This window comes from Streptomyces sp. NPDC111744, from assembly GCF_055634995.1.
Genome location: NZ_JBVKCG010000006.1, coordinates 393357 through 448855, shown reverse-complemented (window position 1 = coordinate 448855; position 55499 = coordinate 393357). Strand labels below are relative to the sequence as shown.

The 55499-nt window shown below is 71.1% G+C and carries 53 protein-coding genes, 2 pseudogenes and 1 riboswitch (2 of these 56 cut by a window edge); of the genes and pseudogenes, 12 read left to right on the top strand and 43 right to left on the bottom strand.

Annotated elements, in window-relative coordinates:
• On the top strand, nucleotides 1-331 hold the 3' portion of the coding sequence (locus tag ACZ7OO_RS17195; protein WP_010046329.1) for an RNA polymerase-binding protein RbpA. Its footprint begins 44 nt before the window's first position; the window shows 331 of its 375 coding nt (coding positions 45-375); its start codon lies off the left edge, out of view; it ends in the stop codon at nucleotides 329-331.
• 114 nt (nucleotides 332-445) lie between these two features.
• Here the strand turns inward: ACZ7OO_RS17195 and fxsA are convergent, their stop codons facing one another.
• From fxsA to ACZ7OO_RS17175, 4 genes are all read right to left on the bottom strand, one after another.
• Complete coding sequence (gene fxsA / locus ACZ7OO_RS17190; RefSeq protein ID WP_471505488.1) at nucleotides 446-1009, bottom strand: FxsA family membrane protein; 564 nt, start codon at nucleotides 1007-1009, stop codon at nucleotides 446-448.
• A 114-nt stretch (nucleotides 1010-1123) separates the two neighbouring features.
• Nucleotides 1124-1918: a polyprenol monophosphomannose synthase gene (locus ACZ7OO_RS17185; RefSeq protein ID WP_471505486.1), complete on the bottom strand. Its 795-nt coding sequence runs from the start codon at nucleotides 1916-1918 to the stop codon at nucleotides 1124-1126.
• A 589-nt stretch (nucleotides 1919-2507) separates the two neighbouring features.
• Nucleotides 2508-4115 carry an amidohydrolase gene (locus ACZ7OO_RS17180; RefSeq protein ID WP_471505485.1) on the bottom strand — a complete coding sequence of 536 codons (1608 nt, stop codon included), beginning with the start codon at nucleotides 4113-4115 and terminating at the stop codon, nucleotides 2508-2510.
• Between the two features lie 87 nt (nucleotides 4116-4202).
• On the bottom strand, nucleotides 4203-4643 hold the full coding sequence (locus ACZ7OO_RS17175; protein WP_132853528.1) for an Lrp/AsnC ligand binding domain-containing protein: 441 nt from the start codon (nucleotides 4641-4643) through the stop codon (nucleotides 4203-4205).
• A 267-nt stretch (nucleotides 4644-4910) separates the two neighbouring features.
• Between ACZ7OO_RS17175 and ACZ7OO_RS17170 the strand changes: the two genes are divergently transcribed.
• Nucleotides 4911-5369: a hypothetical protein gene (locus ACZ7OO_RS17170; RefSeq protein WP_471505483.1), complete on the top strand. Its 459-nt coding sequence runs from the start codon at nucleotides 4911-4913 to the stop codon at nucleotides 5367-5369.
• Between the two features lies 1 nt (nucleotide 5370).
• Here the strand turns inward: ACZ7OO_RS17170 and ACZ7OO_RS17165 are convergent, their stop codons facing one another.
• The 3 genes and pseudogenes from ACZ7OO_RS17165 to ACZ7OO_RS17155 form a co-directional block, all read right to left on the bottom strand.
• On the bottom strand, nucleotides 5371-6216 hold the full coding sequence (locus tag ACZ7OO_RS17165; protein WP_471505481.1) for a phosphotransferase family protein: 846 nt from the start codon (nucleotides 6214-6216) through the stop codon (nucleotides 5371-5373).
• A gap of 14 nt (nucleotides 6217-6230) precedes the next feature.
• Nucleotides 6231-7283: pseudogene (locus ACZ7OO_RS17160) on the bottom strand (Rv3169 family protein).
• 351 nt (nucleotides 7284-7634) lie between these two features.
• Nucleotides 7635-8807: an acyl-CoA dehydrogenase family protein gene (locus ACZ7OO_RS17155; protein ID WP_471505479.1), complete on the bottom strand. Its 1173-nt coding sequence runs from the start codon at nucleotides 8805-8807 to the stop codon at nucleotides 7635-7637.
• 330 nt (nucleotides 8808-9137) lie between these two features.
• Between ACZ7OO_RS17155 and ACZ7OO_RS17150 the strand changes: the two genes are divergently transcribed.
• A complete protein-coding gene (locus ACZ7OO_RS17150) occupies nucleotides 9138-10379 on the top strand; it encodes a glycoside hydrolase family 18 protein (RefSeq protein WP_471505478.1) in 1242 nt (413 codons plus the stop codon).
• Between the two features lie 58 nt (nucleotides 10380-10437).
• Here the strand turns inward: ACZ7OO_RS17150 and ACZ7OO_RS17145 are convergent, their stop codons facing one another.
• The 5 genes from ACZ7OO_RS17145 to ACZ7OO_RS17125 all read right to left on the bottom strand — a co-directional run bounded on the left by ACZ7OO_RS17145 (nucleotide 10438) and on the right by ACZ7OO_RS17125 (nucleotide 15437).
• A complete protein-coding gene (locus tag ACZ7OO_RS17145) occupies nucleotides 10438-11097 on the bottom strand; it encodes a TetR/AcrR family transcriptional regulator (RefSeq protein ID WP_471505477.1) in 660 nt (219 codons plus the stop codon).
• A gap of 65 nt (nucleotides 11098-11162) precedes the next feature.
• Nucleotides 11163-11303 carry an SCO1431 family membrane protein gene (locus ACZ7OO_RS17140; RefSeq protein WP_358924556.1) on the bottom strand — a complete coding sequence of 47 codons (141 nt, stop codon included), beginning with the start codon at nucleotides 11301-11303 and terminating at the stop codon, nucleotides 11163-11165.
• A 96-nt stretch (nucleotides 11304-11399) separates the two neighbouring features.
• Nucleotides 11400-12779, bottom strand: coding sequence for a peptidase C39 family protein (locus ACZ7OO_RS17135; RefSeq protein WP_471505475.1), 1380 nt, complete (start codon nucleotides 12777-12779; stop codon nucleotides 11400-11402).
• Between the two features lie 181 nt (nucleotides 12780-12960).
• Nucleotides 12961-14415: an amino acid permease gene (locus tag ACZ7OO_RS17130; RefSeq protein ID WP_471505567.1), complete on the bottom strand. Its 1455-nt coding sequence runs from the start codon at nucleotides 14413-14415 to the stop codon at nucleotides 12961-12963.
• A 71-nt stretch (nucleotides 14416-14486) separates the two neighbouring features.
• The gene (locus ACZ7OO_RS17125; RefSeq protein ID WP_471505474.1) at nucleotides 14487-15437 is read right to left on the bottom strand and encodes a hypothetical protein; all 951 of its coding nucleotides are present in this window, start codon (nucleotides 15435-15437) and stop codon (nucleotides 14487-14489) included.
• Nucleotides 15438-15709: 272 nt separating this feature from the next.
• On the opposite strand from ACZ7OO_RS17125, the gene ACZ7OO_RS17120 reads away from it, so the two are divergent.
• Together ACZ7OO_RS17120 and ACZ7OO_RS17115 are read left to right on the top strand one after the other, a co-directional pair.
• Nucleotides 15710-16330: a uridine kinase family protein gene (locus ACZ7OO_RS17120; protein ID WP_471505566.1), complete on the top strand. Its 621-nt coding sequence runs from the start codon at nucleotides 15710-15712 to the stop codon at nucleotides 16328-16330.
• 431 nt (nucleotides 16331-16761) lie between these two features.
• Complete coding sequence (locus ACZ7OO_RS17115) at nucleotides 16762-18621, top strand: AAA family ATPase (RefSeq protein ID WP_471505472.1); 1860 nt, start codon at nucleotides 16762-16764, stop codon at nucleotides 18619-18621.
• A gap of 79 nt (nucleotides 18622-18700) precedes the next feature.
• On the opposite strand, the gene ACZ7OO_RS17110 is transcribed toward ACZ7OO_RS17115, so the two are convergent.
• From ACZ7OO_RS17110 to ACZ7OO_RS17065, 10 genes are all read right to left on the bottom strand, one after another.
• A complete protein-coding gene (locus tag ACZ7OO_RS17110) occupies nucleotides 18701-19789 on the bottom strand; it encodes a hemolysin family protein (RefSeq protein WP_471505470.1) in 1089 nt (362 codons plus the stop codon).
• Nucleotides 19786-21114, bottom strand: a complete 1329-nt coding sequence (locus ACZ7OO_RS17105) for a hemolysin family protein (protein WP_471505468.1) — start codon at nucleotides 21112-21114, stop codon at nucleotides 19786-19788. Before ACZ7OO_RS17105 ends, ACZ7OO_RS17110 begins: the two co-directional genes overlap by 4 nt.
• Before the next feature lie 256 nt (nucleotides 21115-21370).
• Complete coding sequence (locus ACZ7OO_RS17100; protein ID WP_471505467.1) at nucleotides 21371-21826, bottom strand: PH domain-containing protein; 456 nt, start codon at nucleotides 21824-21826, stop codon at nucleotides 21371-21373.
• A gap of 15 nt (nucleotides 21827-21841) precedes the next feature.
• Nucleotides 21842-22690, bottom strand: coding sequence for an ATP phosphoribosyltransferase (hisG, locus tag ACZ7OO_RS17095; RefSeq protein WP_471505465.1), 849 nt, complete (start codon nucleotides 22688-22690; stop codon nucleotides 21842-21844).
• A gap of 48 nt (nucleotides 22691-22738) precedes the next feature.
• Nucleotides 22739-23011 (bottom strand): phosphoribosyl-ATP diphosphatase, encoded by a 273-nt coding sequence (locus tag ACZ7OO_RS17090; protein ID WP_030946750.1) that lies wholly within the window; start codon nucleotides 23009-23011, stop codon nucleotides 22739-22741.
• 34 nt (nucleotides 23012-23045) lie between these two features.
• Nucleotides 23046-23531: a 6,7-dimethyl-8-ribityllumazine synthase gene (gene ribH, locus ACZ7OO_RS17085; RefSeq protein WP_471505463.1), complete on the bottom strand. Its 486-nt coding sequence runs from the start codon at nucleotides 23529-23531 to the stop codon at nucleotides 23046-23048.
• Nucleotides 23532-23559: 28 nt separating this feature from the next.
• Entirely contained in the window at nucleotides 23560-24861 is a 1302-nt protein-coding gene (locus ACZ7OO_RS17080; RefSeq protein ID WP_471505461.1) for a bifunctional 3,4-dihydroxy-2-butanone-4-phosphate synthase/GTP cyclohydrolase II, read from the bottom strand.
• Complete coding sequence (locus ACZ7OO_RS17075; RefSeq protein ID WP_471505460.1) at nucleotides 24858-25499, bottom strand: nicotinamide mononucleotide transporter family protein; 642 nt, start codon at nucleotides 25497-25499, stop codon at nucleotides 24858-24860. The genes ACZ7OO_RS17080 and ACZ7OO_RS17075 overlap by 4 nt, the downstream gene beginning before the upstream one ends.
• Complete coding sequence (locus ACZ7OO_RS17070; protein WP_471505458.1) at nucleotides 25496-26101, bottom strand: riboflavin synthase; 606 nt, start codon at nucleotides 26099-26101, stop codon at nucleotides 25496-25498. The genes ACZ7OO_RS17075 and ACZ7OO_RS17070 overlap by 4 nt, the downstream gene beginning before the upstream one ends.
• Before the next feature lie 156 nt (nucleotides 26102-26257).
• A riboswitch (FMN riboswitch) is annotated at nucleotides 26258-26388 on the bottom strand.
• Nucleotides 26389-26634: 246 nt separating this feature from the next.
• The gene (locus ACZ7OO_RS17065) at nucleotides 26635-27927 is read right to left on the bottom strand and encodes an ROK family transcriptional regulator (RefSeq protein ID WP_471505456.1); all 1293 of its coding nucleotides are present in this window, start codon (nucleotides 27925-27927) and stop codon (nucleotides 26635-26637) included.
• Between the two features lie 123 nt (nucleotides 27928-28050).
• Here ACZ7OO_RS17065 and ACZ7OO_RS17060 point away from each other — a divergent pair, with 123 nt between their 5' ends.
• Nucleotides 28051-29265 carry an MFS transporter gene (locus tag ACZ7OO_RS17060; RefSeq protein WP_471505455.1) on the top strand — a complete coding sequence of 405 codons (1215 nt, stop codon included), beginning with the start codon at nucleotides 28051-28053 and terminating at the stop codon, nucleotides 29263-29265.
• On the opposite strand, the gene ACZ7OO_RS17055 is transcribed toward ACZ7OO_RS17060, so the two are convergent.
• Nucleotides 29225-29683, bottom strand: a complete 459-nt coding sequence (locus ACZ7OO_RS17055) for an acyl-CoA thioesterase (RefSeq protein WP_471505453.1) — start codon at nucleotides 29681-29683, stop codon at nucleotides 29225-29227. The genes ACZ7OO_RS17060 and ACZ7OO_RS17055 overlap by 41 nt on opposite strands.
• A gap of 87 nt (nucleotides 29684-29770) precedes the next feature.
• Nucleotides 29771-31039, bottom strand: a complete 1269-nt coding sequence (locus ACZ7OO_RS17050) for an alginate lyase family protein (RefSeq protein WP_471505451.1) — start codon at nucleotides 31037-31039, stop codon at nucleotides 29771-29773.
• A gap of 163 nt (nucleotides 31040-31202) precedes the next feature.
• Here ACZ7OO_RS17050 and ACZ7OO_RS17045 point away from each other — a divergent pair, with 163 nt between their 5' ends.
• From ACZ7OO_RS17045 to ACZ7OO_RS17035, 3 genes and pseudogenes are all read left to right on the top strand, one after another.
• Entirely contained in the window at nucleotides 31203-32582 is a 1380-nt protein-coding gene (locus ACZ7OO_RS17045) for a uracil-xanthine permease family protein (RefSeq protein ID WP_471505450.1), read from the top strand.
• Between the two features lie 146 nt (nucleotides 32583-32728).
• Complete coding sequence (locus ACZ7OO_RS17040; RefSeq protein WP_471505448.1) at nucleotides 32729-33415, top strand: DUF5995 family protein; 687 nt, start codon at nucleotides 32729-32731, stop codon at nucleotides 33413-33415.
• A pseudogene (locus tag ACZ7OO_RS17035) lies at nucleotides 33373-34033 on the top strand (LLM class flavin-dependent oxidoreductase); the annotation flags it as partial. The gene ACZ7OO_RS17040 and the pseudogene ACZ7OO_RS17035, both read left to right, overlap by 43 nt.
• Here the strand turns inward: ACZ7OO_RS17035 and ACZ7OO_RS17030 are convergent.
• The 10 genes from ACZ7OO_RS17030 to ACZ7OO_RS16985 all read right to left on the bottom strand — a co-directional run bounded on the left by ACZ7OO_RS17030 (nucleotide 34030) and on the right by ACZ7OO_RS16985 (nucleotide 45603).
• Complete coding sequence (locus ACZ7OO_RS17030) at nucleotides 34030-35727, bottom strand: flavin monoamine oxidase family protein (protein WP_471505447.1); 1698 nt, start codon at nucleotides 35725-35727, stop codon at nucleotides 34030-34032. The pseudogene ACZ7OO_RS17035 and the gene ACZ7OO_RS17030 sit on opposite strands and share 4 nt — an antisense overlap.
• Before the next feature lie 79 nt (nucleotides 35728-35806).
• Nucleotides 35807-36595 carry a carbon-nitrogen hydrolase family protein gene (locus ACZ7OO_RS17025; RefSeq protein WP_471505445.1) on the bottom strand — a complete coding sequence of 263 codons (789 nt, stop codon included), beginning with the start codon at nucleotides 36593-36595 and terminating at the stop codon, nucleotides 35807-35809.
• Nucleotides 36596-36746: 151 nt separating this feature from the next.
• Nucleotides 36747-37127 carry a DUF742 domain-containing protein gene (locus tag ACZ7OO_RS17020; protein WP_471505443.1) on the bottom strand — a complete coding sequence of 127 codons (381 nt, stop codon included), beginning with the start codon at nucleotides 37125-37127 and terminating at the stop codon, nucleotides 36747-36749.
• Nucleotides 37128-37134: 7 nt separating this feature from the next.
• On the bottom strand, nucleotides 37135-37590 hold the full coding sequence (locus ACZ7OO_RS17015; protein WP_471505565.1) for a roadblock/LC7 domain-containing protein: 456 nt from the start codon (nucleotides 37588-37590) through the stop codon (nucleotides 37135-37137).
• A 109-nt stretch (nucleotides 37591-37699) separates the two neighbouring features.
• On the bottom strand, nucleotides 37700-40033 hold the full coding sequence (locus tag ACZ7OO_RS17010) for a sensor histidine kinase (RefSeq protein ID WP_471505442.1): 2334 nt from the start codon (nucleotides 40031-40033) through the stop codon (nucleotides 37700-37702).
• 93 nt (nucleotides 40034-40126) lie between these two features.
• Nucleotides 40127-41578, bottom strand: a complete 1452-nt coding sequence (locus ACZ7OO_RS17005; protein ID WP_471505440.1) for an HAD-IA family hydrolase — start codon at nucleotides 41576-41578, stop codon at nucleotides 40127-40129.
• Nucleotides 41579-41663: 85 nt separating this feature from the next.
• Nucleotides 41664-42740 carry an ABC transporter ATP-binding protein gene (locus ACZ7OO_RS17000; protein ID WP_471505439.1) on the bottom strand — a complete coding sequence of 359 codons (1077 nt, stop codon included), beginning with the start codon at nucleotides 42738-42740 and terminating at the stop codon, nucleotides 41664-41666.
• Nucleotides 42741-42743: 3 nt separating this feature from the next.
• On the bottom strand, nucleotides 42744-43562 hold the full coding sequence (locus tag ACZ7OO_RS16995) for an ABC transporter permease (protein ID WP_471505437.1): 819 nt from the start codon (nucleotides 43560-43562) through the stop codon (nucleotides 42744-42746).
• Complete coding sequence (locus tag ACZ7OO_RS16990; protein WP_471505436.1) at nucleotides 43547-44446, bottom strand: ABC transporter permease; 900 nt, start codon at nucleotides 44444-44446, stop codon at nucleotides 43547-43549. The genes ACZ7OO_RS16995 and ACZ7OO_RS16990 overlap by 16 nt, the downstream gene beginning before the upstream one ends.
• Nucleotides 44443-45603, bottom strand: coding sequence for an ABC transporter substrate-binding protein (locus ACZ7OO_RS16985; protein WP_471505434.1), 1161 nt, complete (start codon nucleotides 45601-45603; stop codon nucleotides 44443-44445). The genes ACZ7OO_RS16990 and ACZ7OO_RS16985 overlap by 4 nt, the downstream gene beginning before the upstream one ends.
• A 225-nt stretch (nucleotides 45604-45828) precedes the next feature.
• Between ACZ7OO_RS16985 and ACZ7OO_RS16980 the strand changes: the two genes are divergently transcribed.
• Nucleotides 45829-46569, top strand: coding sequence for a GntR family transcriptional regulator (locus ACZ7OO_RS16980; RefSeq protein WP_471505432.1), 741 nt, complete (start codon nucleotides 45829-45831; stop codon nucleotides 46567-46569).
• Nucleotides 46570-46633: 64 nt separating this feature from the next.
• On the opposite strand, the gene ACZ7OO_RS16975 is transcribed toward ACZ7OO_RS16980, so the two are convergent.
• The 6 genes from ACZ7OO_RS16975 to ACZ7OO_RS16950 all read right to left on the bottom strand — a co-directional run bounded on the left by ACZ7OO_RS16975 (nucleotide 46634) and on the right by ACZ7OO_RS16950 (nucleotide 52305).
• On the bottom strand, nucleotides 46634-47086 hold the full coding sequence (locus tag ACZ7OO_RS16975; RefSeq protein WP_046726552.1) for an Lrp/AsnC family transcriptional regulator: 453 nt from the start codon (nucleotides 47084-47086) through the stop codon (nucleotides 46634-46636).
• A gap of 8 nt (nucleotides 47087-47094) precedes the next feature.
• A complete protein-coding gene (locus tag ACZ7OO_RS16970) occupies nucleotides 47095-48549 on the bottom strand; it encodes an amino acid permease (protein ID WP_471505430.1) in 1455 nt (484 codons plus the stop codon).
• Nucleotides 48550-48810: 261 nt separating this feature from the next.
• Entirely contained in the window at nucleotides 48811-50253 is a 1443-nt protein-coding gene (locus ACZ7OO_RS16965; RefSeq protein WP_471505428.1) for a GuaB1 family IMP dehydrogenase-related protein, read from the bottom strand.
• 171 nt (nucleotides 50254-50424) lie between these two features.
• Nucleotides 50425-50736: a barstar family protein gene (locus ACZ7OO_RS16960; protein ID WP_471505426.1), complete on the bottom strand. Its 312-nt coding sequence runs from the start codon at nucleotides 50734-50736 to the stop codon at nucleotides 50425-50427.
• Nucleotides 50737-50818: 82 nt separating this feature from the next.
• A complete protein-coding gene (locus ACZ7OO_RS16955; RefSeq protein ID WP_471505424.1) occupies nucleotides 50819-51781 on the bottom strand; it encodes a Dyp-type peroxidase in 963 nt (320 codons plus the stop codon).
• 155 nt (nucleotides 51782-51936) lie between these two features.
• Entirely contained in the window at nucleotides 51937-52305 is a 369-nt protein-coding gene (locus ACZ7OO_RS16950) for a hypothetical protein (protein ID WP_471505569.1), read from the bottom strand.
• On the opposite strand from ACZ7OO_RS16950, the gene ACZ7OO_RS16945 reads away from it, so the two are divergent.
• Both ACZ7OO_RS16945 and ACZ7OO_RS16940 read left to right on the top strand, forming a co-directional pair.
• Nucleotides 52256-52438 carry a hypothetical protein gene (locus ACZ7OO_RS16945; RefSeq protein WP_471505564.1) on the top strand — a complete coding sequence of 61 codons (183 nt, stop codon included), beginning with the start codon at nucleotides 52256-52258 and terminating at the stop codon, nucleotides 52436-52438. The two genes, ACZ7OO_RS16950 and ACZ7OO_RS16945, sit on opposite strands and share 50 nt — an antisense overlap.
• On the top strand, nucleotides 52378-52758 hold the full coding sequence (locus ACZ7OO_RS16940; protein WP_471505422.1) for a hypothetical protein: 381 nt from the start codon (nucleotides 52378-52380) through the stop codon (nucleotides 52756-52758). The genes ACZ7OO_RS16945 and ACZ7OO_RS16940 overlap by 61 nt, the downstream gene beginning before the upstream one ends.
• A 243-nt stretch (nucleotides 52759-53001) precedes the next feature.
• Here the strand turns inward: ACZ7OO_RS16940 and ACZ7OO_RS16935 are convergent, their stop codons facing one another.
• From ACZ7OO_RS16935 to ACZ7OO_RS16925, 3 genes are all read right to left on the bottom strand, one after another.
• Nucleotides 53002-54045 (bottom strand): sugar-binding transcriptional regulator, encoded by a 1044-nt coding sequence (locus ACZ7OO_RS16935; protein ID WP_471505421.1) that lies wholly within the window; start codon nucleotides 54043-54045, stop codon nucleotides 53002-53004.
• Between the two features lie 78 nt (nucleotides 54046-54123).
• Nucleotides 54124-54810 carry a ribulose-phosphate 3-epimerase gene (gene rpe / locus ACZ7OO_RS16930; protein ID WP_471505419.1) on the bottom strand — a complete coding sequence of 229 codons (687 nt, stop codon included), beginning with the start codon at nucleotides 54808-54810 and terminating at the stop codon, nucleotides 54124-54126.
• Nucleotides 54811-54971: 161 nt separating this feature from the next.
• Nucleotides 54972-55499 carry the end of an RsmB/NOP family class I SAM-dependent RNA methyltransferase gene (locus ACZ7OO_RS16925; RefSeq protein ID WP_471505417.1) on the bottom strand. The gene runs 900 nt beyond the window's last position, so the window shows 528 of its 1428 coding nt (coding positions 901-1428); the start codon falls outside the window, past its right edge — the gene reads right to left on this strand; its stop codon occupies nucleotides 54972-54974.

The window sequence follows — 55499 nt, the reverse complement described above, 5'->3', positions numbered from 1 at the left end:
CTACGAGACGGACCGCGGTATCGACCTGGCCCCGCGCCAGGCCGTGGAGTACGCATGCGAGAAGGGTCATCGCTTCGAGATGCCCTTCTCGGTCGAGGCGGAGATCCCGCCGGAGTGGGAGTGCAAGGTCTGCGGGGCCCAGGCACTCCTCGTGGACGGCGACGGCCCTGAAGAGAAGAAGGCCAAGCCCGCGCGTACCCACTGGGACATGCTGATGGAGCGACGTACCCGTGAGGAACTCGAAGAGGTCCTCGAGGAGCGTCTGGCGGTTCTGCGCTCCGGCGCGATGAACATCGCGATTCATCCCCGGGACAGCCGTAAGTCCGCATAGTTCCGTGTAACGGGAAGCCGACACAACCAGTCGAGGGCGCCGTACGTTCCGTGAACGTACGGCGCCCTCGTTCTGTCTGCGGGCGTCCCGGGTCGACCGGCTCCGGGGCTGCCGTCAGCGGGTCAGCGGCGGCCGCTCCCCCGTCGGCTCGTCGCCGGACCGGGGGCCGTCGTCGCGGATCACCTCGCCCTGGACCACCTTGCCGTCCGGGCGGTGGATGCGGGCACGCTGGAAGGCGTCGCCCAGGGTGCCAGGGGCGGACGCGCGGAGTTTGCGGTCAAGGGTGCGTTCCGTGAGGCGGGAGACCGCCTTCTGGACCGGGGGCAGCAGGAGCAGCAGGCCGAGGGCGTCGGAGACCAGGCCGGGGATCATGAGGAGCAGGCCGCCCAGCATCATCAGGCCGTTGCCACCGCCGCGCTCCGGGGAGCCGCCGCGCTGGATGGCCTCGTTGAGGCTCTGGAAGGCACGACGGCCGGCCCGCTTGATCACCACGGCCCCCGCGACGAAGCCCGCCACCAGCAGCAGGAACACGGTCATACCGCCCGCCGCGCCCGCGACCACCGTCAGCAGCCAGATCTCCAGCACCAGCCATGCGGCCACGCCCAGCGGCAGATATCTGCCGAGCCGGGAACGCCGGGGGCGGGTGGTGTGCGGAGGGGTCTGCGCGCCAGTCGTCATGCTCCCAGTGTGCCTGGGCCCGGCTCAGCGCGGGATAAGGGGGTGATCAACCGGAACTGTGAGGTTTCCGGGCCCCCGCCGGGACGGCTGTACTCGTCAGGACGGTGGTGCCCGCTAGGACGGCTTGCCCTTGCCGGTCACCTTGGCCAGCCGGTCGGTGACGCCCCAGGAGGTGACCCGCCACAGCGCCTCGACAAGGATGTCGCGGCTCATCTTGGAGTCGCCGAACTCCCGCTCGACGAAGGTGATGGGCACCTCGACGACATGGAAGCCGGCCTTGATGGCGCGGCGGGCCAGGTCGACCTGGAAGCAGTAGCCCTGCGAGGCGACCTCGTCGAGGCCCAGGCCCTCCAGGGTCTCGCGGCGGAAAGCGCGGTAGCCGCCGGTGATGTCGCGGATGGGGAGGTCGAGGGCGATGCGGGAGTAGAGGCTGCCGCCGCGGGAGATGAACTCGCGGGACTTGGGCCAGTTCACCACCCGGCCGCCGGGCACCCAGCGGGAGCCGAGCACCAGGTCGGCGCCATTCAGCGCGGTGAGCAGGCGGGGCAGCTCCTCCGGTTGGTGGGAGCCGTCGGCGTCCATCTCGACGAGCACGCCGTAGCCCTTGTCCATGCCCCACCGGAAGCCCGCGAGGTAGGCGGCGCCCAGACCCTCCTTGCCCTTGCGGTGCAGCACCTGGACGTGGTCGTCCTCGGCGGCCAGTTCGTCGGCGAGCTTGCCCGTGCCGTCGGGGCTGTTGTCGTCCGCCACCAGAACGTGGGCCTCGGGGACAGCGTCGCGCACCCGGCCGACGATGGACTTGATGTTCTCCGCCTCGTTGTACGTGGGGATGATCACCAAGGCCGTGCCGAGCGGGCCGAACCGCCTCTCCTGGGCCTGTGCCGCGAGGGTCCCGTCGCCGTCGTTCACTACTGCCCCTTCATGTCGTACGCAGGGGACCACCATAGTGGCCACGGCCTGCACTGACGTGACAGTGCGTTCGGATGGTGGTGTCGATTCCGCAAGAACGGGGTAAGGATGCCCGTTTCGGGTGACGTTCATCCGCGATTTCGGCATCGCGTTCGACTACGGATGGGGGCCCGGCGCCCTTCGGGCCGACCTCGGACCCGCTGGCTGCGGGTCGACCGAAAGGCCGTTGTCTACTGAGCGCCCGGGCCCCACCCGGGTCACACCTCCCGACCGGCCGGAACGTTCCCTCGTCGGCGCGGGCGCTGAGCCTGGCTCCCAGTGACGGTGCCCCGGTGCGGGGCGCCGTCCCTGACCCAGCGGCGCTGCGACGAGTGCGCGAACTGCTCCCCGGTCGGGCGTCCGGTGGTGGACTCGGCCGAACCTACCGGCCCGCTGCCGCTGGCTGTCAACAGCCGTTTGACCTGCATAAACGGCATCAAACCCCTGGTCAGCGCAGAGGATGCGCAGGTCGCGCGACGGGGCCGCGGCCGTCGATCACGACCGCGCCACCCCCGGAGATCACTCGCCCGGCCGTACGAATGCGGCCTGGTCACTCGCCCGGTCGTACGAACACGGTCCGGCCGCCCACCACGGTGCGCAGACAGACCGGCAGCTCGCGGCCGGGGGTCAGATCGGGCAGGCCGGGGGTGCCGGAGCGCGGGTCGGTGGACCAGCGGGCGACCCGGTCGTCCGGCGCCTGCACCACCAGTTCCCCGGTGCGCCAGACCGCGTAGTCGGCGGGCGCGCCCGGCACCAGGACGCCCGCGTCGTCCCGGCCGACCGCCCGCCAGCCGCCCCGCGTGTGCGCGGTGAACGCGGCGCGTACGGAGACCCGGTGCTCGGGCGTGTGATGGAAGGCCGCGGCGCGGACGGTCCCCCAGGGGTCGAGCGGGGTGACCGGGCTGTCGGAGCCGAAGGCGAGCGGCACCCCGGCCTTGAGGAGGGCCGCGTAGGGGTTGAGGGTGCGGGCCCGCTCGGCGCCGAGCCGCTGGGCGTACATGCCGTCCTCGCCGCCCCACAGCGCGTCGAAGGCGGGCTGCACGGAAGCGATCAGACCGAACTCGGCGAAGGCGGCGATGTGCTCGGGCGTGAGCATCTCGGCGTGCTCGACGCGGTGCCGGGCGGCCCGGACACGGGCCGGGCCGACCTTCTCGGCGGCGGCGCGTACGCCCTCCACGACGGCGCTCACGGCGGCGTCACCGATGGCGTGGAAGCCCGCCTGGAGGCCGGCCTCGGTGCAGGCGGTGACGTGGGCGGCGACGGCGGCCGCGTCCAGATAGGCGGAACCGGTGGTGTGGCCCGCGTCGGCGTAGGGCTCGTGCAGACAGGCGGTGTGCGAGCCGAGGGCTCCGTCGACGAAGAGGTCACCGGCGGCGCCGAGCGCGCCCAGCTCCCGCGCCTTGTCGGCGTCCTCCTCCGCCCAGTAGCCGACGACCCGGGGGCCGGCTGCCTCCGCGGCGAGCCGCAGCAGGCCGGTGAAGTCGTCCTCGGAGGAGATCTTCGGGCCGCCGCACTCATGGACGGTGCCGATACCGAGGGAGGCCGCGTGTGCGAGGGCGGTGCGCTGGGCCTCGGCGCGCTGCGCGGGCGTCACGGCCGCGAACGCGGCGGCGCGTACGGCGTGGTGGGCGTCGCCGGTGAGCGGGGCGTCCTCCCGGGGCACCGCGCCGGCGGCCAGGTCCAGCAGGGCCGTACTGACGACCGCCGAGTGCACGTCGATCCGGGAGAGATAGAGCGGGCGTCCCCCGGTGGCCGCGTCCAGCTCGGCGCGGGCCGGGGGGCGGCCGTCGGACCAGCGGGAGGCGTCCCAGCCGTGTCCGAGCAGCACCCGGTCGTCCGGGCGGCCGGCGGCGAAGTCACGTACCAGCGCGAGGGCCGCGTCCCGGGAGCCGGCCCCGGACAGGTCGAGGCCGGTCAGGGCGAGACCCGTCGAGGTGGTGTGGACGTGGGCGTCGGTGAAGGCGGGGGTGACCAGGGCACCGTCCAGGTCGACGACCTCGTCGACCCCGTCCGCGAAGGCGTCGGCGGCACCCTCGGAACCGACCCATGCGACCTGCCCCCGCTCCACGACCATCGCGGTCGCGAACGGATCGGCGGGACTGTGCACCTCACCGCGGCGCAGGAGGACGGTCTTCGGCTGGTCGGTGCGATCACTCATAGCCGACAGTCTGTCGTGCCGCGACGCCGGAGCCGCACCTGGGGCGTCTTTGCGCGGCCCCCGGCGCGGTCGGCACAGCGGTGGCACTCAGATCTTCGGCGGCCGTGCCTCGTACGGCGTCGACAGCACCACCGTCGTTCGCGTCGACACCCCCGCCAGGCTGCGCACCCTGGCCAGCAGCTCCTCCAGTTCGTGCGGGGTCGCCACCCGCACCTTGAGGATGTAGTTCTCGTCGCCGGCCACGCTGTGGCACGCCTCGATCTCGGGGACGCCGGCCAGGCGGTCCGCGATGTCGTCGGGGGCGCTGGGGTCGAACGGTTTCACCGAGATGAACGCCGTCATGGGCAGCCCGACGGCCTCCGGGTCGACGACCGCGGCATAGCCGCGGATGACGCCGCGCTGTTCCAGCCGGCGCACCCGCTGGTGCACGGCCGACGTGGAAAGGCCCGTGGCCTTGCCCAGGTCGGTGTAGCTCATCCGCCCGTCCTTGACGAGCAGCTGCACGATTTGACGGTCCAGCTCCTCCATGGCGCAAAAACTACAGTGCACCTGATCTCCTGGGATACCTCAGCGACGCAGGTCATGGCCGGTTCGTGATGTCACGGAGGGCTGATGGTGAGCCGGCGGAGGGACAAAAACACCGCACCGGGCACCTGCGGGCGGCATGTGACGAACGCCACAGCCCCCGAACGGGCTCCGTGATGGTCTCGTGATTACCGCCGAGACCGGACGGGAAGTGCTTGCTGTGGTCGAGGCCGCAGTGCCTTCACGGCCCAGCCCGAGGGGGAGTTACCCATGCAGAGTCTTAAGCGCCCTGGTCGTACCACGTCCAAGCGCCCTCAGTTGGTTGTCGAGCCCGAGTCGGAGGGCGTCGAACCCGACCTCTACGAGGCCGAGGAACCGGACGCGTACGACACCTTCGAGATGTACCGGGTGGTCTGCCCGGACTGCGCGCAGCCCATCGCCTTGCTGGCGGACGAGGAGTTCCTCCCGGAGCACGCGCTGTGCGCCTCGCCGTGGAACCCGTTCGGCCTGACGGTCTGTGCCGGTACGGGCCGCGCGGCGGCCGAGGCCGCGTCCGCGGACGAGTCGGTGGAGCCGCAGGAGCAGGACACCGCCCTCCTGCTCACCCTCCCGCAGGGTCTGAACTGGCGGACGCAGCCCTTCTCGCACGTCGGCGGCCCGGGCTCGCGCCCGATGCGCGTACCGGCGATGCGCATCGGCGGGAGCACCGCCGGCCGTCAGGCTGCCTGAGTCACCGCACCGCATCCCAGTAGCTGCCCTGCACCATGGCGCGCAGACTGCCGTGGTGCAGGATCAGCGTGTCCGGATCCTCCGGCACGGCGACCTCACCGGAGTACACCTGCCTATAGGCGATGCGCAGCATGACGATCGCGTGCCGCAGGGCGGCGTACAGGGTGTGGAAGTCCATGTCCCGCGGGGTGTGCCCGGTCAGCCGTGCGTAGCGGGCCTCGACGCGGTCGCGGCGCAGGAACCCGGGCAGTCCCGGCTGTCCGGAGGCGGCCGTGAGGTCCTGGAAGAAGCGGTGCAGATAGACGGTCCAGCCGAGGTCCACCTCGCGCGGCGCCGGTGCCGCCATCTCCCAGTCGAGGACGGCTACCGGGTCGAAGCCGTCGTAGACGACGTTCCCTATGCGTGCGTCGCTCGCCGAGTGCAGCCAGTTCCCCTCGTACGTATAGGGCATGACGTCGGGTGGGACGCGGCCGTCGACCCGTTCCATGACGAAGAAGGGCGCGCCGAGCGGTCCGGGGTCCTCCTCCAGCCAGAGGACGCGGGGCACCGGCACATCCGTGTGCTCGGCGACCAGCCGCATGGTGCGGTACTGGCGGGCGAGGTCGTACGACGGGAAGACCGTGTACGCCGACGGGTCCGCGGCCAGTCTCAACACGCAGGCACGCAGCGGAGGGTGGGGGTGCTCTATCTCGAACAGCAGGGTCTCGCTGGACATGCCGTTGGAGGCGGGGACCGTGACGCCGACGGCCTTGGCGCCGGGGAGCCGGGCGTCCAGCCAGGCGGTCAGCCGGCGGGTGAGGTCCTCCGGGTCGCGCGTCGTGGTGCGCGGACGCGGTGTCGTCGTCATCCCGGCCTCCTCCTTCAGGGCGCCACCGAGTCGAAGCCGGTGAAGCCGCTCGGATCGTGCCTGCCGAACGAGCCGTGCTCGAAGATGCCGTGGCCGACCCGGCCGTCCAGGCGGAAGCGGGCGGACTGGTCGGTGACGCCGTAGGCCGCGCGGGGGTGCGGCGCGGTCATGTCGTAGGTACGGCGGTCCACCCAGGCGTGGCCCTGCCAGGTGCCGTGCTGCCAGTCGTCCGCCGGTGGGTAGCCGGCACCGATCGCGAGCGGCGAGGAGGCGAGGATCTCCACCTCGAGCTCCTGGGGCTTGCGCGGGTCGCCGAGGTGGACGACGGCACGCTCGGGGTGGCGGGAGCCGGAGCGGTAGGTGATCTCGGTCTGCGGCCAGCCGGATTGGCGGTCGCGCCGGCCGGGGCGGACCAGGGTGGCGTCGTTCAGGGTGCGGTAGCCGTCGGCGTCCTCCTGGGTGATGACCATCAGGAAGCGGTCCTCGAAGCGGACCGGGCACCAGACCCAGTGGAAGCCCTCGGTCGGGTTCTCCTGGGCGAGCCGACCGCCCTCCTCGCCCGGTATCGGGCGCACGCCCCAGCTGCGCTCCCGGGTGCCGGTCCAGCCGGCGGGGTCGACGCGGAACTCCTCGCCGCCGGCCCGGATCACCCCGGACACTCCCCCGGCCTGCACGAACCTGCGACCCTAGAGAGCCGGGAAGTCGGCGGTCCAGGTGAGGTCGTACGAAACCAAGTCCTCGCAGGTCAGGCGGAAGCGCCGGAGGGGCTCCTCGACCTCGACGCGCAGCGGGCCGACCGCCGGCCGCATCCGGTCGTCACCGAGGGCGTCCGAGGCGCGTACCGCGTGCAGATTGTCCCCGGTGCGCAGGGTGGCGTAGGCGTCGATCACCCCGAGGTTCGGGTAGACGCCGAGGCCGAGGATGAGCAGGGCGCGGCCGCTGTGGTCGAAGACGTGGAAGATGCAGCGGTCGTAGGCGTTCCGGTCCCCGGTGGCGACATGCTTCATGGACAGCGGCACCTGGTGCACGGGGTACTCGTCGAGCGGTACGGGACGGTCGTCGGCCATGGCGGGCCTCCCCGGAGGCTGGAGACGGTCCGGCTGACGGTACGTCAGAAAACGGGGACAAGCCAGATGCGGAACGGGACGCCCACGAACTCACGCACGATTCAGGGGATCGGTGACCAGGGCGGCCGCCCCCGCGTTGGCCAGGCATGACGACCACCTACTCCGTGCTCGGCCGTCAGCGCCGGATCTTTGTGCCCCCGCCCGCGGAATCGGTTCCGCCTCCCGTGCCGCAGGATCCGCCCATCTACCGCGACCTGCTGCGGATCTGGGCCGACCGGGGCCGCACCCTGCCGGGCCGCCATGACCCGGAGTGGGTCAGGCTGGCGGCTCCGACGGTCACACGCGGGCAGTTCAGCGACTTTCCGGCCCCGCCACATGACGGGCGATGACCATCCGCTGGATCTGGTTGGTGCCCTCGACGATCTGCAGGACCTTGGCCTCGCGCATATAGCGCTCGACCGGGAAGTCGGCGGTGTAGCCGTAGCCGCCGAGTATCTGGACGGCGTCGGTGGTCACCTTCATCGCGGTGTCGGTGCAGTGCAGCTTGGCCATGGCGGCCTGCTTCGCGAACGGCCGGTGCGCGTCGCGCAGCCGGGCCGCCGCGAGGTAGAGGGCCCGGCCGGCCTCGATCTGGGTGGCCATGTCGGCGATCATGAAGCGCAGGCCCTGGAAGTCTGCGATGGGGTGGCCGAACTGCCGCCGGCCGGAGGCATAGGCGACGGCCTCGTCCAGGGCCGCCTGGGCCAGGCCGATCGCGCAGGCCGCGATGCCGAGCCGGCCGGAGTCCAGTGCGGACAGCGCGATGGCGAAGCCCTGGCCCTCCTCGCCGAGCCGCCGCTCGTCGGGGACCCGGACGTCGTCGAGGTGGACCTGGGCGGTGGGCGACCCCTTCATGCCCATCTTCCTCTCGGGAACCGCGCCGCTCAGCCCCTCGGCGTCACCGGGGACCAGGAAGGCGGTGATCCCGTGCGAGCCCTCCTCCCCGGTGCGCGCCATGACCGTGTAGAAGTCGGCGATGCCACCGTGGGTGATCCAGGCCTTGGTGCCGTTGATCACCCAGTCGCCGCCGTCCCTGACCGCCTTCGTGCGCAGGGAGGCCGCGTCGGAGCCGGAGGCCGGCTCGGACAGGCAGTAGGCGCCGAGCAGGCCGCCGCCGAGTATCCCGGGCAGGTGCTCGACCTGCTGCTGCTTGGTGCCGTAGGCGGCGAGCGCGTAGCTCGCGAGGGTGTGCACGCTGACCCCGAGGCCGACGGTGAGGCGGGCCGTGGCCAGCTCCTCCAGGACCTGGAGGTAGACCTCGTAGGGCTGGTCACCGCCGCCGTACTCCGAGTCGTACGGCAGACCGAGCAGGCCTGACTCGGAGAGCAGGGTGAAGACGTCGCGCGGGAAGCGTCCGGTGTCCTCCTCCTCGGCCGCCCTGGGCGCGATCTCGCGCTGGGCGATCTCCCGGACGAGCGAGAGCAGGTCCCTCGCCTCTTCCGTGGGCAGCTGACGCTCCACCGGCTGCGGGTCGCGGTCGGACATGGCGTCGGTCTCCTCCCTGTCGGGCACCGGCGGTCACCGCCCGTCGGGTAGGGGCGGCTCCGCCTGTCGTTCGAGTGCGGCCGAGGTGGGCGTTCCGGGTCACGGAACCTGCTGACCAGCGGCTGCGCAGTGAGTATGCCCGATCGGGGACCTTCCGTCACCAGTTAACGACCGCTTACTTCTCGAATTCCAGGACAACATTCATCCGCCCCGAAATTGGTCCGAACCATTGACCCGACTGGTCTAGTCCTCCTAGGGTTCATGACCAACGCTTTACCGCGTTCATGCCAATCGGCGCGCGTTCCCCTCTCCCCCAGGAGGAGACACCCGATGCACATCCCTCACCGCTCCCGGTTCCGGGCGCTGCTCTCCGCGGTCTGTTGTGCCGTCCTCGGCGCCGGGCTGCTGGCCGGCGCCGGCACGGCGTCCGCAGCGGCCCCGTCCGCCCCGTCGGCTCCCCAGGTGAAAGCCGGCTCGAAGGTCGTCGGCTACTTCACGGAATGGGGCGTCTACGACCGCAAGTACCTGGTCAAGAACGTCGAGACCTCCGGCTCGGCCGCGAAGCTCACCCACATCAACTACGCCTTCGGCAATGTCACCGGCGGCAAGTGCGCGATGGGTGACTCGTACGCGGCGACCGACCGCGCCTACACCGCCGCCGAGTCGGTGGACGGGGTCGCGGACACCTGGGACCAGCCACTGCGCGGCAACTTCAACCAGCTGCTGAAACTGAAGAAGAAGCACCCGAACCTCAGGATCCTCTGGTCCTTCGGCGGCTGGACCTGGTCGAGCGGCTTCGGCGAGGCCGCCAGGAACCCGGCCGCCTTCGCCCAGTCCTGCTACGACCTGGTGAAGAACTCCAAGTGGGCGGGTGTCTTCGACGGCATCGACATCGACTGGGAGTACCCGAACGCCTGCGGCAACACCTGTGACACCAGCGGCCGGGAGGCCTTCAAGAACCTGATGGCGGCGCTGCGTTCGAAGTTCGGCAGCAGTGCGCTGGTCACGGCCGCGATCACCGCCGACGCGACCAGCGGCGGCAAGATCGACGCGGCCGACTACGCGGGCGCCGCGCAGTACGTCGACTGGTACAACCCGATGACGTACGACTACTTCGGCGCCTGGGACGCGACCGGGCCGACGGCCCCGCACTCGCCACTGAACTCCTACTCGGGCATCCCCAAGGCGAGCTTCTACACCTCGGCGACCATCGCCAAGCTGAGGGGCCTCGGCATCCCGGCGTCCAAACTGCTGCTCGGCATCGGCTTCTACGGCCGCGGCTGGACCGGAGTGACCCAGGCGGCCCCCGGCGGCACGGCGACCGGCCCGGCGGCAGGGACGTACGAGCAGGGCATCGAGGACTACAAGGTGCTCAGGACCAAGTGCCCGGCGACCGGCACGGTGGGCGGTACGGCATACGCCAAGTGCGGCAGCGACTGGTGGAGCTACGACACCCCGGCGACCATCGCGACCAAGATGACGTACAAGAACCAGCAGGGACTGGGCGGCACCTTCGTCTGGGAGCTGAGCGGCGACACCGCCAACGGTGAGCTGGTCAAGGCCGTCAACTGACCCCCGTCACGGGGGGCTTGGGGCGGGGGTTCCACGAGACCTCCGCCCCTTGCACGTGTCAGGTGTCCCTGCGGGCCGGGGCCGGGGCGCGGTAGGCGGGGTCCAGTTCCTCGATGGCGCGCATGGTGCCGCCGAGCGTCTTGACCAGCAGCTCGCGCATGGTCTCCCGGGAGAGTTCGGAGTGGGCGATCCAGTCGAGAGTGGCGCCCTCCACGCTGCACAGCCAGGAGAGCAGACCCATCCTGGCGAGCGGGGCGATGTCGGTGCGGCCGTAGGCGCCTTCGGCGATGGTCGCGACCATCGCCTCGCGCACCCCGTCCCGGATGGCGTGCACCTCGGTGTCGAAGCCGACGCCCCCGCTGACGATCGTGCGGTACGCGGCCTGGTGGTACTCGGCGTAGCGCAGGTAGCTGTCGATCGTGCGGTGGACGCGGTCCACCTGGGGCAGTTCCAGGCCGCTCGCGGCATAGGTGACCAGGTCGGCGACGGAGTCCTGGATGATCGCCAGGTAGTAGCCGCGCTTGGACTGGAAATAGTAGTAGATCAGCCCTTTGGCGACATGCGCCTGCCTGGCGATGTCGTCCATGGAGAGCGCGTCGTACGAGGTGTCGGCAAACAACTTCCGCCCGATTGCGATGAGTTCGGCGCGACGGGCCACGGAGCGCTCGGTGCCGCGCGCCCGGGGACGGGCGGCGGCACGCTGTTGACTAATATTCAATTCAGACCCTGGTCTCAGCGGGCTGCGGGACATCCGCAGTATGCCAGGTCGGATAGTGGGTCAGGTCACAGCAGCCCGAGTTGGGTCACCAGCATGGCGATGACCACGACAAGGGTCCAGCCCATGATGTGTTCCAGGGCCTTCGGGCCGTCGTCCTTGGGACCGCCGGTGCGGGCGCGGGCGGCGGTGGCGGAGTGCGTGGTCATGTCGTCCACCATGCCACCGGTTGCGGCTTTTGCGGCGGAGAGCTTGGTCACAGGAGAGCGGCCCCCGGTCCGTACGGGGGCCGCCGTCGTGCCTGGTCAGCGCACCCCCACCGCCGCGAGCGCCTTGAGCTGGCTCGGGGTCGGGCAGGCTGGGAAGTAGAGGTAGCAGACGCCTCCGGTGCCGGAGGCGACCTTGCCGCCGGCGTTGTAGCGCTTGGTGCGCAGCCAGATGTTCTCGAACTCCCGCCGCAGATAGATCCGCCGGACCGCGTCGTCGCCGGGCGAGGCGGGGTCGTTGGCGATCACGTCGCCGTCCGCGGTGAAGCCGATGACGGTCATCAGGTGCCCGGAGGTGCCGTAACCGGCGCCCGTCAGCTCGCTCTCCAGGAACGACTGGGACGTTATGGCCGGGATGCCGGCCGCGATCAGCGTCTCCAGGTCGGTGAGCGAGCCGAGTCGCGTTACCACGCCCTGGAGGTCCTTGTAGGTGGACGCGTAGGCGGCGTTGAACGGCCAGTTGCCGCAGCCCGCGTACTGGTAGTCGTAGGTGTGGCGGGCCGCGTGGCAGACCTGGGGGTCGGCGTACGACGGGTCGACCCAGGCCAGTTGCGCGGGGGCGAGCCGGCCGCCCCAGTACTCGACGATCATCTGCGAGGAGGTCGGGCTGCACCAGGCCTCGCCGCCGTTGTCGTACTCCGGGTACTGGCCCTTGTGGATCTCCTGGGAGTAGCGCGGGACCTTCAGTTCCTGGGCCAGGCCCGGGGTGGAGGCGGGGACGGTGAAGCGGTCCGGGATGTCCGAGCCCATGGCGCCGAGCCGCCAGACGGTCGGGGTGAGCTTGGTGCCGGGCTTGCGGTAGAGGGTCAGGCGCAGCTGGTACGAGGTGAGCCGCAGGCCGGTGGTGGCGTCGTCGATGGCGAAGGTGTCCGTCCAGATGGTGCTCCTGCCGTCCGTCTGGCCGTCCACCGAGGTCCGCTTGATGTCCTGGTCGCCGGCCGCCCAGCGGCCCATGACGTACCAGGGGGTCGCGGTGCCGTCGGAGTAGGTGCCGTGCAGTTCGACCTGGATCCAGGTGCCCGCCGGGGTGTCCGCGTTCCAGGAGGCGATGGTCTCGGTGGCGGGGACGGTGAGTTGGTGCACCGGGCCGGTCCAGGTGCCGTACTCCCAGGTGGCGGTGGTGCCCGTGTGGGGGTCGGTGTAGGAGGTGGTGCCGGCCGGGGTGCCGATCACCACGCCGGGGCGGGCCCCCGCGACAGCCCTGACGCCCTTGGCGGTGCCGGTCCGCCAGTTGCTGTAGGTGGTCCACGAGTGGTAGTCGACCGGACGGGTCTGGGGCCGGCCGGTGTCGTCGGTGCCGGTCTCCGGCGCCGCGGCCGCGGGGACCGCCGGGACTACTCCCTGTGCCACGGCGGCCGCCGCGACGGAGGCCGCGGCGGCCAGAACTGTTCTGCGGGACGGCTGTTCGGCTCTGCTCATGGGTGGGAGACCCCCAGGTGTGCGCGACGCTCTGGTCCGGTGCAAGACAATGCGCCAACTATGGAACAGGCGGCATGCCCCTGCCAGCACTTCCGCCCATGCCACGCCCACCAATATTGGTCTCGTCCACTGAAAGGGCCCCGGCGCCCTTGGAGCCTGGCCGGGGCCTCCTTCACCGTCGTCAGACGAGGTCCATCGCGGCGACCTCGTCGGGACGGCCGTAGCTGACCGGGCCCTGGAAGCGGCGGCGGGCGGTGGCGAACCACCAGGCCGTGGCCACGACCAGGACGGCGGCCAGGGCGATCGGGGCGTAGTTGAAGGTGTCGACGGTGATCGGCGAGGCCTGCGGCAGCATGAACAGGACACTGCTGAGCAGGATCCAGGTCACGGCCAGCCACCCGACGGGCCTGCTCCAGCGGCCCAGGTTCCACGGCCCCGGCTGGAACTCGTCGCCGAGGCGCAGCCGCAGGAACACCGGCACGGCGTAGGCGAGGAACAGCCCGACGACGTTGACGCTGACGATCGCGGTGAACGCCGTGTGCGACCACCAGCCCGGCACGACCAGGGCGAGGGAGCAGGCCCCCGCGAGCCATACGGCCTTGACGGGCGTACGGGTGCGCGGCGAGACCGAGTGCCACAGGCGGGAGCCGGGCATGGCGCCGTCCCGGGAGAAGGCGAAGATCTGCCGGGTGTTGCTGGTGAGGTTGGCGAGGCCGCAGAAGAGCATGGCGCCGATGACGACGAGCAGCATCGCCTTGGCCCATCCCATGCCGAGTCCGTCGATGAGAATCTGGACGGGCGGAGCGGAAGAGCTCGCCACTTTGTCGTAGTCACCGATGCTGTACACCAGCGCGAGCATCAGGACAAGGCCCGTGATCGCCGAATAGCCGATCGAGCGGATGATCCCCCTGGGTGCGTTCACGGTCGCCCGGACCGTTTCCTCGGACATGTGGAAGCTCCCGTCGAAGCCGGTGAAGGTCCAGCTGGTGACCAGCAGGCCGAGCATGCCGCCGTAAAGACCGTTGGTGAAGCCGGTGTTGTTCGCGAAATGCGTCACGAAGGACGCCGACTGATGGTGGTCCGGCATCACGATCAGTGCGCCCACGATCACCACGAGTCCGGTCAGCAGCCACCACACCGAAATCCGGTTCAGTACGGCGACGAGCTGCACGGTGTAGGTGTTGGCGAGCCCCTGGACCACGATGATGACGGCCGTGATCAGGACCGTCTGGTGGGCGGTCGGCGTGTACGAGGGCCACTGCAGGGCGATGAAGGCCTGGATGAAGGTGGCGGCCGCGTATCCGGTGGCCGCGGTACCGCCGATCTGGCCCACGAAGTTCAGCCAGCCCGTGTACCAGGACCACGCTCCCTTGTGCCGTTTGGCGAGTTTACCGGCGGAGAAATACAGCGCGCCGCTCGTCGGGTAGGCGGAGGCGACTTCCGCCATGGCGGCGCCGATGCACAGCACCATCACGCAGACGCCGATCCAGCCGAACACGAGAATGCGGGGGCCGCCCGCGTTCATTCCGAATCCGAAGGACGAGAAAATACCCGAGAGGATATTGATGATGGTGAAGGAGATCGCGAAATTGTCGAACGCCTGGAATCGGCGGGTGAGTTTGCGCGGATAACCCATCGCGTGCAGGGTCGCGTCGTCGTCGAGTGTGACGGGTTCTGCTGTGCGTTCTGACACTTGCCGGCCTTTCTTTATGAGGGGATGGGCAGACCGCAGGAGCGGCGGGCACGGGAGAGCTGGTCGGCGGGCTCGCCGAAGACGCTCCAGGGCATCCGCGAGGCATACCGCCCCATGACCGTGAAGACCGCACGGGCCTCGAACGTGCACTGGGCCATGGCCAGCGCATGCGCGAGGTAGGCCAGGTCGAGCACCGGGGTGAAGCGGTATCCGGCCACCGTGGGCAGCCAGTTGTGGTAGATCGACAGCGCGGTGGCGCGCCACTGGGGCTGTTCCCAGACCCGCTCGGCGAGCAGCTGAGTGGGGTTGTGGCTCTCCACCAGCGCGACCATGGGCAGCAGCCGTAGCGCCGAGTCGGCGGGGGCGCGCTGAGCGAGGAAGGCGGCGACGTCCCAGGCCGCATTGACCGAGCCGCCGTGGCGGGTGAAGAAGAAGGACAGGAAGCGGTGGTGGGCCTCGCGGTGCCAGGGGTCGAGGCCGAGGGTGTGCGCGAACAGCCGCCAGGGGCCGGGCGGCGAGGTCAGCAGGCCGCCGGGGGCGCGGTCGTGCGGGCGGTGCAGCCTGGCCATGGCGAGCTTGGCGGCCCAGGGCGTGGGGTCCGCGGGGTTCAGGGCAGTGGCCCGGTCGCAGGCAGCGAGGGCGATCCGCTCCAGCGCCTCGGCCCGCTCGTCGTGGGCGTCGGCCGCCCGGATCGCCCGCTGCACGGCCACCCGGGCCCACATCAGCGCGGACTCGGGGCTCGGCTCCTCGGCCTGCCAGCGCTCGACCAGATCGGTGCCGGCCGCCTCGGAGGCCAGGACCAGGGAGCGGTGGGCGCGCAGGGCGAAGTCGGCGCGGGTCTCGGCCAGAGCCTCGTGGGCGCTCCGATATCTCCCCGCGCGCACATCCACGCATACGCTCGCGAGCAAGCGGTCATCGGCCGCCGGGTGCCATACGTACTGCCCCTCGAATAGCTCCGCGGCCATGTTCCCCTGTCCGTCCCCGTTCGACGCGTCGCAGTCGCGCAGAAGGCACCCTACTCAGGGGCGGGCGCACCGGGAAACGTCCGATTTCGACATATCGGTCAGCGGGTCGGAAATATTGACCTGGTCGCTGGAGAACGGCTCGAAATTAGTTCAAGCAGCTACTTTTCCGGGGCCGCGAACGCCCGCTATGCGCCGCACTACTAGAATGTTTCCTGAAAAGACCCCACACCTCGCGACACCTCGCCACACCTCAGCACACCTCAGGAACCGTCATTCACCGTCTCGCCTCCGCACTTCAGGACCTGCCGCCCTCCTGCGGCCCGGTCCGCCTCGTCGGCGTCGACGGGCACGCCGGCTCGGGAAAGACCACCTTCGCGGGGCGGTTGGCCACCGCGCTGGGCGGGGCGCCGGTGCTCCACCTCGACGACATCGCCAGCCACGAGGAGCTGTTCGCCTGGACCGGCCGGCTGCTGGCCCAGGTGATCGAGCCGCTCGGCCGCGGCGACACCGCGCACTACGCGCCCTACGACTGGCGTGCCCGCACCTTCGGCCCGCCCCGGACGCTGCCGTCGGCGCCTGTGATCCTCGTCGAGGGCGTCGGTGCCGGCCGGCGGGCGCTGCGCCCGTTCCTGGCGCGGCTGCTGTGGATGGAGGTGCCGAGGGAGGAGTCCTGGACCCGGGGCAGGCTGCGGGACGGCACCGAACAGCGGGACTTCTGGGCCGGATGGGTCAGGGCGGAGCGCGCACACTTCATCGAGGACCCGTCAAGACCGTACGCCGACCTTCTGGTGACACAGTCGCAGAAGGGGTACGAGGTACTTCCGGGGCCTGTGAAGACGTTTGGACCGGACCAGGCGGTCACTCACCGTGAAGGACCGTCGGCAGTGTGCTGAACTTGTGAAGAGGCGCCTGTGAGAAGTTGCCTCAGTACCTCAACTCGGCTTGACCCAAGGGCCGTACAGGACTTACGTTCTGAATGTGCGGCCCTTGGGAGCCGCCTCACAGACGCGAAGCCCCCGGTTGTTCCCCCGTGATCGGGGGCTTCGTTCTGCCCTTTACCCCTTTTGCGTGCGCGGCGCGCGCTCCTCCGCTCACCCTCGGTCACCGATCGATGTCCGCCCGGTCTGCTCCCACCTCGCCAAACGGCCTGTGCGGCACCCTTCGGCGGGCGGTGGAACCGCAGGTACGATGCCCTCGGTGCGACCTTCGAACGGCTGCTTCGCGCATCTGCAACTCCGGTCCGCGGCACAGCGGTTCGACCAACGGCGGCCATCGGGGGGAGCCCGGGGGCTGAACCACAGGGGCACGGTTTGTGGGGGACGTGATGGATTTCGGCACGCAGGGCCCCGAGGCCCCGGCCGACCTCGCCTGGCTGCGAGGCGTGGACGCCTACACGATGGGCGCCTATCCGCAGGCGGAGGAGGAGTTCCGCGCCGCGGTACGGATGGATCCCGGGATGGCCGACGCCTGGCTCGGGCTGCACGCGCTGCGCGTCGACACGACGACCGCGCTGCTCAGGATGTTCCGGCACCGGGACCGGTTCGGGGAACAGCGCGCCCGGCACCGCCGTGCGCTCAATTCCTGGTACTGGCTGGGCTGGTGGGTGCAGCCGGTCCTTGAGAACCCGCGCGATCTCCTGCTCGCCCACGCCTCGCACTGGCTGGACGGCCGGCACGTCCCGGAACTCGACCGGGCCCTCGCCGGACTGCCGCCCGTGGACGCCGACCCCCAGGTCCGCTTCCTGCACGCCTGCCGGGCCTATCTGGTCAAGGACTGGGAGCAGTTGGTACGGCACACCGACCCGCTCCTCGACGATGCCATGCTCGGCATCGAGGCAGGGCTCTTCGGCGGCATGGCCCGGGTCCGCCTGGAAATGTACGGCCAGGCAGAACCGCTGCTCTCGGCGGCACTGATGCGCTGCCGCAGCGAGCAGCCGCAGCGTAAGGAGCTGCGCTACTGGCTGGCACGGGCGCACGAGGGCACCGGGCGCAGCGCCGCCGCGCTCCCGCTGTACCGGGCCGTGCACAGGGTCGACCCCGCGTTCATGGACACCTCGGCACGACTGGCCGCGATCGCCGAGGGCGACGGGTACGACGACACCGCCGACCTCGCGGCGATCACGCTCACCGGCGTCGGGCAGGACGTCGTGGACGGGCCGGACCTGCTCGACCCGCTCTTCGGCACGGAGGGGCGCGATCTGCGGCCGGGGGACTCGGAGCCGCCGGCCGGGGCGATGCCGTCGGTGGTCGATCCGGCGGTGCGCGAGAAGGTCGTACCGTCGCCCCCGCTGCCGGCCGGGCCGACCGACCCCGCGTTACTCGAGGAGGCGCTCGCCGAACTGGAGCGCATGGTCGGTCTTGAGCCCGTGAAGCGGCAGGTCAAGGCGCTGTCCGCGCAGTTGAACATGGCCCGGTTGCGGGCCGGGCAGGGGCTGCCGGTGCAGCCTCCGAAACGCCACTTCGTCTTCTCCGGGCCGTCGGGCACCGGGAAGACCACGGTCGCCCGGATTCTGGGGCGGGTGTTCTACGCGCTGGGGCTGCTGGGTGGCGACCACCTGGTGGAGGCGCAGCGGGCCGACCTCGTGGGCGAGTATCTCGGCCAGACCGCAGTGAAGGCGAACGAACTCATCGACTCCGCGATCGGCGGGGTGCTGTTCGTGGACGAGGCCTACTCGCTGTCCAACTCCGGCTACGGCAAGGGGGACGCGTACGGCGACGAGGCGCTGCAGGTGCTGCTGAAGCGGGCCGAGGACAACCGCGACCACCTGGTGGTGATCCTGGCCGGCTACCCGGAGGGCATGGACCGGCTGCTGGCCGCCAACCCCGGGCTCTCCTCCCGTTTCACGACCCGCGTGGACTTTCCCTCCTACCGCCCCCTCGAGCTGACCTCGATCGGCGAGGTGCTGGCCGCGGAGAACGGTGACGCGTGGGACGAGGAGGCGCTGGAGGAGCTGCGGTCGATCGCCGGACACGTGGTCGACCAGGGATGGATCGACGAGCTGGGCAACGGGCGGTTCCTGCGGACGCTGTACGAGAAGAGCTGTGCGTACCGGGATCTGCGGTTGTCCACGTATCCCGGGGTGCTGTCGAGGGACGACCTGGCGACGTTACGCCTGCCGGACCTGATGCAGGCGTACGGGGAAGTGCTGTCGGGACGGGGACCGCAGGATCCGGCCGGTATGTAGGTGCGGACGGGCAACGCCCCACAAGGGGCACGGGGAACTGCGCGACCAGCCCCCGCCGGCCCGCAGCTCCCCGCGACGCTCAGCCCACGGCCACTTCCTCCGGCTCCCCGCTCACCCGCGGCTCCGGTGTTCTGGGCGGCGTCGGCTGATCCCGGTGCGCGGGGTCCGTCACCTCGCCCACCAGCAGTTCCAGTACGTCCTCCAGTGCCGCCAGCCCCAGCACCCTGCCGTTGCCGTCGGCGACCTGCGCGAGGTGCGTCGCCGCCCGGCGCATCACCGTCAGCGCGTCGTCCAGGGGCAGCTCGGCCCGCAGGGTGGTCATCGGGCGCCATATCTGCTGCGGCACCGCACGGTCCGAGTCCTCCAGGTCGAGTACGTCCTTCACGTGCACGTAGCCCATGAACGCACCGGACTCTGCCGCGACGGGGAAGCGGGAGTAGCCGGTGCGTGCGGTGAGTTCGACGATCTGGCCCGGGGTGACCGACGGGGGGACGGTGATCAGGGACTCGCGTCGCAGGAGTACGTCCGTCACCGGGCGGGAGCCCAGCTCCAGCGCGTCCTCCAGCCGCTCCTGCTCCTCGGGGTCGAGGAGGCCCGCCTGGCCGGAGTCCTCGAGCAGCCGGTTGAGCTGCTCGCTGGTGACGACTGCCTCGACCTCGTCCTTCGGCTCCACGCGGAAGAGCTTCAGGATGCCCTGGGCACAGGCGCCCAGGGCGACCGTGATCGGCCGGCACACACGGGCGAACGCCACCAGGCCGGGGCTCAGCCACAGCGCCGCCTTCTCGGGCGCCGCCATCGCCAGGTTCTTCGGCACCATCTCGCCGATGACGAGGTGGAAGAAGACGACTCCGGCCAGCGCGATCACATAGCCCAGCGGGTGGATCACGCCCTCGGGCAGACGCACCGCCTCGAACACCGGCTCCAGCAGGTGCGCCACGGTCGGCTCGGCCACCGCGCCCAGCGTCAGCGAGCAGACGGTGATGCCGAACTGGGCCGCGGCCATCATCTGCGGGAGGCGTTCCAGGCCGTAGAGGACCTGGCGTGCCCTGGCCGTGCCCAGCGGTTCGACCTGGCTGCGGCGGACGGACACGAGGGCGAACTCGGCGCCCACGAAGAACCCGTTGGTCAGCACCAGCAGGGCGGCGAAGACCAGTTGGAGGACGCTCACCGGGCGGCCTCCGCTACGGCGGGGGCGGTGCGGACCAGGCGGACCCGCTCGGCGCGGTAGTGGCCGACCCGGCGGACCGACAGCCGCCAACCGGGCAGCTCGGCACGGTCGCCGGGCGCCGGGATCCGGCCGAGGAGGTCGGCGACCAGGCCGGCGACCGTCTCGTACGGGCCCTCGGGCACGTCGAGGCCTATCCGCTGGAGGATGTCGACGCGGACACTGCCGTCGACATCCCACGCGGGCTTGCCGTCCTGGGGCGGGGCCGCCGCGAGTTCCGGCGCGTCCGGGCTGTCGTGCTCGTCACGGACCTCGCCGACGAGTTCCTCGACGATGTCCTCCAGGGTGACCACGCCGGCCGTACCGCCGTACTCGTCGACGACGACCGCGATGGGCTGCTCGGAGCGGAGCCGGGCGAGCAGCGGCTGGACCGGGAGGGTCTCGGGGACCAGCAGCGCCTTGCGGGCGATGCGGCCGACGGGGGTGCGCAGCCGGTCGCGGACCGGGACCGCCAGGGCGTCCTTGAGGTGGGCCATGCCGACGATCTCGTCGATCTTCTCCCGGTAGACCGGGAAGCGGGACAGGCCGGTGGCCCGGGTGAGGTTGACCACGTCCTCGGCGGTCGCCGAGTCCTGGAGCACGCTGACCTTGACTCGGGGGGTCATGACGTGCTGCGCGGTCAGCTCGCCCAGGGAGAGGGTGCGGACGAAGAGGTCGGCCGTGTCCTGCTCCAGCGCGCCGGCCTGGGCGGAGTGCCGGGCCAGCGAGACCAGCTCGCCCGGGGTGCGGGCGGAGGCCAGCTCCGCGGTGGGTTCGACGCCCAGGGCCCGCACCAGGCGGTTCGCGACCGTGTTCAGCATCGCGATGACCGGGCGGAACAGGCGGGAGAAGCGGGCCTGCGGGCCGGCGACGAAGCGCGCGACCTGGAGCGGCTTGGAGACCGCCCAGTTCTTGGGCACGAGTTCGCCGATCACCATCTGGATCGCCGAGGCGAGCAGCATGCCGACGACGACGGCGATACCGGAGACGGCGCCCTCGGGGAGGCCGATCGCGGTGAACGGGCCGCGCAGCAGCTCGGCCAGTGCCGGTTCGGCGAGCATGCCGACGACCAGGGAGGTGATGGTGATGCCGAGCTGGGTGCCGGAGAGCTGGAAGGAGAGTTCCTTCAGCGATTCGACGACCGTGCCGGCGCGCTTGTCACCGTCGGCGGCGGCCTTCTCGGCCTCGGGTCGCTCCACGGTCACCAGGCCGAACTCGGCGGCCACGAAGAAACCGTTGGCGAGGATGAGCAGGAACGCGGCTGCCAGGAGCAGCAGGGGGGTGGTCATGATGCCGCCGCCTCCGAAGCTTCGCGGACTCCGACAAGGCAGTCCGCGGTATGTCGGGAGGGGGCGGCGCAGGTACTACAGGACGATCCGTCCATCGCCGGAGAGGGTCACTCCTCGGGTAGCAGGAACCCCTGTGCGCGGGGCGCGCGACAGGGGCGGAGGCGGGACGTGAAAAGCCTCCACCAACAGATTAATCAAGACAAGGGCCACTACGGCAGGGTGGCCGACCCGGAGCCGGCCCCGAAGTTGCGTGATTTCAGCCCTGGTGCTGCTCGGGGTCGTGGATCGTGTGGGCCTCGGCGAGGGCCCGCAGGGCCTTGGCGTCGGCGATGGCGCGCTGCTTGGCGATGCCCGGCTGGATGCCGAGCGCGGGCAGGCTGGTGCCGTCGCTGAGGTTCAGGAACACCCACGGATCACCCGGGCGGAGGTTCACCTGGAGGATCTCCGCCCACTCCAGGCGCCGCTTGCTGGCGATGTTGACGACGGTGACCCCGGACTCGTCGGCGACCACCTTCACCCGGGCCAGCTGGGCCAGTACCCAGAAAATCAGCGCGCCGGTGATGACGAAGCTGAGCTGCTCCCCCGGGCCGAGCTGCTCGAGGAGCAGCGCGACACCGGAGATGGTGACGAAGATGGCGACGCCCGCGGTGAGCAGGATCGCCCGGGTGTGGCCCGGCCGGAAGGTGACGGGGAGGGAAGGAAGGTCTGACATCTCTCGCGGGTTGTCTCAGAGGCGGCAGGCGTGGATGGCCGTGGTCAGGATCGCGCGGGCGCCGATGTCGTACAGATCGTCCATGATCCGCTGCGCGTCCTTGGTGGGGACCATGGCGCGGACGGCGACCCAGCCCTCGTTGTGCAGCGGGGAGACGGTCGGGGACTCCAGGCCCGGGGTGAGCGCGACGGCCCTCTCCAGCTGCTCGACCCGGCAGTCGTAGTCCATCATCACGTACGTCCGCGCGACCAGGACGCCCTGGAGGCGGCGCAGGAACTGCTGGACCTTGGGTTCCTCGATGTCGGCGCCGGCCCGGCGGATGACGATCGCCTCGGAGGTCATGATCGGCTCGCCGAAGACCTCCAGACCCGCGTTGCGCAGCGAGGTGCCGGTCTCGACGACGTCGGCGATGACCTCGGCGACACCCAGTTCGATGGCGGTCTCGACGGCGCCGTCCAGATGGACGACGGAGGCGTCGACGCCGCTGTCGGCGAGGTGCTTGGCGACGATGCCCTCGTAGGAGGTGGCGACCGTCTTGCCCTTCAGGTCCGCCAGGCCGTCGGCCGCGCCGGGCTTGGAGGCGAAGCGGAAGGTGGAGCGGGCGAAGCCGAGCGGCAGGATCTCCTCGGCGTTGGCGCCGGAGTCGATGAGCAGGTCACGGCCGGTGATGCCGATGTCCAGGCGGCCGGAGGAGACGTAGATCGCGATGTCCCGGGGACGCAGGTAGAAGAACTCGACGTCGTTGACCGGGTCGACGATGCGCAGTTCCTTGGACTCCCGGCGCTGCCGGTAGCCGGCCTCATGCAGCATGTCCGCCGCAGGGCCTGAGAGGGAACCCTTGTTGGGGACGGCGATGCGCAGCATGAGGTCGGCTTCCTTCGCTCGAAAAGGGGGGTTTGTCTGGAAAGGGTTTTACAGGTGGGCGTAGACGTCGTCCAGCGAGATCCCGCGGGCGACCATCATCACCTGGACGTGGTAGAGCAGCTGCGAGATCTCCTCGGCGGCCGCCTCCTTGCCCTCGTACTCGGCGGCCATCCAGACCTCGGCGGCCTCTTCGACGACCTTCTTGCCGATGGCATGGACGCCCTTGCCGACCAGCTCGGCGGTGCGGGACGTGGCGGGGTCGCCGTGGGCGGCCTTGTGCTGGAGCTCGGTGAAGAGCTCCTCGAAAGTCTTGTTGGACATGGTGAGCGCCAGACTACGCCAAATGCTGCTTCGCTCAGTGCCAGGGTTCGGATACTGAGCGGAGGGTCGCCGCCGTCGCCACCGCCGCCGTCACCGCCTCGTGGCCCTTGTCCTCGTTGGAGCCCGCAAGACCGGCCCGGTCCAGGGCCTGCTCCTCGTTGTCGCAGGTGAGCAGGCCGAAGCCGACCGGGACACCGGTCTCGACGGAGACCTGGGTGAGACCCTGGGTGACGCCCTGGCACACGTACTCGAAGTGCGGGGTGCCGCCGCGGATGACCACACCGAGGGCGACCACCGCGTCGTAGCCGCGGCCCGCGAGGACCTTGGCGGCGACCGGGAGTTCCCAGCTGCCGGGGACCCGCAGCAGGGTCGGCTCGTCGATTCCCAGGTCCCGCAGGGCGCGCAGGGCCCCGTCCACCAGACCGTCCATCACCTTCTCGTGCCACTGGGCCGCGATGACGGCGACCCGCAGGTCGCTGACATTGCGTACGGACAGCTCCGGTGCACCCTTGCCGCTCACGTTCTTGTGTCTCCCTCAGTGCTGTTCTCTACTGGTTGCCGCAGGTGGCCACAGCGGCTGTCGCAGCCGGTGTGTCCAGCCAGGGCAGGTCATGGCCCATCCGGTCCCGCTTGGTGCGCAGGTAGCGGAGGTTGTGCTCGCCCGCCTCGACGGGCATCGGCTCCCGGCCGCTGATCTTGAGGCCGTGGCTGAGCAGCGCGTCGCTCTTGTCGGGGTTGTTGGTCATCAGCCGCACGCTGCGCACGCCGAGGTCGGCCAGGATCTGGGCGCCGGCGCCGTAGTCGCGGGCGTCGGCGGGCAGGCCGAGTTCGAGGTTGGCGTCGAGGGTGTCGCGGCCGCGCTCCTGGAGTTCGTAGGCGCGCAGCTTGGACAGCAGCCCGATGCCCCGCCCCTCGTGTCCGCGCAGATAGACGACGACGCCCCGGCCCTCGTCCTGGATGCGCTCCAGGGCGGCGTCGAGCTGGGGGCCGCAGTCGCAGCGGGCGGAGCCGAAGACGTCCCCGGTGAGGCACTCGGAGTGGACGCGGACCAGGACGTCCTCGCCGTCGCCGATCTCGCCGTGGACGAGGGCGACATGCTCGACGCCGTCGGTGGTGGAGCGATAGCCGTACGCCGTGAAAGTCCCGTGTCCGGTGGGGAGGTTGACCTCGGCCTCGCGGCGGACGGTGGGCTCGGCGCCGCGGCGGTAGGTGATCAGGTCCGCGATGGAGATGATCGTCAGGCCGTGCTTGCGGGCGAACGGGATCAGCTCGGGGAGGCGGAGCATACGGCCGTCCTCGCCGGCGATCTCCACGATGGCACCGGCCGGGCGCAGGCCCGCGAGCCGGGCGAGGTCGACGGCGGCCTCGGTGTGACCGTTGCGGGTGAGGACACCCCCGGGCCGGGCGCGCAGCGGGAAGACATGGCCGGGGCGGACGAAGTCCGAGGGCTCGGCGCCGCCGTGGGCCAGCAGCTGGAGGGTGGTGGCGCGGTCGGCGGCGGAGATACCGGTGGTGACGCCGTGCGCGGCGGAGGCGTCCACGGAGACGGTGAACGCGGTCTTCATGGACTCGGTGTTGTCCTCGACCATCTGCGGCAGCTGGAGCCGGTCGAGTTCCGCGCCCTCCATGGGCGCGCAGATCAGACCGCGGCACTCGCTCATCATGAAGGCGATGATCTCGGGGGTGGCCTTCTCGGCGGCGATGACGAGGTCGCCCTCGTTCTCGCGGTCCTCGTCGTCGACGACCACGATCGGCCGGCCGGCCGCGATGTCGGCGATGGCCTGCTCGACGGGGTCGAGGGCGAGGTCGTCGACGCCGTCGCTGCTGTAGAGAATCGGTGCCGCAGTCATGCGGGTGCCCCTTCCAGAGCGGGCCGCGAGCCCTGGCGGGAGCGCAGCCACCAGTCGCGCATGCCCCACAGGACGAGCGCGCCGTAGATGACGTAGACGAAGCCGGAGAAGGCGTAGCCGTTGGCGAAGTTGAGGGGGACGCCGACCAGGTCGACCAGGAGCCAGGCGATCCAGAACTCGACCATGCCGCGCGCCTGGGCGTACATGGCGACGACCGTGCCGACGAAGATGTAGGCGTCCGGCCAGGGGTCCCAGGACAGGGACGGGTAGGCCTTGAAGAGCAGGGCGACGGCGACGGTGCCGACGGCCGCGGCGGCGACCATCGCGCCGCGCTCGCGCCAGGTGGCGAACCGGGGGGCGATGTGCCCGTCGGCGCCCTGGCCCTTGTTGCGGTTCCACTGCCACCAGCCGTACACCGCGACGACCATGACGACGGCCTGCTTGCCGGCGCTGCCGGTGAGGTGGCCGTAGAAGGCGCCGAAGAGGATGAGGCCGGAGGCGAACTGGACCGGCCAGCTCCACAGGTTGCGGCGCCAGCCGAGGGCGAGGGCGGCCAGGCCGAGGATGTTGCCGATCATGTCCGACCAGAGGATGTGCTGGCCGAACAGGACGAAGGCCTCGGAGTTGAGCGAGTTCACCGCCCGGCCCCCTGACCGGCCGCGAGCAGCCGCTCCACGTACTTAGCGACGACGTCGACCTCGAGGTTGACCGGGTCGCCGGGCTGCTTGAGGCCGAGGGTGGTCAGGTCGAGGGTGGTCGGGATGAGACTGACGGTGAAGTAGTCGGGTCCGGCCTCGACGACGGTGAGGCTGATGCCGTCGACGGTGATGGAGCCCTTCTCGACGACATAGCGGGCGAGGTCGGCGGGGAGGGAGACCCTGACGATCTCCCAGTGCTCGGAGGGGGTGCGGGACAGCACCTGACCGGTGCCGTCGACATGGCCCTGCACGATGTGACCGCCGAGCCGGGAGCCGACGGCGGTGGGGCGCTCCAGGTTGACGCGGGAGCCGACGTCCAGCGCGCCGAGGGAGGAGCGCTTGAGGGTCTCCTGCATGACGTCGGCGGTGAACTCGTCGCCCTCGTGCTCCACGACGGTCAGACAGACCCCGTTCACGGCGATGGAGTCGCCGTGCTGTGCGCCCTCGGTCACTACGGGGCCACGGAGCCGGAAACGGGAGGCGTCGCCGAGGTTCTCGACGGCGGTGATCTCACCCAGCTCTTCGACGATTCCGGTGAACACTTCCCGGGTCCTCCTGCCTCAAAGGGGCACGGACTCCGGGGCCTGTCGACGAACGACAGAAGGGACGGAAGAACACACTGGGAGCGACGCCGACAAGGTCCCGCCCGTGACGGACGAGACCAGATACGGCGGCGCGCACAGGTACATGCTCGCCCGCCGCGCACTGCCTCCCATCCGGACTTTAACCGTCGGTCCAGGAATTCCACCTGGTCAACCGGCCGCTGGAAGCGGACGGGTCGCGGACTGTAACCGCCGGTTCGGAGTTTCACCGACCCCGGAGTGCGCTGCTTCTGGTACACGGCCAGTGTGCCACGCCCGGCGGTGGTCCATACAGGGTAGGCGTGTGGGCTGCCTCACAACCCATGCCGCTGGACTTCCCTGACGGGCCGCCATATGCCCAACCGGCCCTTGGACCAGGCATCTTGACCTGATCCACAGCTATTGACCCTTTGGTCTAGTCCATTTATGGTTCGAGCGGGCCCGGCGACGGTGACGACGGCCCTTGCCCGTCGCCGGGTCGCCCACCCGCGCGGTCAGCGGTTCTGCGGTGCGAACAGTTCGTCCTGGGCGCGCTCCCGTGCCGTCAGAAGTGCTCCGCGAAGGACCGCCGGTCCTCCCAGGCCGCTCGCCCGTACCTCGGTGGCCAGCGGGGACATCCGGCGCAGCCGCTCCTCGACCCGCGTGGCGAGCGGCGCGCCGCCGGCCGAGCCGATCTCGCCGCCGAGGACCACGCAGCCGGGGTCCAGGACGGCTACGACGGCTGCCACGCCGACGGCGATTCGGTCGGCGAGGGCGTCGAGGAAGCGGCCGGGGTGTGCCGGGCGGGGCCGGCGGCCGCCCGGGGGCCCGTCATGGCCCGTCCCGCGGCTCTCCGCACCCCTGTGGGGCGCTACAGACCCACCGTCGGCTTCACTGGTGTTCCGTACCGCCTCCCTGACCAGCCATGCCGCGGCGGGCTCGGGGCCGGTCGAGGCCGCCGGTCCCAGCCCGTGCTCCTCGGCCAGTTCCGCGATCGCGGCCGCCCCCACCAGGGAGTGGTATCCACCCGCGCAGTCCGTCGCCGACGGCAGTGCGCGCGTGCCCGGGACCGGCAGGAAGCCGATCTCGCCCGTGCCACCGGAGGCGCCCCGGCGCAGGCTGCCGTCCAGGACTACGGCGGCGCCGCAGCTGTGCCCCAGCCAGAGCAGTACGAAGGTGTCGCGGCAGCGGGCGACACCCTCCTGCTGTTCGGCGAGGGCGGCCAGGTTGGTCTCGTTCTCGACGCTGACCCGGGCCTTGGGGAACCGCTCCTGGAGGGCGGCGACCAGCCGGCGGTGCCAGGCCGGCAGGCCCGCCGAGTCGCGGAGTTCACCGCTCGCCGGGTCGATCAGCCCGGGCGCCCCGATGCCGACGGTGTGCAACCGCCCGCCGCCGCAGGCCCCCGCCTCCTTGGTCGCCCGCTCCACCAGCTCCACCGCCTGCTCGACGGCCGCCGCCTCCCCCGCCTCCGGGCCGACCGGCACCGCCCCTTCGGCCAGCACCCGCCCCACCAGGTCGGACACCAGCACCGAGACGCCCTCGGTGCGTACGTCGAGGGCAGCCAGACAGGCTCGGTCGGCGACGATGCCGTACAGCCGGGCGTTCGGTCCCCGGCGCTGTTCGCCGGCTTCGCCGACCACCGTGATCAGGCCGGACTCGCTGAGCCGTTCGACGAGGTCGGCCACGGTCGGCCGGGACAGCCCGGTCAGCTGTTTCAACTGCCCTGCCGTCAGCGGACCTTCCTGCTGAAGCAGGGTCAGGGCGAGCCGGTCGTTGATGGCCCGGGCGGTGCTCGGTGATGCGGGCATGGCGGGCATCCTCCCAGATCGACGCGGCCCAGGACGGCCACATCACTCCCTATCTATCAGGCAGGCTACCTGATAGTTTACGCCCGACAGCGGGGCGGCACCCACCCGGGGAGGGGCAGGACCATGAAAGACGTGGGTTACGAGCGGCACGAGGTGAAGCGCGCGCGGTACGCCGTCGCGGCCGTGTTCACCGTGCACGGTGCCGTCACCGGCTCGTTCGCGACGCGGGTGCCCTGGATCCAGGATCATGCCGGGCTGAGCGCGGGCCAGCTCGGCTTCGCGCTCGCCTTCACCGCGTTCGGCGCCTCGTGCTCGATGCCGCTGGCGGGCCGGATCAGCCACCGCTTCGGCAGCCGCACCGCACTGCGCGCACTGATCGCGATGTGGACGCTGTCCCTGGTCCTGCCGTCCCTCGCGCCGAACCTGTACACACTCTGCCTGGCGATGTTCGTGTACGGCGCGAGCGCGGGCATGGCCGACGTCGCGATGAACGCGCTCGGCGTGGAGGTCGAGCGGCTGCAAGGCAGGTCGATCATGTCGGGGCTGCACGGCATGTGGAGCGCGGGCGCCCTGCTCGGCTCGGCGGCGGGCACCCTCGCCGCACACCTCGGCTCGGACGCCCGGCTGCACTTCACGCTGGCCGCCGCCACCCTCACCGTGCTCGGCGTCCTGGCGGCCGGCTGGGTGCTGGACGTGCGGCCCGCCGAGGACGAGGAGCCGCCGCCGCGGTTCGCGCTGCCGCCCCGGTCGGCGCTGCTGATCGGCGCTGTCGGCTTCTGCGCGGTGTTCGCGGAGGGGGCGAGCCTGGACTGGTCGGCGGTGTTCCTGCGGGACCGGATGGACAGTTCGGCGGCGCTCGCGGCGGCCACCACCACGGGGTTCATGCTGACCATGGCGGTCGCCCGGATCAGCGGGGACGCGGTGGTGAACCGCTTCGGCACGGTGCGTACCGTGCGCGCCGGGGGTGTGCTGGCCGCGCTCGGCGGTCTGCTGATCGTCCTCGCCGGGCATCCGGCGGTGGCGATGACCGGGTTCGCGCTGATGGGCCTCGGCATCGCCGTTGTCGTACCGCTGTGCTTCGCGGCGGCCGGGCACGCCGGGCCTAACCCGAGTCAGGCCATCGCCGGCGTGGCGACGATCACCTACACCTCGGGGTTGATCGCACCCGGCCTGATCGGCGGGGTGGCCCAGGCGACCAGCCTGGTGGTGTCGTTCGGTGTGGTCACGGCGCTGACCTGCGGCCTGGTGGTGTTCGCGGGCGTGTTGCGCGCCGGGGAACGGGGGGTGCGGGCGGAGGTCAGCTCGCTGGCCGCAGCAGTTCCCGACCCGCGGTCCTGAAGCGCTCGCTCCAGGGGGCGGGGCGCAGGCTGGCGGCGTCCAGCCGGACCAGGACCCGGGTGCCGTGCGCGTAGGTGGTCGCCCCGTCCGCCGAGCAGAACCGGAAGCCGTAGGTCAGGCCGGTGTTGCCGAGCCGTTCCAGCCAGAGATGGACGGCGTAGGTGCCCGGCCGGGAGACCGGCGCCTCGTAGCTGATCCGGAGTTCCCTGACCGCGTTGCAGGCGTCCTCGGCCGCGGCCCAGTCGCCCTCGAAGGCGAAGCCGTGCGCCTGCCAGAGCTCGGCCCAGGCCCGCTCCACCATCACCGGGTAGCGGGCGTTGTGGAGCAGCCCGAGCGCGTCCAGGTCGTCGAAGTGGACGGTGACGGGGATCAGCCGGCCGTAGGACAGGGCGGGGGCGATCGAGGCTTCGGCGGTCACGGGGTGGGGCTCCTGAGTGTTGCTGACATGTCGCTGACCTTCAGTCTAAGCGGGCGCTCAGCATGCCCGGCCAGGAGCCCCCGGGTCTCAACCCGCGATCGAGTCCAGTTGCTCGGCGGCCGGCCGCAGCGCCCAGAGGTCACCGCCGGGCGGCGCCTCCAGCTGTCGAACCGCCCGCTGGGCCGCCTTGTCGCCGGCGTCGGCCGCCGCGTGCACGACGTCGGCCGCCGCGTAGCGGTGGAATTCCAGCTCCGGGTACGGCCAGGCGGTGGCCCCGGTCGCGGCGGGCAGCAGATAGCCCACGGCCTTGAACAGGCTCTGCCCGTGCGGTCCCCGGTAGGTCCAGAGGTTCACCCCGACATGCCGGCCGATGGCCGCGAGCCGGGTGTAGGCGACCAGGTCGAAGGTCGAGTAGTGCCAGCTCCTGGTCCGGGTCAGCTCCTGCGGCTGGCTTCCGTCGGCCGCGATCTGCGGGTCGATCCGCTTGGCCCGCGCGTCCAGCACGGTCTTCCTGGCCAGCGCCCTGTCGCCGGTCGCGTAGGCGAGGGCGGCGAGCTGCATGTCGTAGAAGGTGCCGTGGTTGTTGGCCGCGGCGCCCTCCTCCTTGCCGAAGTCGCTGTTCTTCAGCCAGTCACGGAAGTCCGTGTTCCAACTGAGCATCCCGGCACGGTCCTTGGCGCTCCAGCCGGGTGCCCCGGTGGCGAGGATGGCGAGAGCGTCGACCACGCTCGTGTACGACTGGGAGAAGTCGATGACGCCGATGGCCCGGCCGTCGTACTTGCAGGGGATGAACTGGGCATGGTTCAGGTTCGGGTTCATCCGGGTCGCCGGGTCGAGGAACCAGGTGCGCAGGACCTGTCCGGCCTTCTCGGCGTACTCCCGGTTACCCGTGTAGTACCAGGCCAGGGAGAGGTCGTACGTCGAGTCGAAGACCTTCTCCACGTCCTGGCGGTCGGTGCCGCTGTCGACCTCGGGGTTGCGCTGGCCGTCGCGCTGGACGTAGGGGCAGCCCCAGGGGTTGTCGGCGGTGGGTGTGGTGGTGGGCCACCAGTAGGGGGCCTGGCTCAGGTAGTCGTGGACGCCACCGCCGGGGGCGGGCTTCGGTTTGTCGACGACCGTCCAGGGGCCCTGGTCCAGCCAGGCGTCGGCGCGGCTGGTCAGGTCCTTGAGGGCGCGGCGGAGTCGGGGGTTGCCGCGATCGAGGTCGGCCTTGGTCCGCTGGAGCCGGGTGCCGTCCACAACGGCGGTGTCGGGAGCTTTCGGGGCCCTCGCGGTCGCATGGGCGGAGGGGACGAGGACGGCCCCCATGGCCGCCAGCGCCGTCAGGACGACGGCCGTGCGGGATCTTCCACTCATCGAGCACTCCGATCAGCATGAAGCAGGTGAATCATATACGTGAACATCGTTCACGAGTAGGACCGTGTGAGCGTAGGACCGCCAGGTAGCCATGACAATGGTTCGGAACGCCTTCATGTACGAAGCCGTCTTCACAGCACTTCGAAGAAAGCGAACCCCCACCATGGATCTCGGCGTGCGCTGGAAACTGCACGGCGACGGGCGCACGCCCGCGCCCGGAGCGGTGGTACGCCCCGACGAACGGCTCTCCTGGCCCCGCACGGTCGGGCTCGGCGCCCAGCACGTGGTCGCGATGTTCGGTGCGTCCTTCGTCGCCCCGGTACTGATGGGCCTGGACCCCAACCTCGCGATCATGATGTCCGGCGTCGCGACCGTGATCTTCCTGCTCGCGACCCGCGGCCGGGTCCCCAGCTATCTGGGCTGTTCCCTGTCCTTCGTCGGGGTCGCGGCCGTGATCCGCGCGCAGGGCGGCACCAGCGCCACCGTGACCGGCGCGGTCTTCGTGGTCGGCGTCGTGCTCTTCCTGATCGGCCTGGCCGTCCAGCGCTTCGGCGCCCGGATCATCCACACCGCGATGCCGCCGATCGTCACCGGCGCGGTCGTGATGCTGATCGGCTTCAACCTGGCCCCGGTGACCGCCTCCACCTACTGGCCGCAGGACCAGTGGACCGCCCTGCTGGTGATGGCCTTCACCGGTATGGCCGTCGTCTGTCTGCGTGGTTTCTGGTCACGTATCGCGATCTTCCTGGGCCTGGTCTTCGGGTACGTCCTCTCCTGGGCCCTCGACCGCATCTTCGGCAAGATCCACTCCATGAGTCCGAGCGGCAGGGTCACCGACCACTGGCGGCTGGACCTCTCCGGCGTCGGCAAGGCGGACTGGATCGGGCTGCCGTCCTTCCACGGACCGTCCTTCCAGTGGTCGGCGATCCTCGTCGCCCTCCCGGTCGTGATCGCCCTGGTCGCGGAGAACGCCGGACACGTCAAGGCAGTCGGCGAGATGACCGGCGACCCGCTCGACGACAAGCTGGGCACGGCGATCTCGGCCGACGGCGTCGCTTCCATGCTCTCCACCGCCGTGGGCGGCCCGCCCAACACCACCTACTCCGAGAACATCGGCGTGATGGCCGCGACCCGTGTCTACTCCACCGCCGCCTACTGGGCCGCCGCCTGCTTCGCGCTGCTCTTCGGCGTCTGTCCCAAGTTCGGAGCGGTCGTGGCCGCGATCCCGGGCGGGGTCCTCGGTGGCATCACCGTCATCCTGTACGGCATGATCGGCCTGCTCGGCGCCCAGATCTGGCTGCACGCCAAGGTCGATCTGCGCAACCCGCTGAACCTGGTCCCGGCGGCCGCGGGCATCATCATCGGCGTCGGCAACGTCACCATGAAGTTCACCGACACCTTCTCGCTGAGCGGTATCGCCCTCGGCACGCTGGTCGTCATCACCGGCTACCACGCCCTGCGCGCCTTCGCCCCCGCCCACCTCAAGCGGCAGGAACCCCTCTTCGACGAGGGCACCAGTTCCTACGACGAGGCCAAGTCGTAGGCAGCATAGGACGGGGTGAAGGTCCCGGCGGTGCCCTTGCAGCCGTCGGACTCCCCGGGCAGCGCACCCCGGGTCCGTTCCCCCGTTCCGGGGAAGCGCCGGGCCCGTCGGCACGCCCGCCGGCCCGGGGCTGGGACCCTTCCCCCATGGCGCAGTCGGAACACCTCACCGCTCCGGTCGACACCGTCGTCTCCCGGATGCGCGCCCTGGACGCGGCCCTCCCCGAGCGGGACGGTGTCGCGGTCTTCAACCGTGTCTACCTCTCCGTCACGGAGGAGGTCGAACGGCGTCTGGACGCGGGGCGGTTCGGGGATCCCAGAGCCGCCGCGACGCTGGACGTGCGGTTCGCGGAGCGGTATCTGGCCGCCGTGGACGCGGCCGCCGACGACCGCCGTCCGCCGGCCTGCTGGCGGCCGCTGTTCCAGTTCCGCCGCCACCCCGGTGTACGACCGCTGCAGTTCGCACTCGCGGGCATCAACGCGCACATCGGGCACGACCTGGCGCTGGCCGTGGTGGACAGCTGTCGTACCCTCGGCTGCGAACCGGCCGACCTTGAGGACGAGTTCGACCGGGTGGGCGAGCTCCTCGTCTCGCTGGAGGAACGCATCCGCGAAGATCTGATGCCGGGGCCCGACCTGCTCCAGATCGCCGATCCGCTGACCCATCTGCTCGGTTCCTGGAGCCTGGAGCGGGCGCGGGACGCGACCTGGTCGGCGGCGCGGGCACTGTGGGCACTGCGCCGGTTCGAGGACCTGGTCGAGGAGTTCACCGAGCGGCTGGACGCGGCGGTGGGCCTGGCGGGCCGGATGCTGCTCACACCGCTGCCCGACTGAGGTGGCTTGATCCGCGCGCGCTGTTCCCGGAGCCCGCGACCCAGGGACTGTACGACACGGGCGGGGTGCCCTGGCCCGACCACCAGGGGAACGTGGCCGACCCGTTGGTCACGCTGACTCTCGCCGTGGCGGCCACCGAGCGGGCCCGGCTGGGCAGCAGTGTCCTGGTGGCGCCGCTGCACATCCCCTTGCAACTGGCCAAGGCCCTGGCCTCGCTGGACACCGCGAGCGCCGGCCGGGTGGTGGCGGGCCTGGGCACGGGCTGGTCCCCCGGCCCGAGTACGTGGCCTGCGGTGTCCGGACGTTCGTGGAGCGCGGCAAGGTCCTCAACGAGATCACCGAGGTGTTCCGGGCGGTGTGGGTCCGACCCGGTGCCGCGCCGGCCGGCCACGCGGACGGCCGGCTGCCGGTGGCCATGGGCGCCGAGCAGCTCGCCGCCCAGTGGCGGCAGGTGCAGGACGTGGCGGCCGAGCGCGGGCGCACAGAACCGGTCCGGACTACGCCGCGGTCGGCCTGGACGAGATCCTCCTCGCCCTCCAGTCCACCCCGCGCGACGCCCAGGAACTCAAGGACGTCGCGACCGAGGCGTACGAGAAGGCGCGGGCGGGCGGGGTCTAGTCCTCCGGGAGTTCGACCGGCGCGATCTCGTCGTAGACGTCACCGGGGCCCGGGTTGGCCGGGTCGGTCGTGCCGCCGAAGTGGTGCATGACGCCCCAGACCGCGTTCAGCGCGGTCTGGACGGCGCCCTCGGCCCAGCCCGCCGTCCAGGAGATGTCGTCGCCGGCGAGGAAGATGCCCCGCTTGTCCGCGGGCAGCCGGTCCTGCACGAAGTGCGTGAACAGGCGCCGCTGGTAGCGGTAGTGGCCGGGCAGGTTGGCCTTGAACGCGCCCATGAAGTAGGGCTCGTTCTCCCAGGAGACCGTCACCGGGTTGCCGATGATGTGCTTCCTGATGTCGACCTTCGGATAGATCTCGCCGAGCGACTTCAGCATCACCTCCATCCGCTCGTTCGCGGACAGCGGCAGCCATTTCAGGCTGTCGTCGCACCAGGTGTAGGAGAGGCAGATGACGGCGGGCCTGTCCGGGCCGTCGTCGAGGAGGTAGGTGCCGCGGGTCATCCGGTCGGTGAGCGTCATCGACATGACGTCCCGGCCTGTGTCCTCGTCCTTGTCGAGCCAGAAGGGCCGGTCGACCGGGACGAACAGCTTGGAGGACTCCATGTAGTGGGTGCGCTCGATCGCGGTCCAGTGGTCGATCGGGAAGAGCGAGTCGTCGCAGGCGATCTTCGAGAGCAGCATCCAGGACTGGGCGGTGAAGATCGCCGCCTTGTACGTGCGGATGTCTCCGTTGGCGTCCGTCACCGTGATCCGGTTGCCGGTGGTGCGGTGCAGCCGGGTCACTGCGGGGCGGGGCTCGCCGTTCTCGTGCAGTTTCGCGAGCGAGGTCCCGTACGCCCAGTGCACGGTCTTCTCCGGCTCGCGCTCCCAGAGTCGCAGCGGGAGCTGCTGGCTGCCGCCGACGATGCCGCGGTGGTGGTCGTCGGCCTCGGTGTAGACGACGCGCAGGATTTCCAGGATCGAGTTCGGGAAGTCCGTGTCCCAGCCACCCGTCCCGAAGCCGACCTGGCCGAAGATCTCGCGGTGCCGGAAGGATTTGAAGGCCTCGGAGTCGCAGAGGAAGCCGTAGAAGGTCTGGTTGTCGAGCTTCTCCACGAGCCGGGACCAGATCTCGCGGATGCGCGGCACGTCCCGCTCGCGCATGGCGCGGTTCATGTCGGAGAAGTCGGCGCCTTCGTCGAGGCACTTGTTCCAGGCGTCGGCGACGTCACGGTAGACCTGCGGCAGGTCGTCGGCCGTCTCGGCGTAGTGCGACTCGCCCTTGAGGTCGACGACGGTCGAAGGGGTCGCCTCCGCGAGGGGGTTGGGGAAGGGCCGGGTCTCAAGGCCCACCAGGTCGATGTAGTGCTGGAGGGCGGTGGAGGAGGGCGGGAAGCGCATCGCGCCCATCTCGGCGCTCAGCGACGGGTCGCAGCCCTCGAAGCCGACGGTCCGCAGCCGTCCGCCGATCCGGTCGGCCTCGTACACGACCGGCTTCAGGCCCATCTTCATCAGCTCGTACGCGGCCACGATGCCGGACAGTCCGCCGCCGATCACCGCGACCTCGGTGCCGTGCTCGGTCGCCGGTATCTGGCCGAGGCCCGCCGGGTGGGCGAGGAAGTCGTCGTACGCGTACGGGAAGTCCGGGCCGAACATGGTGATCGGCGGCTGCTGCTCGTCTGCGTGCTCGACGGCGTTGGGCACGGTGGACGTCATGGGGTACGGACTCCTTGCGGCTTGCGACGTGCGAAAAGGAAGCGGGGGAAGCGGGGGAAGCGGGGAAGCGGGAGGGGGGTCAGACCAGGGACCCGTAGAGGCCGGGGCGGCGGTCCTTCAGATAGGGGTTCGCCTCGCGGGAGGCGGCGAGCAGGGCGGGGTCGAGGTCGGCGAGGACGAGTTCCTCGCCGCGTCCGGCCCGGGCGCGAGCCACGCCGTCGGGGCCGGCGAGGGCGGACAGGCCGAAGAAGTCGAACTCGCCCTCCTGGCCGACCCGGTTGACGTACGCCACGTACATCTGGTTCTCCCAGGCCCGCACCGGGACCAGGGACTCGGCCACCAGCTGGAACGGGTGCATGTTCGCCGTCGGGACGAGCAGCAGGTCGGTGCCGGCCAGGGCGTGGGCGCGCACGGGCTCCGGGAACTCCACGTCGTAGCAGATCATGATCCCGACGGTGAGGCCGTTCAGCTCGGCCTGGACGACCGGCTGCTCACCCGGGGTGAAGTGGTCGCGCTCGAAGCCGCCGAAGAGGTGGGTCTTGCGGTAGTTCGCGAGCCGGGTTCCGTCGGCGGAGATCAGCTGGGCGGAGTTGTGGACGGCGTCACCGGCGCGCTCCGGGTAGCCGTAGGCGATCGCCAGGCCGTGCCGGTGGGCCAGCTCGGCGACCGCGTCCGCGCAGTCGCCGTCGGCGGGCTCGGCGAGACGGGCGATGTCGTCGCCGATGGCGTAGCCGGTCAGGAACATCTCCGGTGCGACGAGCAGCGCGGCGCCCGCGGCGGCGGCCCGGCCGGCGGCCTCGTCGAGCACCTTGAGGTTCTCGACGGTCGAGCCTGGGCGGCCGGAGCTCTGGAGCAGGGCGGTGCGCATACGGGTCCTCGCCGGGTACGGAGGGTTCTGGGGGCCATGTAGACGGTAAGTCGGCAGGCCGGGCCGGACAAGGAGGAGCCGTTGCGCGTGGCCGAGCGGTTCGTTGCGTGATACAGGCGTCCAGCGGCGATTCGTTGCGTCGGTGTTGTCCCTACAGCTCCCTCAGCCGCTCGACGATCTCCTTCAGCAGTGCGGGATCGGCGGCCGGGCCGGCCGGTTCCACCCGGCGCGGCTGGTCGATCCGGACCAGGCCGGCCTCGGCGAGGTCGCCGAGCAGGACGCGTACGACGGTGAGCGGCAGATCGGCGTCCGCGGCGAGTTCGACGACCGGCCGGGCACCGCGCCGCACCAGGGCGAGCAGGGCGACGCGGGCATGGTCGACCTCCGGGTCGGCCGGATCCGCGTCCACCGCCGTGACCTGGGACATCAGGTCGATGACGTGCCGTCCGGACGGCTCGGTACGGCCCCGGGTCACGGTGTAGGGACGGACCAGCGAGCCGGTCTCGTCCTCGTACCAGTGCTCGTCGCTCACCGGAGGGTCAGGGGGTCGAGCGGGCGGCCGCGTCCAGGTGGCGGCCGAGCCGGCGGACGAGCAGGGCCATCTCGTGGGCCAGCTGGCCGACGTCGGTGCGGACGTCGCTGAGGACGGCGAGCCGGCTGCCGTGCCCGGCCGGGGTCACGAAGAGATAGGCGTCGTCGAGCATCACCATGGTCTGCCGCACCTCTCCGGCGCCGAACCGGTCCCCCGCCGAACGGGCCAGGCCGTGGAAGCCGGAGCAGACGGCCGCGAGATGCTCGATGTCCCGTCGCCGCATGCCGTCGGAGTGGCTGAGCGGAAGCCCGTCCGCGGTGAGCAGCACGGCCTGCCGGACGTGGTCGGTCCGGGCAACGAGATCGTCGAGAAGCCACCCGAGGTCACTGCCGGGCCGGACGCCGGGCCCCGGCCCGACGGGGGCGCGGCCGGAGCCGGGACCGGCACTCGGGCCGGCATCCACGTCGGGGGCAGGACCAGCACCGCGGCCGGCATCCGCAGCAGGGCCGGGACCAGCACTGCGGCCGGCATCCGCGTCAGGGCCGGGGCCGGGGTTCGGGGCGGGGCGGTTGTCACTGGTCATCGGCGGAGGGCGTCCTTTCCTCGGTGTGGGGCGGCTCGTCCGTGTCGAGTAGTCCCTTGCGCCCCCGTTCCAGGCCCCGCTGGAACGCTCCGAAGACCGCCCTCATCTCCTCGGCGTCCAGGTCACGTGCTTCCCTGGGCGCCGGCTCGGTGCGCAGTTCGGGGGCGAGGGAGGCCTGGCGCCGCCGGGTGGGCAGCGCGGGGGCGACGGGCGCGCGGGACACGTCGTGACCGGATTCCGCAGTGCCGCCCGACCGGGCGCCCGTCTCCGCTCCCGTGTCCGGCCCGCCCGGCCGCGTGTCCTCCGCGAGGAGCGCGGCACCACCCCGCGCCGGCAGCGCGCCGCCCGCCGCGACGGGCCGGCGTCCCTCGGCCGACGCCGACGCCGACGGCGCTCGCCGCTCCCCCTCCTCCGACACCTCCGCCAGCACCGCCCGCGGCAGCAGCACGACCGCGGTGGTGCCCCCGTACGGCGACTCGCGCAGGGTCACCTCGATGCCGTGCCGGGCGGCCAGGCGGCCCACCACGTAGAGGCCGAGGCGGTCGTGGCGGGTCGGGTCGAAGGCCTCGGGGTCGGTGAGGGTGCGGTGGGCCCCGGCGAGCTGCTCGGCGTCGAGGCCGAGGCCCCGGTCGTCGATCTCCAGGGTGAAGCCCTGGCCGACCCGGCCGGTGCGCAGCGTGACCTGGGTGTGCGGCGGCGAGAACACCGTGGCGTTCTCCAGCAGCTCGGCGAGCAGGTGCACGACGTCGGCGACGGCGTCCGCGGCAACCCCGACCTCGGGCATCGGCGGCACCACGACCCGTGTGTAGTCCTCGATCTCGCCGACCGCCGAGGCCACCACGTCGGCGACGGGCACGGGCCGCCGCCAGCGCCGCCCGGGGGTCGCGCCGGAGAGGATGATCAGGCTCTCCGCGTGCCGGCGCATCCGGGTGGTCAGATGGTCGATGCGGAACAGCTCGCCCAGGACGGCCGGGTCGTCGGTGCGCCGCTCCAGGGTGTCGACGAGTTTCAGCTGCCGGTGGACGAGGGCCTGGTTGCGGCGCGCGATGTTGAGGAGGACCGCGAACAGGCCCCTGCGCAGCGTGGCCTGCTTCACCGCCGCCTCGACCGCGGCCAGCCGCGCCCTGTTGAACGACCGGCCGACGTCCCCGATCTCGTCGTCCCCGGCCTCCCGAGCGGCCAGCGGCGGTGCCTCGGTGACCGCGTCCACGTCCTCGCCGGTGCTCAACCGGTCCATCAGGGCGGGCAGTTGGTGTGCGGTGAGCAGATCGGCGGCGTCCCGCAGGGTTTCCAGCCGGCGCGAGATGCGGCGCGCCCCGCGCACCGCGAACCACAGCGAGAGCGCCACCGCCGCCAGCCCGACCACACCGACGACGGCCGCCTTGGTCAGCTCCCGATAGGCGAAGGCCCGGCCGCGCGCGGCGGAGTTCTCCGCCGACTTGGTGCACAGCAGCATGTACTGCTTGACGGCCCGGTCCATGGTGGAACGCCAGGTGTCCGCCGCGACGGCGGCGCCGGCCCGGTCCGCACCCGCCCGCAGCAACGCGTCCTCGCCGCGCACCAGCGAGCGGTGCAGTCCGCCGCGCTGGAACTCCTCGAACAGCGCCCGTGAGTCCGACGGCAGGTCGGAAACATAGGTCCGTTCGAAGACGCGCCGGTCCTCGATGGTCTCGGTGAGGCCGGCGTACTGCCCGTCGGTGAGCCGCCCGGCGGCGCGTGCGCCCGCGACCAGTGCGTCCTCGCGGGAGACGAACTCCCGTACCCGCACCAGCTCGATCACCACCTGGGCCTCCCGGGCCAGTTGTCCGGCCTGGAGTGCGGTGAGGGTGGACTCGACGTTGAAGCCGGGCTCCACGAGCGCGCTGTAGTCGCTGACGGCGCTGTCCCAGGAGATCTTCCGGGACAGCACCCGCTCGCGCAGTCTCTCCAGCCTGCCGGTGGCGGTCACCATCGCGTCGAGGGCCTCGCGCTGCCGCTCGCTGAGTCGGCCGCGGTCACCGCCCTGGATCGCGTCCCGCATGGCGTCCACCGCCCGGTCGGTGCGCCGCTGCTGTCCGAGCAGGTCGGCGGCGGTCGCCGTGTCGAGCCGTGAGCCCAGGTAGGCCGCCGACAGCCGCCGTTCGATCTGGATCTGCCCGACGGCGGTGTCGACGGGGGTGCCGAAGTCGTCGTACACCCCCTGGAGCCTGATCAGCGCGCGTAGTTCGGCGGTGACCGAGACCATGGCGAAGCTCCACAGGGCTGTCAGTGCGACGGCCGGGGCGAGGGCGAGCGCCACGATCCGCGCGCGGACTGTGGCGGGTCGGCCGACGGGCGAGCGCATGGATGCCTACCGGTGTTACCAGCGAGTAAGGAGCCCGGCACAACCTACGGGATGGCCCCCGTGACCGCAATGGTTGCCCCGGGTAACACCGAGTTAAGGCTCGACTGTGAACGTGCTGACGACGGCCGCGTGGTCGGAGGGCCAGTCGTTGCCCGCCACCTCGGGCCAGGGCGTCGGGGTGCCGCTGACGTAGGTCCGGGAGTCGAGCACGCGCAGCCCCCTGTGCAGCACGTAGTCGATCCGGTCCTGCGGCTCGGGCAGCCCGCTGCCGTCCTCCTGCACGGGGTGGATCGGCGACCACGTGTGCCCCGGCGCGGCGACCGGATCCGGATGGACCTCCCGGTAGGAGTCGCGGAACCCCGCCTCCTCTGCGGCCTTGGTCACCGGCCACTCGACGTCCGTCCAGTCCAGGTGGGAGGGGCAGTTGAAGTCCCCCACGAGCACCACGGGCACCGCGCCGTCCCCGATCCACCGCAGCGCCTCCCGCAACTGCCCGAGACGCACCTCCTCGTGGGCGATCAGCTCGGCCGCCCCGAGCCCGTCGAAGTGGAACTCGTAGGGCCCGTACGGCGTGTAGTGCAGATGCGCGGTCCAGATGTCGACCTCGCGTCCGGGACGTACGGCGATCCGCACCCCGGCGGCTCCGTAGAAACCGACCTCCGGGTCGCCGAGGCGGGCGGTGATGGGATAGCGGCTGACGATCCCGAGGTTCTCCCCGGCGGAGTGGTGGTGCCAGCCGAGGGCCTCGGCGAGTTCCCGGGCCGAGGTGCCGGCGGTCTCCTGGAGGCCGACGACGTCCGCGCCGGTGTCGAGGACGGCCTTGACCTGCTTGGCGCGGTGGTCGTCGATGCGGCTGCCGCCGAGCCACAGGTTCCAGGACATGACCCGCAGTTCCGGTACGGCCATGTCGCTCAGCTCCTTGGGGGTGACCCCGACGAGGGTGTCCCGGACGGTCCGGCCCGGTGCGCCGCCGATCGGCGCGAGCGAGGGTACGGCGAGGACCGCGCAGCCGGCGGCCTCCGCGGAGGCGACCCCGGTCTCGGTGTCCTCGACGGCGACACAGGCCGCCGGGTCGACAGCGAGGGCGCGGCAGGCGGCGAGGTAGGGGTCGGGGGCGGGCTTGGTGCGGCCGGTGTCGTCGGCGGTGACGGATACGGCGAACCGGCCGGGGCCGAGCGCGTCGAGCACGAGGTCGGCGACCGCGCGTGGGGACGCGGTGACCAGGGCGGTGGGAACGTCGGCCGCGGCCAGCGCGTCCAGCAGGTCGAGGGCGCCCGGGCGGGGCACGATGCCGGTGCGGACGCGGTCCGCGAACTCCCGGTGCAACTCGGCCGCGAGGTCGGCGCCGGACCTGCCGGTGCTGTCGGCCAGCCACTGGGCGGTGTGCTCGACCGGCCGGCCCAGCACATCGGGCTCGTCGGCCTCGCCGAGCGTCCGCCCGGCAACGCGTTCCACCGCCTCCCACCACAGTCGCTCGGTGTCGACGAGCGTTCCGTCCATGTCGAACAGGACGGCTTGGAGCGGGAGTCGGGGGTGGGGGGTCACGTTGTTGTCATTCCTTACTTCTGGACTTCTGGACTTCTGGACGAGACTTCTGGACGAATGGCTGTGGTCCTCCGGCGGGGGCTCCTCACCCCTGCGCACGGTCCGCCACGAGCACCGGCCGCTCGGGCAGCGACACGCTCACAGCGGCTCCGGCGCCGAGCCCGGCGGCCTCATGGGCGGGCAGATCGGCCTTGGCCTCGGTGCCGTCGGCGAGCCGTACGGTGACCCGGACGACCGCACCCAGGAAGGCGGTGGCGACGACGGTGGCCGTACCGGTGCCGTCCGCGCGCACCCGGACCGCCTCGGGCCGCACCAGCACGTCGACCTCGCTCGCACCCGGCACCGGCCCGTCGACCGGCAGCCGCTGCCCGAGCACCTCGACCCGGTCGTCCTTCACCGTGCCCGGGATCCGGCTCATCGTGCCGACGAACTCGGCGACGAAGGCGGTGGCCGGACGGCCGTACAGCTCGGCGGGCTCGGCGCACTGTTCGAGCCGCCCGGCGCGCATCACGGCGACCCGGTCGGCGACGGACAGCGCCTCCTCCTGGTCGTGCGTCACGAACAGGGTGGTGATGCCGAGTTCCTGCTGGAGCCGGCGGATCTCCTCGCGCAGCGTCAGCCGGACCTTGGCGTCGAGGGCCGACAGCGGCTCGTCGAGGAGGAGCACCCGGGGCCGCAGGGCGAGGGCGCGGGCGAGCGCGATGCGCTGCTGCTGGCCGCCGGAGAGCTGGTGCGGGAACCGCTCCCCCTTGTCGGCGAGTCCGACCAGCTCCAGCAACTCGGATGCCCTGGCCTGCCGTTCGGCCGTACGGACCTTGCGCATGCGCAGCCCGAACGCCACGTTGTCGACGGCGTTCAGATGCGGGAAGAGGCTGTACGACTGGAAGACCATCCCGGCGTCACGGCGGTGCGCCGGGACGTGGGTGACGTCCTCGCCGTCCACCAGCACCGCGCCGGAGTCGGGGTGTTCGAACCCGGCGAGCATGCGCAGCGCGGTGGTCTTGCCACAGCCGGACGGGCCCAGCAGGGCCAGGAACTCCCCGGGGCGGACGGTCAGATCAAGTCCGTCGAGGGCGACGGTGGCGCCGAACTCCCGTCGCAGCGACCGGAATTCGACGGTTGCGGCCGTGGTGGTGGCCTTCTCGGGCGTGCTGACACTCATGGTTCATCCCCGGGAGGAAGCGGTAAGGTCACGGCCGCCGGCACCGGCGAGCGCGAGGAGGAGGGCCCAGGTCACCAGGAGACTGAGCACGGAGACGGCGACGGACATCTGGGCCTGCGAGCCGCCGACGTTGTAGATCCAGACGGCGAAGGGCTGGAAGCCGAGCAGCTGGGCGACGGTGAATTCGCCGAGCACCAGCGCGAGAGTGAGGAAGGCCGCGTTGAGCAGCGCCCCACGCAGATTGGGCAGGACGGCCCGGACAAGGGCCTGGGGCCACGAAGCCCCACAACTGCGGGCGGCCTCGACGAGGGTGCGCACATCGATCGCACGCAGTCCGGCGTCCAGCGCCCGGTAGACGAAGGGCAGCGCCATCACGACGTAGGCGAGGACCAGTACGACCGGGAAGTTTGGGTTCTGGATGGCGACGAACGTCTCGAACAGTGGGGTCCTGGACAGATAGTCCGGCCCCCACTTGAGCACGCTCGCGATCCCGGCGACGAACGCGATCGGCGGCACCACCAGCGGCAGTGAGCAGACGATCTCGACCACGGGCCGCAGCCTGGGCGCGCTCAGCCGCAGGGCGACCACGGCCGGCACCGTCAGCAGCAGCACGACGACGATGGTGGCCACCGCCAGCTCCAGCGAGAGCAGCAGGCTGGAGAGAAAGCCGTCGGCGGACACGATCTGGGTGTAGGCGTCGAAGGTGACGCCCTGGCCGGGCATGTCGACGGTGAAGACGACGGAGGCGCCCAGCGGGACCAGGAAGTACAGGGCGGCAAGGCCGAGGACGGCCCAGCGCCAGGGGGTCAGGCGTCGAGCCATCGGGCACTCCGTCGTTGCAGGGGCAGGTACACGGCCATCACCAGGGCCGCCACCAGCACCATGTCCAGGCTCAGGGCCAGGGCCACGTTCTCCTGGCCGACCAGGACGTTGCCGGAGAGGGCGTCGGCGATCTGCAGGGTGACCAGCGGGACCGCGCTGCCGACCATCGCGGCGGCGGTGGCGTAGGCGGCGAAGGCGCTGCCGAAGAGCAGCACCAGGCCGCCGAGCAGCGAGGGCGCGAGCACGGGCAGCGCCACGAACCGCCAGTACTGCGCACCGGTGGCGCCGTTGTTGAGCGCGGCCTCCCGCCACTGTGCCCGCAGTCCGTCCAGGGCGGGGGTGATGGTGAGGACCATCAGCGGGATCAGGAAGTAGAGGTAGACCAGGACCAGTCCCCAGAAGCTGTACAGGTCCCAGCCGTGGTCCGCGAGCCCGAGGTGCACGGTCAGCACACCGGCGTTGCCGAGGGTCGCCACGAACGCGAAGGCCAGCGGTACACCACCGAAGTTGGCGAGCACACCGGAGGCGGTGAGCACGGCCTCGCGCAGCGCCCGGGAGCGCGAGCTGACGACGGCCTGCGCGAGCGGCAGCCCGAGGACGGCCGCGAGCCCCGCGGAGAGAGCGGACAGCTTGACGCTCCCGACGAGGGCGGTGAGATACGGCCCCTGCAGCGAGTCGCTGAGATTCCGCCCGGTGTACGAACTCGCCCCACTGGCCGGGTCCTTGACCGTGAAGGCGCCGTTCAGCATGGCCACGGCCGGCAGCCCGAAGGCGACGGCCGTGAAGACGAGCAGCGGGACGACGGCCAGCCAGCCGGGGGCGCGGCGCCGCCGCTTCTGGGAAGCGGCGGACGCCACGTCGGCCCGCGTGAGCGTGGCCGTCATCCGGAGACGGCCTTCGACCAGCCCTGCGCGAGCACGGTCTTGGCCTTTTCCTGCTGCGCCTCGGTCGGGAAGGACGGCGTACCGGAGACCGCGGGCAGCTTGGCGGCGGCGGTCCTGTCCAGCGTGCCGGCGGACTCCAGCGAGGTCATCAGGACCGGACGGGCGTAGCCCTTGAGCCACAGGTTCTGGCCCTCGGTGCTGTACAGGTACTCCTGCCACAGACGGGCGGCCGCCGGGTGCGGGGCGTCCTTGTTGATGGCCTGCGAGTAGTACTGGGCGTACTGGCCGTCGGTGGGGATGGTGACCTTCCAGTCGACGCCCTTGGACTTGAACTCGTCGGCGTACCCGGCGTTCAGGTAGTCCCAGTCGATCGAGATGGGTGTCTCGCCCTTCTCGACGGTGGCCGGGGTGGACTCGACGGGCGTGTAGTTGCCGTTCTTCTTGATCTTGGCGAAGAAGTCCAGACCGGGCTGGATGTCGTCGAAGGAGCCCTTGTTGGCGAGTGCGGCCGCGTACACGCCGCCGAAGGCGGAGCCGGACTTGGTCGGGTTGCCCTTGAGGGCGACCTGGCCCTTGTACTGCGGCTTGAGCAGGTCGGCGAAGCTGGTCGGGCAGGTCTTGACGCGCTTGGCGTCGCAACCGATGGAGATGTAGCCGCCGTAGTCGTTGTACCAGCGGGCCTGCGGGTCCTTCTGGCCGGTGGGGATGTCGGCGTACGAGGTGACCTTGTACGGCGCGAGCAGGCCCTGCTGGGCCGCGCTGAGCGCGAAGGACGAGCCGAGGTCGAGGACGTCCGGGGCCCGGTCCTGGCCCTTCCGCGAGGTCACGGCGTTGATCTCGTCCTGGCTGGAGCCGTCGGGGCTCTCGTCCTCGATCTTGATGCCGTACTTCTTCTGGAAGCCGTCGATGATGGCGCCGTAGTTCGCCCAGTCACGGGGCACGGCGATGATGTGCAGCGTGCCCTCCTTCTTCGCTGCGGCGACCAGCTTGTCCATGCCGCCGAGGTCGGCGGCGGAGGTGGCGGTGGCGGCGTTCTTGCCGTCGGAGGTGGTGGACGACGCGTTGTCGGGGGCGGCGCCGCAGGCGCTCAGGGCGAGCGCGGCAACGACGGCGAGGGAGCCGCCAAGGACGGCGGTTCTCGGCAGGGACACGGTCACGGTCTCTCCAGGGAGTACGCACGAGGGTGGGTGGCGCTGTGGGCGGCGCCGAGCGAACTTGTCTGAACAAGTCGGCCCCAGTACGCCCGGTGTGAGTGACCTGTTCATGAACACAGCCGAAACACCGACCCCCGTTTCCCTGCACATTCACGGCTGGCACGAATCACCCCACACCGTCGATTAGGCTGGTCACGCTGTGCACAGCGGCCTACTCAGAGGGGAAGCATGACGGCGCGACATGAGGAGATCGCCGACGAGTTGCGGCGCGCCATCGACCGCGAGGAGTACACCGTCGGCAGCCGGCTGCCCGCGGAGACGGAGTTGGCGGCGCACTACGGCGTGTCCCGCGGCACCGTCCGCCAGGCCATCGCCGCGCTCACCTCCGAGGGGCTGATCGGCTCCCGCCAGGGCGCCCGCCGGGTGGTTCTGGCCAGCCGGCGCAGCCAGAGCTTCGCGGAGCTGCGCAGTTTCGCGCAGTGGGCGAAGGCGATGGGCCGCAAGGCGACGGGACACGTGGTCTCCCAGGAGTACCGTCCGGCCGCACAGGAGGACGCGGTCCGCCTCCAACTTCCCCTCGGCACACCTGTGTTGCACGTACTCCGGGTACGCGGCCTGGACGGCGGGCCGGTGTTGCTGGAGCGCACGGTGTACGCGGACTGGATCTCCCCGGCGGTGGAGGCGATAGAGCCCGAGTGCCCGTCAGTCACACAACGGCTTTACGACGAAACGGGGTTGGTCTTCGCGTACGGGGAGCATGTCATCGACGCGGTCGCCTGCGGCGCGCGGGACGCCGAATTGCTGGGCGTACGCCGGTCGAGTCCGCTGCTGCGGGTGCGGCGGGTGACGACGACGCGGGAAGGGCGGCCGGTGGAGTGGTCGGACGACCGGTATCGGCCGGATGCGGTGAGTTTCAGCGTGCACAACTCCATTGGGAGCAACGCACTGGCGCGGAAGACCGCGGAGTAGGGGGCGGGGGTCCGGGTCGTATGCCGGGTGCATACGACCGCACCCCCCGAGCTCTCCCCGTCCCTCATCCCGGCGCCCCCGAAGAGAACCTCCTCAGCAGCGGCGACAGCACCAGCACCGACTTGGTCCGCTCGACGAACGGCTCACCGGCGATCCGCTCCAGCACTCTCTCGAAGTGCCGCATGTCCGACGCGAAGACCTGCACGACCGCGTCGGCCTCGCCGGTGACCGTGGACGCGGCCACAACCTCCTGGTAGCGCTCCAGGCCCCGCTGGATGGTCTCCGGTGAGGTGTTGCGCCGACAGTAGATCTCGACGAACCCCTCCGTCTCCCAGCCGAGGGCCGCCGGATCGACCCGGACGGTGAAACCCGTGATCGCGCCGGTGGCGCGCAGCCGGTCCACGCGCCGTTTGACGGCGGGCGCGGACAGGCCGACCAGTTGCCCGATGTCCGCATAGGAGCGGCGGGCGTCCTCGGCGAGGGCGTGCACGATGCGTTCGTCGAGATCGTTCAGCAAGGGGTCGTTCAGCTTTCAGGTGTTGCAAGACGGGACCGGCGATAGCCGTATACGAAGTAGAACACGAGCCCGACCGCCATCCAGACACCGAAGACCACCCAGGTGACGGCCGAGAGGCTGCCCATCATCCAGACGCAGAATCCGAAGCCCAGCGCGGGCAGCAGCGGGGACAGCGGGACGCGGAAGGTGCGGGGCATGGCCGGGCGCGTGCGGCGCAGTACCACCACCGCGATGTTCACCAGGCCGAAGGCGAACAGCGTGCCGATGCTGGTGGCGTCGGCCAGCTGCCCCAGCGGGATCGCGGCGGCGAGGACCCCGCAGAAGAGGGAGACGATCACGGTGTTGGCCCGGGGCGCGCCGGTCTTGGGGTGGACCTTGGCGAACACCTTGGGCACCAGGCCGTCCCGGGACATCGCGAAGAGGATGCGGGTCTGGCCGTAGAGCACTGTCAGGACCACGCTGGCGATGGCGACGACCGCGCAGGCGGCCAGCAGGGTGCCCCAGAAGCTCTGGCCGGTGACGTCCCGCATGATCTGGGCGAGGGCGGCCTCGGAGTCGTTGAACTGCCGCCACGGCTTCGCACCGACGGCAACCGCCGCGACGAGGACGTACAGCGCCGTCACGATGACCAGCGACAGCATGATGGCCCGGGGCAGGTCGCGCTGCGCGTTCTTCGCCTCCTCGCCGGCGGTGGAGGCGGCGTCGAAGCCGATGTACGAGAAGAACAGCGTCGCCCCGGCCGCGCTGACGCCGGCCATGCCCAGCGGCATGAAGGGGGCGTAGTTGCCGGACCTGAAGCCCATGAAGCCGATGGCGCAGAACAGCACCAGCGCGGCGATCTTCACAGACACCATGATCGTGTTGGCCCGCGCCGACTCCTTGGCGCCGCCGAGCAGGAACACCATCGCGAGGAGCACGACGATCAGGGCGGGCAGGTTGAAGACACCGCCGTCGACACCGGGCGGGGCGGACAGGGCCTTCGGGAGGGTGACGCCGATGGTCCGGGCGAGCAGCTCGTTGAGGTACTCCCCCCAGCCGACCGCGACCGCGGCGACCGAGACGCCGTACTCCAGGAGCAGACACCAGCCGCAGACCCAGGCGATCAGCTCGCCCATCGTCGCGTACGCGTAGGAGTACGAGGAGCCGGCGACCGGGATGGTGCCCGCCAGCTCGGCGTAGGAGAGCGCCGAGAAGAGCGCGGTCAGCCCGGCGATCACGAAGGAGAGGGTGACGGCCGGGCCGGCCTTGGGGACGGCCTGGCCCAGGACCACGAAGATGCCGGTGCCGAGGGTGGCGCCGATGCTGATCATCGTCAGCTGCCAGAGCCCGAGGGAACGCCGGAGCGTGCCGCCCTCGCCCTGTCCGCCTTCGGCCACCAGCCGCTCGACGGGCTTCCGCCGCATCAGACGGGCGCCGACGGAGGGGGAAACGTCGGTTCGTGGGGGTGCGCCTTGGTCAAGCACGCGCGGCTCCTTCGTCGCTGCGGGTCTGGGCGGCCGGGACCGACGGCGCCCATCCCGCTGGGACCCGCCGAGCGGGGTCCCAGCCGCGCCACGTACAGCGCACGACCCTATGAGCCGATGCTTCACGGACGTAATGCAGCAACCTTGCACGTACACGCAAAATCGTTGCGTGCGGGGTCGGAGGGTGCACATTCGTTGCGCGCACCGGCAACGCACCCCTTCAGGGGCGCGCGGAGGTCAGCTCCAGCTCGCGCGCGGAGGTCAGCTCCAGCTCGCGTGCAGCGGCTTGCCCTCCGCGTAGCCCGCGGCGCTCTGGATGCCCACGATCGCCTTCTCGGCGAACTCCTCCAGGGACCCCGCACCGGCGTACGTGCACGAGGACCGCACGCCCGCGATGATCGAGTCGATCAGGTCCTCCACACCCGGTCGGGCCGGGTCGAGGAACATCCGGGACGTCGAGATGCCCTCCTCGAAGAGCGCCTTGCGGGCCCGGTCGTAGGCCGACTCGTCGGACGTACGGTTGCGCACCGCACGCGCTGAGGCCATGCCGAAGGACTCCTTGTACAGCCGCCCGTCGGCCGCCTGCTGGAGGTCGCCCGGCGACTCGTAGGTGCCGGCGAACCAGGAGCCGACCATCACGTTGGACGCGCCCGCGGCCAGCGCCATGGCGACGTCACGCGGGTGCCGGACACCACCGTCGGCCCAGACGTGCTTGCCGTACTTCTTCGCCTCGGCGGCGCACTCCAGGACCGCCGAGAACTGCGGCCGGCCGACGCCGGTCATCATGCGGGTGGTGCACATGGCGCCGGGGCCCACGCCGACCTTGATGATGTCCGCGCCCGCGTCGACGAGGTCCTTGACGCCCTCGACGGAGACGATGTTGCCGGCCGCGATCGGGACCTGCGGGTCGAGTCCGCGGACCAGCCTGATCGCGCTGATCATCGACTCCTGGTGGCCGTGGGCGGTGTCGATGACGAGCGTGTCGACGCCCGCGCCGAGCAGCTGCTTGGCCTTGTCCGCGAAGTCCCCGTTGATCCCGACGGCGGCGGCGATGCGCAGCCTGCCGTGGGCGTCGGTGGCCGGGGTGTACAGCGTGGCTCGAAGGGCGCCCTTGCGGGTGAGGATGCCGGCGAGCTTGCCGTCCTGGTCGACGGCCGGGGCGTAGCGGCGGTTGGCCGCGTCCAGCTTGTTGAACGCCTCTCGCGGGTCGATGTCCGCGTCGAGGAGCAGCAGGTCACGGGACATGACCTCGGCCAGCTGGGTGAAGCGGTCGACGCCGTTGAGGTCCCGGTCGGTGACGACACCGACGGGGCGGCCGTCCTCGTCGACGACGACACCGGCGTTGTGCGCACGCTTGGGCAGCAGGGCCAGCGCGTCGGCGACGGTCTGGTGCGGGGCGAGCACGATCGGGGTGTCGAGCACCAGGTGGCGGCTCTTCACCCAGGTGATGACATCGGTGACCACGTCGATCGGGATGTCCTGCGGGATCACGACGAGTCCGCCGCGCCGGGCCACTGTCTCGGCCATCCGCCGGCCCGCGATCGCGGTCATGTTGGCGACGACCAGCGGGATGGTGGTGCCCGTGCCGTCCGGCGAGTTGAGGTCCACGCCCTGACGCGAGCCGACCGCGGAGCGGCTCGGCACCATGAAGACGTCGTCGTACGTCAGGTCGTACGCGGGCTGGATGTCATTGAGGAAACGCACGTGCCGCACATCCCAGTCGATCAGAGGTGACCCCCGGACCGGCCGGCCAAGGGGAAAAGCACGTACTTGATTGTCCCATGGCGACCGGTATGCGGTGCCCGGGACGAACGTCCAGGCAGGTCAGCGGCCCTTGGGAGGAACATCCAAGGGCTGTGCGCGGGGCTCCTCGCGTCAGCCCAGGGCGAGCGCCACCGTCAGCCTCGGTTCACCGGCGGCCGCCTGGGCGAACACGTCCTGGGCGGTCTTCCACTCGTCCGGCCGGGTCCCCGCGTATCCCTGCCAGCCGGTGACGACGACGAGGAGCCCGCGGTCGACGGCCTCCGGAGGCCAGACCGAGGGGTCGCGGAGACTGTCGGCGAGGGCGTCCCAGTTGCGGCCGAACCAGTCGGGCAGGCTCAGCGCGGCGGCGGCGCGGTCCATGAGGCCGGCCTTGTCGGCGACCCCGGTGAGGTCGAGCATGACCAGATGCGGACTCGTCGTCATCTCAGCACCGCCCGGGAGGGGTTGTGGACATCACCGGTGTAGTAGATCCCACCGGTGCGCCGGGTGACAACGCGCACCGGCGTCATGCTTTCCCGGCGGTCTCGGGAGCCGCGGGCAGGTCGTCGAGGAAGTCCGCGGAGGGCACATGGAAGAGGGTGCCGGTGACCGCGGTGGAGAAGTCGAGGATCCGGTCGTGGCCGGCGTCCGCCGTACCGAGGAACATGTTGCGCAGCATGCGCTCGATGACGTCCGGCGTACGGGCGTACCCGATGAAGTAGGTGCCGAACTCGCCCTGTCCGGGGCTGCCGAAGGGCATGTTGTCGCGCAGGATGTCCTGCTCCTCCCCGTCCTCTCCGGTGACCGTGTTGAGGTCCACGTGGGAAGCTGGCTCCTCCAGTTCGATGTTGGTGGCCTTGGTACGGCCGATGATCCGCTCCTGGATCTCGACCGGCAGCGCGTTCCAGGCGTCCAGGTCGTGCAGGTACTTCTGCACGACCACATAGCTGCCGCCGGCGTGCGCGGGGTCCTCCGCGCCGATCAGGACGGCCCTGCGGGCGGCGGCGCCGACCGGGTTCTCGGTGCCGTCGACGAAGCCCAGCAGGTCGCGGGCGTCGAGGTACTTGAAGCCCTGCACCTCGTCCTCGACGGTCACCGCGTCCCGCAGCCGGTGCATGATCTCCGCGGCGAGTCCGAAGCAGAGGTCGAAGCGGGTGGCCCGGATGTGGAAAAGGAGGTCACCGGGGGTGGCGACCGCGGTGTGCCGGGAGCCTTCCAGGGGCCGGAAGGGATGCAGCCCGGCCGGGCGCGCGTGGTCGAACAGCCGGTCCCAGGCCTCGGAGCCGATCCCCGCGACACAGCTCAGGGCGGCTTCCGGCCAACCGAACCCGAAGCTGCGCCGCAGCGCGCTCAGATCACCCAGCACCTGCCGCACCCGCTCCTCGTGCCCGGGGCGGACGGTGACCACCAGGAAGATCGCGGCGGTGGTCAACGGGCTGAGCACGGGCTGTGGTTCGGCTCCCCCGGTGGGCTGGGGTTCAGTGGTCACCGCGTCCTCCCGATGCGATCGACACTCGGCCTGCCGTACACATACGCCGTGCACGCAAGTCGTACAGGTACGTCGTACACATAATCGGGGTCGGCGGCGCTCAGCCGATGCCGACGCTCCATACGACAACGTCGAAACCGGCTCCCGGAGTGCGCTCACAGAGTGCGGAGGAAGTCCTCGATGTGCCGGGCGACCCGGTCCGGTGCCTCCAGCGGGGTGCCCTCCCCCACCCCCCACACCCTCGCCGGCACCCGCGACCGGGCCCTGCGCCACCTCGGCGAGGCCCTGCCACTCGAAGTGCTCGCCGAGCACGCCCGGGTCTCCCCGCGCACGCTGGTGCGCATGTGGCGGCAGGAGACGGGCGTCACCCCGCACCGGTGGGTGAGTGGCATGACGAAGACGTCGAGTGCCAAGGCTTCCACGGCACGGGAGCGGCTGCTCTCGGCCGCGAACGAGTTGTTCCACGCGGAGGGCGTGCAGAGGGTCGGGATCGACCGGATCATCGAGCACGCCGGAGTCGCCAAGGCCTCGCTTACAACACCTTCGGCGGCAAGGAACAGCTCATCCGCGCCTACCTCGACACCCGGTACGCCAGGATGTCCGCTCGGCTGCTGCGCGCCGTCGACGGCACCGACGATCCGCGGGAGCGGCTGCTGACCGTCTTCTACGCGCAGGCCGCGCTCTTCACCGTGCAGGGCTACCACGGGTGCGCCTTCGTGGCGGCCGGCGCGGAGGCCAAGCAGGGCAGCGCCGTCGAAGAGGTCTCCGACGCCTACCGCGCCTGGGTGCGGGCCCTGTTCGCCGGCCTTGCCCGGGACGCCGGCGTCCCGGACCCCGAGAGCCTCGCCCGCCAGCTGCACCTGCTGTACGACGGGGGCGGCCTGTCCGCGCGGATGGACCGCGACCCGTCGGCGGGCGCGGTCGCCCGGCAGGCAGCCGCCGTCCTGATCGACGCGGCGCTGGCCGCACGTTCCTGAGCCTGAGAGCCCGTTTCCCGAGGCCCGCTCCAGAGAGCGAGTTCGTCGACAACCGCCGTCGGCTGGTTCGGCGGCAACTGCGGCTTCGACACGGCGGTCATCGCACGAGGGCAGGAAAAGGCTTCACCGGCCCCGGAGTTGGGCGCCCGCCACTACCGTCCTCGCGACCGCGGCCAACGCCGACGCCATGGAGCGCCGCGGCAGCGTCGTCATCGATGCCGCCGCGGCGCTCCATGATCCCCGTCAGGTTCCGTCGGGGTCGGAACGGTTCAGCGTCGGCTTGGGCGTCGGCCCGGTCGTCATCAGACAGTCGGCGGCCGAGGTGTCGGTGACGAGGCTGGTGACCAGCCCCGACCTCAGCACCGCGTCGATCGCGGCCGCCTTGCGCTGCCCGCCCGCGATCGCGACGACCTCGGGGATACGGCGCAGCTGGTCGGCCTTGACCGTGATGCACCGTTCCCCCAGGTCGCGTCCGACCCGGCGGCCGTCGGCGTCGAAGAGGTGCGCGGCCATCTCGGCGGCGACGCCGAGCGTGGCGTAGTGCGCACGCTCCTCGTCACTGAGCATGTCGTGCACCGTCGAGATGCCGCGCTCCCAGGAGCCGATGGAGACACAGGCGACCGTGACCTTGTCGAAGTACTCGAAGGCCCGGGCGATGCCGGTCTGGTTGCGCAGCGCGGCCGCGGTGGCCGCGTCCGGCAGCAGCATCGGCGCGTAGATGGGATGGGCGTCGCCGCCGGACACCTGCGCGGCGCGCCGGACGGCCTCGACCGAACCCCGCTCGGAGGTCCCGGCGTCGTACACGCCCGTCAGCTGCACCACCGTGCACGGGGGCAGCCGGTCGAGCGCCGCCGCCATGTGGATGGTGGACCGGCCCCAGGCGAGACCGAGCACATCGCCCTCGTTGACGAGTTCGCCGAGCAGGTCGGCGGCGACCTCGCCGAGGTTCTCGGGGTCGGGGGTCTCCTCCGCCTCGGCCGGGGACTCGACCACGACGGCGTGCCGTAGACCGTAGCGGGCGCGGAGCGCGTCGGAGCGCTCCGCGTCCAGTTCGGCCGGCACACGGATCTCGATGCGTACGAGATCCCTTTCGAGGGCAGTCTCCAGTACCCGGGCCACTTTGAAGCGGCTGACGCCGAACTCCTCAGCGATCTGGATCTTGGACTTGCCCTCGAGGTAGAAGCGGCGGGCCATGGCCGCCGCCTGCACCAGCTCAGCGGGTCCCATCCGCATTGCTGACCGGCCCGCCGACATACCCGACACGGCCATCTCCTCACTGCTGTTCACACTCTGGATACGCCGTTCATCCTTGCAGATCCGGCGCAGTCGATCAGCCCTGATCGGAGCCGTTCACGTTCCCGTACCTCAGTGGTCGCACGCCCACGACGCGACGGCCCTGGCCGCCTCTGCCTGGGTGCGTAGTGCACGTACCGCCTCTGCCGGGTCGTTTGCCCCGTACACCGCCGAACCTGCCACAAAAACGTCGGCTCCGGCGTCCGCGCACCGCTCGATCGTCGTCGCCGAAACTCCCCCGTCCACCTGCAGCCACAACTCCAGCCCGTGCTTGCTGATCAACTCCCGGGTACGGCGGATCTTCGGCAGCATGATGTCGAGAAACGACTGGCCGCCGAAGCCCGGCTCCACCGTCATGACCAGCAGCATGTCCAGCTCGGGGAGCAGGTCCTCGTACGGCTCGATGGGCGTCGCGGGCTTGAGCGCCATGGAGGCACGGGCACCCTTCGCCCGGATCTCACGCGCGAGCCGCACCGGGGCGGCCGCCGCTTCCACGTGGAAGGTGACGGAGGAGGCACCCGCTTCGACGTACTGGGGTGCCCAGCGGTCGGGGGCCTCGATCATCAGATGGCAGTCCAGCGGGGTGTCCGTGGCCCGGGCCAGGGACTCTACGACCGGCACACCGAGCGTGAGGTTCGGGACGAAGTGGTTGTCCATGACGTCGACGTGGAGCCAGTCGGCGCCTTCGACCGCCTTGGCCTCGTCCGCGAGGCGGGCGAAGTCGGCGGACAGGATGCTGGGGTTGATCTGCACGGCCATGCGTCAAGCGTGCCATGCCCTGCCGGGTTCGGGCCGCGTGGGTTCGGGGGTGGTCGGGTTTGCGGGTCATCCGCGGGTGGCTGGGGGCTGGTCGCGCTCACGCGGCGGTGGCCGCAATTCGACACAGCCCCGCGCCCTGACGGGACGCTCCTCAGCCGACGTCAGCCAGTCCTTCGGATCAGCGCCAGGTACATCGCGTCCGTACCGTGCAGGTGGGGCCAGAGCTGCACGTCGGGCCCCTCGCCCAGCTCCGGCACACCCTGCAGCAACGGGCGCGCATCCACCAGTTCCGTCTCCGGGTGCTGCTTCAGCACGTCCTGGACCACCGCGCGCGTCTCCGCGAGATGCGGCGAGCACGTGGCGTACCCGACGATCCCGCCCACCCGCACCGACTCGATCGCGGTACGCAGCAGCGCACGCTGCAGCGGGGCGAAGTTGTCGAGGTCCTCGGGCCGGCGGCGCCAGCGCGCCTCCGGGCGGCGGCGAAGGGCACCGAGCCCGGTGCACGGAACGTCCATCAGCACCCGGTCGAAGGTGCCGGGACGCCACGGCGGCCGCGTGCCGTCGGCGGCGATGACCTGGTACGGCCCCGGATTGCCGTGCAGCGCCTTCTCCACCAGACCGGCCCGGTGCGGCTGCTTCTCCGAAGCAAGAAGTACGGCCCCGCGCTCAGCGGCGAGCGCGGCGAG

Bases quoted from the DNA above. Each gene is read 5' to 3' on its own strand.
- ACZ7OO_RS16995 (WP_471505437.1), bottom strand. From the start codon at position 43,562: ATGGCTCGACGCCTGACCCCCTGGCGCTGGGCCGTCCTCGGCCTTGCC.
- ACZ7OO_RS17180 (WP_471505485.1), bottom strand. From the start codon at position 4,115: ATGAGTGATCGCACCGACCAGCCGAAGACCGTCCTCCTGCGCCGCGGT.
- ACZ7OO_RS17125 (WP_471505474.1), bottom strand. From the start codon at position 15,437: ATGGCCGCGGAGCTATTCGAGGGGCAGTACGTATGGCACCCGGCGGCC.
- ACZ7OO_RS17115 (WP_471505472.1), top strand. From the start codon at position 16,762: ATGGATTTCGGCACGCAGGGCCCCGAGGCCCCGGCCGACCTCGCCTGG.
- ACZ7OO_RS17045 (WP_471505450.1), top strand. From the start codon at position 31,203: ATGGATCTCGGCGTGCGCTGGAAACTGCACGGCGACGGGCGCACGCCC.
- ACZ7OO_RS17090 (WP_030946750.1), bottom strand. From the start codon at position 23,011: ATGTCCAACAAGACTTTCGAGGAGCTCTTCACCGAGCTCCAGCACAAG.
- ACZ7OO_RS17150 (WP_471505478.1), top strand. From the start codon at position 9,138: ATGCACATCCCTCACCGCTCCCGGTTCCGGGCGCTGCTCTCCGCGGTC.
- hisG (WP_471505465.1), bottom strand. From the start codon at position 22,690: ATGCTGCGCATCGCCGTCCCCAACAAGGGTTCCCTCTCAGGCCCTGCG.
- ACZ7OO_RS17100 (WP_471505467.1), bottom strand. From the start codon at position 21,826: ATGTCAGACCTTCCTTCCCTCCCCGTCACCTTCCGGCCGGGCCACACC.
- fxsA (WP_471505488.1), bottom strand. From the start codon at position 1,009: ATGACGACTGGCGCGCAGACCCCTCCGCACACCACCCGCCCCCGGCGT.
- ACZ7OO_RS17105 (WP_471505468.1), bottom strand. From the start codon at position 21,114: ATGACCACCCCCCTGCTGCTCCTGGCAGCCGCGTTCCTGCTCATCCTC.
- ACZ7OO_RS17130 (WP_471505567.1), bottom strand. From the start codon at position 14,415: ATGGGTTATCCGCGCAAACTCACCCGCCGATTCCAGGCGTTCGACAAT.
- ACZ7OO_RS16940 (WP_471505422.1), top strand. From the start codon at position 52,378: ATGTCCGCTCGGCTGCTGCGCGCCGTCGACGGCACCGACGATCCGCGG.
- ACZ7OO_RS17050 (WP_471505451.1), bottom strand. From the start codon at position 31,039: ATGAGTGGAAGATCCCGCACGGCCGTCGTCCTGACGGCGCTGGCGGCC.
- ACZ7OO_RS17175 (WP_132853528.1), bottom strand. From the start codon at position 4,643: ATGGAGGAGCTGGACCGTCAAATCGTGCAGCTGCTCGTCAAGGACGGG.
- ACZ7OO_RS17000 (WP_471505439.1), bottom strand. From the start codon at position 42,740: ATGAGTGTCAGCACGCCCGAGAAGGCCACCACCACGGCCGCAACCGTC.
- ACZ7OO_RS17030 (WP_471505447.1), bottom strand. From the start codon at position 35,727: ATGACGTCCACCGTGCCCAACGCCGTCGAGCACGCAGACGAGCAGCAG.
- ACZ7OO_RS17165 (WP_471505481.1), bottom strand. From the start codon at position 6,216: ATGACGACGACACCGCGTCCGCGCACCACGACGCGCGACCCGGAGGAC.
- ACZ7OO_RS17040 (WP_471505448.1), top strand. From the start codon at position 32,729: ATGGCGCAGTCGGAACACCTCACCGCTCCGGTCGACACCGTCGTCTCC.
- ACZ7OO_RS17080 (WP_471505461.1), bottom strand. From the start codon at position 24,861: ATGACTGCGGCACCGATTCTCTACAGCAGCGACGGCGTCGACGACCTC.
- ACZ7OO_RS17170 (WP_471505483.1), top strand. From the start codon at position 4,911: ATGCAGAGTCTTAAGCGCCCTGGTCGTACCACGTCCAAGCGCCCTCAG.
- ACZ7OO_RS17140 (WP_358924556.1), bottom strand. From the start codon at position 11,303: ATGACCACGCACTCCGCCACCGCCGCCCGCGCCCGCACCGGCGGTCCC.
- rpe (WP_471505419.1), bottom strand. From the start codon at position 54,810: ATGGCCGTGCAGATCAACCCCAGCATCCTGTCCGCCGACTTCGCCCGC.
- ACZ7OO_RS16960 (WP_471505426.1), bottom strand. From the start codon at position 50,736: ATGACGACGAGTCCGCATCTGGTCATGCTCGACCTCACCGGGGTCGCC.
- ACZ7OO_RS16990 (WP_471505436.1), bottom strand. From the start codon at position 44,446: ATGACGGCCACGCTCACGCGGGCCGACGTGGCGTCCGCCGCTTCCCAG.
- ACZ7OO_RS17155 (WP_471505479.1), bottom strand. From the start codon at position 8,807: ATGTCCGACCGCGACCCGCAGCCGGTGGAGCGTCAGCTGCCCACGGAA.
- ACZ7OO_RS17010 (WP_471505442.1), bottom strand. From the start codon at position 40,033: ATGCGCTCGCCCGTCGGCCGACCCGCCACAGTCCGCGCGCGGATCGTG.
- ACZ7OO_RS17135 (WP_471505475.1), bottom strand. From the start codon at position 12,779: ATGAGCAGAGCCGAACAGCCGTCCCGCAGAACAGTTCTGGCCGCCGCG.
- ACZ7OO_RS16980 (WP_471505432.1), top strand. From the start codon at position 45,829: ATGACGGCGCGACATGAGGAGATCGCCGACGAGTTGCGGCGCGCCATC.
- ACZ7OO_RS17060 (WP_471505455.1), top strand. From the start codon at position 28,051: ATGAAAGACGTGGGTTACGAGCGGCACGAGGTGAAGCGCGCGCGGTAC.
- ACZ7OO_RS17065 (WP_471505456.1), bottom strand. From the start codon at position 27,927: ATGCCCGCATCACCGAGCACCGCCCGGGCCATCAACGACCGGCTCGCC.
- ACZ7OO_RS17025 (WP_471505445.1), bottom strand. From the start codon at position 36,595: ATGCGCACCGCCCTGCTCCAGAGCTCCGGCCGCCCAGGCTCGACCGTC.